The 57,671-nt window shown below is 47.4% G+C and carries 59 protein-coding genes and 1 riboswitch (1 of these 60 running past the window's edge); of the genes, 34 read left to right on the top strand and 25 right to left on the bottom strand.

Going from position 1 to position 57,671, the window contains the following annotated elements; genetic code table 11:
• The 7 genes from KNQ13_RS04105 to KNQ13_RS04075 form a co-directional block, all read left to right on the top strand.
• Positions 1-1,167: the 3' portion of a S8 family serine peptidase gene (locus KNQ13_RS04105; RefSeq protein WP_026830341.1), read on the top strand. 2,574 nt of this gene lie to the left of the window's left edge; only the last 1,167 of its 3,741 coding nucleotides appear in the window; its start codon lies off the left edge, out of view; its stop codon occupies positions 1,165-1,167.
• A gap of 170 nt (positions 1,168-1,337) precedes the next feature.
• Entirely contained in the window at positions 1,338-1,496 is a 159-nt protein-coding gene (locus KNQ13_RS04100) for a hypothetical protein (RefSeq protein WP_034774077.1), read from the top strand.
• Positions 1,497-1,590: 94 nt separating this feature from the next.
• The gene (locus KNQ13_RS04095; RefSeq protein WP_026830340.1) at positions 1,591-2,040 is read left to right on the top strand and encodes a hypothetical protein; all 450 of its coding nucleotides are present in this window, start codon (positions 1,591-1,593) and stop codon (positions 2,038-2,040) included.
• Positions 2,041-2,054: 14 nt separating this feature from the next.
• Complete coding sequence (locus KNQ13_RS04090; protein WP_026830339.1) at positions 2,055-2,531, top strand: hypothetical protein; 477 nt, start codon at positions 2,055-2,057, stop codon at positions 2,529-2,531.
• Positions 2,532-2,791: 260 nt separating this feature from the next.
• Complete coding sequence (locus KNQ13_RS15935) at positions 2,792-3,007, top strand: hypothetical protein (RefSeq protein WP_236624345.1); 216 nt, start codon at positions 2,792-2,794, stop codon at positions 3,005-3,007.
• Positions 3,008-3,028: 21 nt separating this feature from the next.
• Entirely contained in the window at positions 3,029-3,499 is a 471-nt protein-coding gene (locus tag KNQ13_RS04080; RefSeq protein ID WP_026830338.1) for a hypothetical protein, read from the top strand.
• A 33-nt stretch (positions 3,500-3,532) separates the two neighbouring features.
• A complete protein-coding gene (locus KNQ13_RS04075; RefSeq protein WP_026830337.1) occupies positions 3,533-4,018 on the top strand; it encodes a hypothetical protein in 486 nt (161 codons plus the stop codon).
• A gap of 271 nt (positions 4,019-4,289) precedes the next feature.
• Here the strand turns inward: KNQ13_RS04075 and KNQ13_RS04070 are convergent, their stop codons facing one another.
• The 4 genes from KNQ13_RS04070 to KNQ13_RS04055 are packed head-to-tail and all read right to left on the bottom strand — an operon-like array spanning position 4,290 to position 8,071.
• Positions 4,290-5,297: a FecCD family ABC transporter permease gene (locus tag KNQ13_RS04070; protein WP_026830336.1), complete on the bottom strand. Its 1,008-nt coding sequence runs from the start codon at positions 5,295-5,297 to the stop codon at positions 4,290-4,292.
• Positions 5,294-6,340: a FecCD family ABC transporter permease gene (locus KNQ13_RS04065; RefSeq protein WP_201770335.1), complete on the bottom strand. Its 1,047-nt coding sequence runs from the start codon at positions 6,338-6,340 to the stop codon at positions 5,294-5,296. Before KNQ13_RS04065 ends, KNQ13_RS04070 begins: the two co-directional genes overlap by 4 nt.
• A 24-nt stretch (positions 6,341-6,364) precedes the next feature.
• A complete protein-coding gene (locus KNQ13_RS04060) occupies positions 6,365-7,276 on the bottom strand; it encodes an iron-hydroxamate ABC transporter substrate-binding protein (RefSeq protein ID WP_026830334.1) in 912 nt (303 codons plus the stop codon).
• A 3-nt stretch (positions 7,277-7,279) separates the two neighbouring features.
• Positions 7,280-8,071, bottom strand: a complete 792-nt coding sequence (locus KNQ13_RS04055; protein ID WP_014971488.1) for an ABC transporter ATP-binding protein — start codon at positions 8,069-8,071, stop codon at positions 7,280-7,282.
• Between the two features lie 184 nt (positions 8,072-8,255).
• Between KNQ13_RS04055 and KNQ13_RS04050 the strand changes: the two genes are divergently transcribed.
• Entirely contained in the window at positions 8,256-9,311 is a 1,056-nt protein-coding gene (locus tag KNQ13_RS04050; RefSeq protein ID WP_209548125.1) for an NAD(P)/FAD-dependent oxidoreductase, read from the top strand.
• An 87-nt stretch (positions 9,312-9,398) separates the two neighbouring features.
• Here the strand turns inward: KNQ13_RS04050 and KNQ13_RS04045 are convergent, their stop codons facing one another.
• Entirely contained in the window at positions 9,399-10,211 is an 813-nt protein-coding gene (locus KNQ13_RS04045; RefSeq protein ID WP_209548126.1) for a hypothetical protein, read from the bottom strand.
• 24 nt (positions 10,212-10,235) lie between these two features.
• A riboswitch (cyclic di-GMP riboswitch) is annotated at positions 10,236-10,319 on the bottom strand.
• Positions 10,320-10,609: 290 nt separating this feature from the next.
• Here KNQ13_RS04045 and KNQ13_RS04040 point away from each other — a divergent pair.
• Entirely contained in the window at positions 10,610-11,905 is a 1,296-nt protein-coding gene (locus KNQ13_RS04040; protein ID WP_209548127.1) for a cation:dicarboxylate symporter family transporter, read from the top strand.
• Positions 11,906-12,188: 283 nt separating this feature from the next.
• On the opposite strand, the gene KNQ13_RS04035 is transcribed toward KNQ13_RS04040, so the two are convergent.
• Both KNQ13_RS04035 and KNQ13_RS04030 read right to left on the bottom strand, forming a co-directional pair.
• Positions 12,189-12,422: a DUF4305 domain-containing protein gene (locus KNQ13_RS04035; RefSeq protein ID WP_014971484.1), complete on the bottom strand. Its 234-nt coding sequence runs from the start codon at positions 12,420-12,422 to the stop codon at positions 12,189-12,191.
• A gap of 21 nt (positions 12,423-12,443) precedes the next feature.
• A complete protein-coding gene (locus KNQ13_RS04030) occupies positions 12,444-13,136 on the bottom strand; it encodes a CPBP family intramembrane glutamic endopeptidase (protein WP_014971483.1) in 693 nt (230 codons plus the stop codon).
• A 220-nt stretch (positions 13,137-13,356) separates the two neighbouring features.
• On the opposite strand from KNQ13_RS04030, the gene groES reads away from it, so the two are divergent.
• From groES to KNQ13_RS04010, 4 genes are all read left to right on the top strand, one after another.
• On the top strand, positions 13,357-13,641 hold the full coding sequence (gene groES, locus KNQ13_RS04025; protein ID WP_012371631.1) for a co-chaperone GroES: 285 nt from the start codon (positions 13,357-13,359) through the stop codon (positions 13,639-13,641).
• A gap of 19 nt (positions 13,642-13,660) precedes the next feature.
• Positions 13,661-15,307, top strand: a complete 1,647-nt coding sequence (gene groL / locus KNQ13_RS04020) for a chaperonin GroEL (RefSeq protein ID WP_026830330.1) — start codon at positions 13,661-13,663, stop codon at positions 15,305-15,307.
• 274 nt (positions 15,308-15,581) lie between these two features.
• Positions 15,582-16,394 (top strand): hypothetical protein, encoded by an 813-nt coding sequence (locus KNQ13_RS04015; RefSeq protein WP_026830329.1) that lies wholly within the window; start codon positions 15,582-15,584, stop codon positions 16,392-16,394.
• Positions 16,395-16,416: 22 nt separating this feature from the next.
• Positions 16,417-16,818 (top strand): hypothetical protein, encoded by a 402-nt coding sequence (locus tag KNQ13_RS04010; RefSeq protein WP_026830328.1) that lies wholly within the window; start codon positions 16,417-16,419, stop codon positions 16,816-16,818.
• A gap of 195 nt (positions 16,819-17,013) precedes the next feature.
• On the opposite strand, the gene KNQ13_RS04005 is transcribed toward KNQ13_RS04010, so the two are convergent.
• A complete protein-coding gene (locus KNQ13_RS04005) occupies positions 17,014-18,813 on the bottom strand; it encodes an LTA synthase family protein (protein WP_026830327.1) in 1,800 nt (599 codons plus the stop codon).
• Positions 18,814-18,998: 185 nt separating this feature from the next.
• Between KNQ13_RS04005 and KNQ13_RS04000 the strand changes: the two genes are divergently transcribed.
• The 3 genes from KNQ13_RS04000 to KNQ13_RS03990 all read left to right on the top strand — a co-directional run bounded on the left by KNQ13_RS04000 (position 18,999) and on the right by KNQ13_RS03990 (position 23,798).
• Positions 18,999-21,155, top strand: a complete 2,157-nt coding sequence (locus KNQ13_RS04000; RefSeq protein WP_026830326.1) for a hypothetical protein — start codon at positions 18,999-19,001, stop codon at positions 21,153-21,155.
• Positions 21,156-21,360: 205 nt separating this feature from the next.
• A complete protein-coding gene (locus KNQ13_RS03995; RefSeq protein WP_026830325.1) occupies positions 21,361-23,394 on the top strand; it encodes an acyltransferase family protein in 2,034 nt (677 codons plus the stop codon).
• Between the two features lie 188 nt (positions 23,395-23,582).
• Entirely contained in the window at positions 23,583-23,798 is a 216-nt protein-coding gene (locus KNQ13_RS03990) for an integrase core domain-containing protein (protein WP_160166516.1), read from the top strand.
• Positions 23,799-23,871: 73 nt separating this feature from the next.
• On the opposite strand, the gene KNQ13_RS03985 is transcribed toward KNQ13_RS03990, so the two are convergent.
• Positions 23,872-25,230 carry an Ig-like domain-containing protein gene (locus tag KNQ13_RS03985; protein ID WP_209548128.1) on the bottom strand — a complete coding sequence of 453 codons (1,359 nt, stop codon included), beginning with the start codon at positions 25,228-25,230 and terminating at the stop codon, positions 23,872-23,874.
• A 225-nt stretch (positions 25,231-25,455) separates the two neighbouring features.
• Entirely contained in the window at positions 25,456-27,894 is a 2,439-nt protein-coding gene (locus tag KNQ13_RS03980; protein WP_251027324.1) for an ATP-binding protein, read from the bottom strand.
• A 247-nt stretch (positions 27,895-28,141) separates the two neighbouring features.
• On the opposite strand from KNQ13_RS03980, the gene KNQ13_RS03975 reads away from it, so the two are divergent.
• Positions 28,142-28,315, top strand: coding sequence for a hypothetical protein (locus KNQ13_RS03975; RefSeq protein ID WP_014971472.1), 174 nt, complete (start codon positions 28,142-28,144; stop codon positions 28,313-28,315).
• A 55-nt stretch (positions 28,316-28,370) separates the two neighbouring features.
• On the opposite strand, the gene KNQ13_RS03970 is transcribed toward KNQ13_RS03975, so the two are convergent.
• Complete coding sequence (locus KNQ13_RS03970; RefSeq protein WP_026830322.1) at positions 28,371-29,384, bottom strand: zinc-binding alcohol dehydrogenase family protein; 1,014 nt, start codon at positions 29,382-29,384, stop codon at positions 28,371-28,373.
• Between the two features lie 182 nt (positions 29,385-29,566).
• Here KNQ13_RS03970 and KNQ13_RS03965 point away from each other — a divergent pair, with 182 nt between their 5' ends.
• Complete coding sequence (locus tag KNQ13_RS03965) at positions 29,567-30,004, top strand: hypothetical protein (protein WP_026830321.1); 438 nt, start codon at positions 29,567-29,569, stop codon at positions 30,002-30,004.
• Positions 30,005-30,286: 282 nt separating this feature from the next.
• Here KNQ13_RS03965 and KNQ13_RS03960 read toward each other — a convergent pair whose 3' ends face one another.
• From KNQ13_RS03960 to KNQ13_RS03945, 4 genes are all read right to left on the bottom strand, one after another.
• On the bottom strand, positions 30,287-30,790 hold the full coding sequence (locus KNQ13_RS03960) for a PCYCGC motif-containing (lipo)protein (protein WP_236624344.1): 504 nt from the start codon (positions 30,788-30,790) through the stop codon (positions 30,287-30,289).
• A 91-nt stretch (positions 30,791-30,881) separates the two neighbouring features.
• Positions 30,882-31,799 (bottom strand): metal ABC transporter substrate-binding protein, encoded by a 918-nt coding sequence (locus tag KNQ13_RS03955; RefSeq protein WP_026830319.1) that lies wholly within the window; start codon positions 31,797-31,799, stop codon positions 30,882-30,884.
• Complete coding sequence (locus KNQ13_RS03950; protein WP_201770334.1) at positions 31,796-32,656, bottom strand: metal ABC transporter permease; 861 nt, start codon at positions 32,654-32,656, stop codon at positions 31,796-31,798. Before KNQ13_RS03950 ends, KNQ13_RS03955 begins: the two co-directional genes overlap by 4 nt.
• Positions 32,653-33,393, bottom strand: coding sequence for a metal ABC transporter ATP-binding protein (locus KNQ13_RS03945; RefSeq protein ID WP_026830317.1), 741 nt, complete (start codon positions 33,391-33,393; stop codon positions 32,653-32,655). The genes KNQ13_RS03950 and KNQ13_RS03945 overlap by 4 nt, the downstream gene beginning before the upstream one ends.
• A gap of 231 nt (positions 33,394-33,624) precedes the next feature.
• On the opposite strand from KNQ13_RS03945, the gene mgtE reads away from it, so the two are divergent.
• Positions 33,625-34,977, top strand: a complete 1,353-nt coding sequence (gene mgtE, locus KNQ13_RS03940; protein ID WP_026830316.1) for a magnesium transporter — start codon at positions 33,625-33,627, stop codon at positions 34,975-34,977.
• Positions 34,978-35,060: 83 nt separating this feature from the next.
• On the opposite strand, the gene KNQ13_RS03935 is transcribed toward mgtE, so the two are convergent.
• The 5 genes from KNQ13_RS03935 to KNQ13_RS03915 form a co-directional block, all read right to left on the bottom strand.
• On the bottom strand, positions 35,061-36,632 hold the full coding sequence (locus KNQ13_RS03935; RefSeq protein WP_150111976.1) for a glycosyltransferase: 1,572 nt from the start codon (positions 36,630-36,632) through the stop codon (positions 35,061-35,063).
• A 151-nt stretch (positions 36,633-36,783) separates the two neighbouring features.
• Entirely contained in the window at positions 36,784-37,422 is a 639-nt protein-coding gene (locus tag KNQ13_RS03930; protein WP_026830314.1) for a hypothetical protein, read from the bottom strand.
• A gap of 14 nt (positions 37,423-37,436) precedes the next feature.
• A complete protein-coding gene (locus KNQ13_RS03925) occupies positions 37,437-37,763 on the bottom strand; it encodes a potassium channel family protein (RefSeq protein ID WP_014971462.1) in 327 nt (108 codons plus the stop codon).
• Positions 37,760-39,343, bottom strand: coding sequence for a GGDEF domain-containing protein (locus KNQ13_RS03920; RefSeq protein ID WP_014971461.1), 1,584 nt, complete (start codon positions 39,341-39,343; stop codon positions 37,760-37,762). The genes KNQ13_RS03925 and KNQ13_RS03920 overlap by 4 nt, the downstream gene beginning before the upstream one ends.
• 90 nt (positions 39,344-39,433) lie before the next feature.
• Positions 39,434-40,273: an SDR family NAD(P)-dependent oxidoreductase gene (locus tag KNQ13_RS03915; RefSeq protein ID WP_026830313.1), complete on the bottom strand. Its 840-nt coding sequence runs from the start codon at positions 40,271-40,273 to the stop codon at positions 39,434-39,436.
• Positions 40,274-40,406: 133 nt separating this feature from the next.
• Between KNQ13_RS03915 and KNQ13_RS03910 the strand changes: the two genes are divergently transcribed.
• Genes KNQ13_RS03910 through KNQ13_RS03900 form a run of 3 tightly spaced genes read left to right on the top strand, consistent with a single transcriptional unit; the run spans position 40,407 to position 42,663 of the window.
• Positions 40,407-41,162, top strand: a complete 756-nt coding sequence (locus KNQ13_RS03910; RefSeq protein WP_026830312.1) for a DeoR/GlpR family DNA-binding transcription regulator — start codon at positions 40,407-40,409, stop codon at positions 41,160-41,162.
• Positions 41,163-41,164: 2 nt separating this feature from the next.
• Complete coding sequence (locus KNQ13_RS03905; protein ID WP_026830311.1) at positions 41,165-42,211, top strand: Gfo/Idh/MocA family oxidoreductase; 1,047 nt, start codon at positions 41,165-41,167, stop codon at positions 42,209-42,211.
• Positions 42,202-42,663, top strand: coding sequence for a heme-degrading domain-containing protein (locus KNQ13_RS03900; RefSeq protein ID WP_026830310.1), 462 nt, complete (start codon positions 42,202-42,204; stop codon positions 42,661-42,663). The genes KNQ13_RS03905 and KNQ13_RS03900 overlap by 10 nt, the downstream gene beginning before the upstream one ends.
• Positions 42,664-42,837: 174 nt before the next feature.
• Here the strand turns inward: KNQ13_RS03900 and KNQ13_RS16295 are convergent, their stop codons facing one another.
• The 3 genes from KNQ13_RS16295 to KNQ13_RS03885 all read right to left on the bottom strand — a co-directional run bounded on the left by KNQ13_RS16295 (position 42,838) and on the right by KNQ13_RS03885 (position 44,521).
• Positions 42,838-43,647 carry a DMT family transporter gene (locus tag KNQ13_RS16295; protein WP_371818610.1) on the bottom strand — a complete coding sequence of 270 codons (810 nt, stop codon included), beginning with the start codon at positions 43,645-43,647 and terminating at the stop codon, positions 42,838-42,840.
• A 70-nt stretch (positions 43,648-43,717) separates the two neighbouring features.
• The gene (locus tag KNQ13_RS03890) at positions 43,718-44,035 is read right to left on the bottom strand and encodes an ArsR/SmtB family transcription factor (protein ID WP_026830308.1); all 318 of its coding nucleotides are present in this window, start codon (positions 44,033-44,035) and stop codon (positions 43,718-43,720) included.
• 36 nt (positions 44,036-44,071) lie between these two features.
• Positions 44,072-44,521, bottom strand: a complete 450-nt coding sequence (locus KNQ13_RS03885; protein WP_026830307.1) for a GNAT family N-acetyltransferase — start codon at positions 44,519-44,521, stop codon at positions 44,072-44,074.
• 169 nt (positions 44,522-44,690) lie between these two features.
• On the opposite strand from KNQ13_RS03885, the gene rpoE reads away from it, so the two are divergent.
• The 7 genes from rpoE to KNQ13_RS03850 all read left to right on the top strand — a co-directional run bounded on the left by rpoE (position 44,691) and on the right by KNQ13_RS03850 (position 51,547).
• Positions 44,691-45,215 carry a DNA-directed RNA polymerase subunit delta gene (gene rpoE, locus KNQ13_RS03880; protein ID WP_014971452.1) on the top strand — a complete coding sequence of 175 codons (525 nt, stop codon included), beginning with the start codon at positions 44,691-44,693 and terminating at the stop codon, positions 45,213-45,215.
• A 253-nt stretch (positions 45,216-45,468) separates the two neighbouring features.
• Complete coding sequence (locus KNQ13_RS03875) at positions 45,469-47,064, top strand: CTP synthase (protein WP_026830306.1); 1,596 nt, start codon at positions 45,469-45,471, stop codon at positions 47,062-47,064.
• A 210-nt stretch (positions 47,065-47,274) separates the two neighbouring features.
• Complete coding sequence (locus KNQ13_RS03870) at positions 47,275-47,985, top strand: GntR family transcriptional regulator (protein WP_026830305.1); 711 nt, start codon at positions 47,275-47,277, stop codon at positions 47,983-47,985.
• A gap of 152 nt (positions 47,986-48,137) precedes the next feature.
• Positions 48,138-48,485 (top strand): PTS lactose/cellobiose transporter subunit IIA, encoded by a 348-nt coding sequence (locus KNQ13_RS03865; RefSeq protein ID WP_026830304.1) that lies wholly within the window; start codon positions 48,138-48,140, stop codon positions 48,483-48,485.
• On the top strand, positions 48,482-48,790 hold the full coding sequence (locus KNQ13_RS03860) for a PTS sugar transporter subunit IIB (RefSeq protein WP_026830303.1): 309 nt from the start codon (positions 48,482-48,484) through the stop codon (positions 48,788-48,790). The genes KNQ13_RS03865 and KNQ13_RS03860 overlap by 4 nt, the downstream gene beginning before the upstream one ends.
• Positions 48,791-48,805: 15 nt before the next feature.
• Positions 48,806-50,212 (top strand): glycoside hydrolase family 1 protein, encoded by a 1,407-nt coding sequence (locus KNQ13_RS03855; protein ID WP_026830302.1) that lies wholly within the window; start codon positions 48,806-48,808, stop codon positions 50,210-50,212.
• A gap of 12 nt (positions 50,213-50,224) precedes the next feature.
• Complete coding sequence (locus KNQ13_RS03850) at positions 50,225-51,547, top strand: PTS sugar transporter subunit IIC (protein ID WP_209548130.1); 1,323 nt, start codon at positions 50,225-50,227, stop codon at positions 51,545-51,547.
• A gap of 130 nt (positions 51,548-51,677) precedes the next feature.
• Here the strand turns inward: KNQ13_RS03850 and KNQ13_RS03845 are convergent, their stop codons facing one another.
• The gene (locus KNQ13_RS03845; protein ID WP_014971450.1) at positions 51,678-52,187 is read right to left on the bottom strand and encodes a DUF2529 family protein; all 510 of its coding nucleotides are present in this window, start codon (positions 52,185-52,187) and stop codon (positions 51,678-51,680) included.
• 95 nt (positions 52,188-52,282) lie between these two features.
• Between KNQ13_RS03845 and KNQ13_RS03840 the strand changes: the two genes are divergently transcribed.
• The 5 genes from KNQ13_RS03840 to glpX all read left to right on the top strand — a co-directional run bounded on the left by KNQ13_RS03840 (position 52,283) and on the right by glpX (position 56,728).
• Entirely contained in the window at positions 52,283-52,657 is a 375-nt protein-coding gene (locus KNQ13_RS03840; RefSeq protein WP_014971449.1) for a response regulator, read from the top strand.
• 132 nt (positions 52,658-52,789) lie between these two features.
• Positions 52,790-53,644, top strand: coding sequence for a class II fructose-1,6-bisphosphate aldolase (gene fba / locus KNQ13_RS03835; RefSeq protein ID WP_014971448.1), 855 nt, complete (start codon positions 52,790-52,792; stop codon positions 53,642-53,644).
• A gap of 164 nt (positions 53,645-53,808) precedes the next feature.
• Positions 53,809-54,456 carry a fructose-6-phosphate aldolase gene (gene fsa, locus KNQ13_RS03830; protein ID WP_012371594.1) on the top strand — a complete coding sequence of 216 codons (648 nt, stop codon included), beginning with the start codon at positions 53,809-53,811 and terminating at the stop codon, positions 54,454-54,456.
• A gap of 27 nt (positions 54,457-54,483) precedes the next feature.
• Positions 54,484-55,731 (top strand): UDP-N-acetylglucosamine 1-carboxyvinyltransferase, encoded by a 1,248-nt coding sequence (gene murA / locus KNQ13_RS03825; protein WP_014971447.1) that lies wholly within the window; start codon positions 54,484-54,486, stop codon positions 55,729-55,731.
• Between the two features lie 31 nt (positions 55,732-55,762).
• Entirely contained in the window at positions 55,763-56,728 is a 966-nt protein-coding gene (gene glpX, locus KNQ13_RS03820; RefSeq protein WP_014971446.1) for a class II fructose-bisphosphatase, read from the top strand.
• Between the two features lie 448 nt (positions 56,729-57,176).
• Here the strand turns inward: glpX and KNQ13_RS03815 are convergent.
• On the bottom strand, positions 57,177-57,671 hold a 495-nt coding region (locus KNQ13_RS03815; RefSeq protein WP_214773189.1), incomplete at its 5' end, for an IS3 family transposase.

Below are 57,671 nucleotides of genomic sequence, written 5' to 3'. Positions count from 1 at the left end.
CTCGGTAAAGTCGTCAAAGAAAAAGTTTCGTTCTCTCCGAACGGCGACGGCAGTGCGGATGAGGCATTCCCGGTTCTCTCGTTCTTACGGAATGCGAAGAAAGTCGAGTATTCGATTCTCGACCGCAACCAGTCACCACTCCGTAAACTCGAAACCCAGTCGGATGTCGTCAAGAACTACTACGATGGTGGAGCGGAACCAGGCTTTACGCCGGTGACGAACGCCGCGTGGGATGGAACGATCAACGGTTCAAAAGTCAAAGACGGTCTGTACTACTACCAAGTGAAATCAGTCGTCGATTACCCGAATGCGAAATGGCAGACCGCGACATTCCCGATCTATGTCGATACGAAAGTACCGGCTGCGACCGTCAAATGGGATGCTGACAAGAAGGCCGTCTCATGGACAGCCGGTGATCAAGGAACAGGTATCGCTTCATTTGATCTTCTCGTTGACGGCAAAAGTGTCTTGAAACAACCGCTTGCTCCGTCTGCTAAAAATTACACGCTGACGGATCTTCCGAGCCGCGCGAAAGTCACGTTCGTCGTCTCTGATTACGCGGGCAACATCGTCAAGAAAAACGTCAACACGACAGGCGTCGACAAAGCGGTGCCGAGTGTCCAAATCGACACACCGGAAGCACTTGCCTTAACGACGTCGCAACAAGTGACCGTAACAGGTAACGTTGCCGACGAGTCAGGCGTGAAGTCATTTAAAATCAACGGCAAATCCGTGAAATTACGCTGGGATGCCGCGCAACAACACTATGCGTTCAGCCAGAACATCACGTATACGACAGACGGCGTGAAATCGTTTAAAGTCGAAGCGTACGATGGAAAAGGCAACCGTGTCGCCTTCAGCCGTCAAGTCATCATCGATTCGGAACGTCCGACGATCCGTGTGACGGCACCAACAACGGTTTCAAGCAAAACCAAAACAGCGAAGATGACGATCGTCCTGCGCGACAACTACGATGAGTTACGCTTTGATCTGAACGGCAATGCCGAGTACCGCCGTTCGTTCAAAGAACCATACGAGATGCGTGCATTCAAGAAGACAATCAACAAAACCGTTACCTTGAAAAAAGGTCAAAACGTCTACAACCTGAAACTGACTGACTTAGGCGGCCATGTCGTCGAGAAAAAAGTTGTCATTACGAAGAAGTAATTCTTTTATGAAAAGTGCTTGGCAGGGTGGAATTCCGTCCTGTCCGGCACTTTTTTTTGTGGTCGGACACAAAACGTTTCCGTCTGAACGGCTGAGACAACGCTTTAGGTGTTTATCAAGTTCCGGGAATGGGAAATTTCTTAATAGGTTATTTTTGAGGGGGAATTAGTATGAATCCATTCACAACGTTGATCGCCTTCATCGTCGGCTGTCTTGTTCTGTATCTCGGAATACGTGATAAGAACGGCTGGTTGATCGGTGTCGCAATGATTCCGTTAGCAATCGTTGCCTATAGCGTCATTTATTTAATCATTCAAGTCTCGTCGTAGAAACTTCTTTTGTAGAAGTTTCTTTTTTTTTGAAACGTAACTGGTAAACTGTAAGTATATGACAGTAAAGAGCAAACGAAAGGAACGTGCCCGGATGGAAATTGGAACAGTTCAACAAACCGAATTAAAAGCGCTTTATCAAGAGATGCATCAACGAACGACTGCTAAAGTATGGGGTGTCCTGGCACTCTTTTTATTCGTCAGCAGCATGATTGAGCAACCGTTGCTGGCCTTGATCATTCCAATTTTGTACTTCGTCTATGATGCCACGGTGCAACACCGGCGTTTTCAAGTGGTTGCCCGTTATACGACGGAAAAATCGGCAAGTCGTCTGTTCCGTCTGCATGTCGGAGTCGGCCTGTTTCAATATGGAGCGTTGGCTGTTTTGATTGTTCTCACGGCCAATCGTTCGAGCACGGTCTTTTTGCTCGGACTGTGTCTTGGCGTCATCCCGTTTTACTGGCTCTGTCGACGCTTTTTGATCTATCGTTCAAAACAGATTGATCCGACTTATATCAGTGAAACAGACATCCAGCAAGGATAAAGGGGGATAGCCGGATGCAAACGGCAAAGGACGAACGACTACATGAACTGACGCTTGCCTATATCGACAAAAGTCAATTTCAAAAAAAGGGCTGGGTGATGGCGGCAGTGGCTGCGATGCTTGGAATCTTTTCGGAAACGATGGATTCAGCACTTTACTTCGGTCTGTTGCCGCTCGTCTATCTGATTTTTGATTTCCCGTTCCAATGGGAAAAACGCAAAATTTTAGAACGGTATCTCTCAAAAGATCAAGTGATGACACAGTGGATGCTGTGGCTTGGAATTCAGTTTGTGTTATATTCGTCGCTGTTCATCGTAGTGCTCGAAACAAAAAAACTGTCTTGGTGGAAGATGACCTTTTGGATGGTTCTGGTTCTGGTGCCACTCTACTTCGCAACCGACTGGTTATTTAAGACGATGGCGCGGTCAGGCGATCCCGACTTCGTCAGTGATCAGGAAGTGCACAAGCACGTCAAGTATCTGGAAGAATGACAGGGTTAAGTTAAAGGAGAGAACATCATGCGCACGGCACGGGACGAACGGTTACATGAGTTGACGCTTGCTTACATGGAGAAAGACCTTTTAGGAACGAAGTGGTTATGGACAGCTCTACTTTTGATGGGTATCGGAATTTTAATGACACTGTTTGATTCGGTTCTATTGACGCTGTTGTTTCCGGCTGCTTTCCTTGGATCCAATCTTCGTTATCAAGTCAAAAACGTAGGATTCTTGAATCATATATCGGAGAAGAATTGGCAACCAAACAGTGGCGTTTTTGGATCATCTATCAAGTCATCCTGTATGCGATCTTCGTTGTCCTGATGGTAGCGACGATGGATCGTCCGTTTTGGCAGATGTGGCTGAGCCTGATGCTCATTCTGATTCCGCTATATGGGTTGTTCAAGAAACTGCAACTGAGTGATGATCCGGATTTTGTCAGTGACCAGGAAGTCTATAAAAATGTATAAAAAAGTAGGAGAGAAAATTAAATGAATACATTGCTTGAAAAAAATGCACGGTTAAACTTGCTCGGACCGCCTATCAAAAAAGTCCAGTATCTAATGCTGATTCCCGTATTAGTGCTGGCAGTCATCGGGTGGTTCATCCCGAGCTTTTGGGAAACGGGTTTATTCACCTTATTTGCGTTAACTGCACTTTGTCTCGCAGGGGTCGTCCGTGAAATCATGCGTTTGCGGATTCTAAAAAAACGCTTACCGGCCGAACTGTATCAACAGACGGTTTTGAAAGTCAGCCGTGCTTCCATCATCGGTTATCTCGTACCAGTGATTTTAATTTATGCGGGAAACGTCTTCCCGCAATATTATGGTGTCACGTTTGCGATGCTTCTGATCTGGGTGCTGGTGATTACGCTATTTGTTTCCAAACTAAATACGACGGCGAAACAACTGGATCCCGCTTTTGTGACGATGCGGGAGATTGAACAGTACCGGAAAAAGTAACTGGTGACTCTTGCAGAAAAGGGAGGGATAAGTATGGAAAAGATTGAGCGGCAACGAAAAATCGATTATATCCGATTTACGAAACGCGCTCGTTATGTGCAAACGGGTTTGTTTGCAGCCGTCTTGGTACTGTTTCTTTTACTAGCCGACGATTGGCATCTCAGTGAGTCTTCATTTCATTATTTTTTATTGATTCCGGTGCTTGCTTATCAATGGATCGTTCGTGTCTTGAAATATCGTTACCTGACGAAACGATTTGATCGGACAGATGTCTGGGACCATCTTGGACTACCATACGTCTTGATTACGCTCAGTGAGCTGTTGATCGTCGTTGCCGCTCAGGTTCTGATTCCGTACGTACCACGTCCTGAATACATCGGACCGTTCGTCGTTTTCTTACTTTCGGTCTTATCGCTCGACCGTCTCGTCGATTCGCGGATCAAACGTCTTGATCCGACACATCTGTCAGAGCGCGAGCTGATTGAGGCGGAACGGGAAGCGCAACGCGTTAAATATTGAACAACAAAATCACTAGTCTTTAAAAAAATAGACTGGCTCAAAGTACGTTTTCTAAAAAAACAAGGAGGGGACTCAGGTCCACCTCCTTGTTTTCGTTTAAAACATGATTCGATTCACGAGACTCCTGCAGGAAGAAGCGCAAGGCAACTTGCGCTGCCAGAGACAAACAAGACCCGCTTTCCTGTCCAACTGGGCAGGAAAACTGGCTTGTGTCTCGCCTGAGGAAAGCGAGTGAAACAAGAAATCATTTCTTGTTGGTTGATCAGTTTTCTTACTTCTTCAGCAGCAGATAAATAAAGTACGGGGCACCAATCAGCGCAACGACGATACCGGCGGGAATACCGTCCGGATCGGCGATGTTCCGTCCAATCGTATCCGCCAAGACGAGTAACCAGCCACCGATCAAAAGGGCAATCGGCAAGAACCATTGATGACGTGGACCGACGAGGGCACGGGCGATATGCGGTGCCATCAAGCCGATAAAGGAAATTCCACCGGTGACGGAGACGGCGGACGCCGCGAGTGCGACTGCTGTCAGCAACAGTTGAATCCGTTCCTTCTCAATCGCGACCCCGACACCAATCGCAATCGGTTCGTTTAAAGCGAGCAGATTGAGTTTATTGGCTTTATACAGCGTAAACGGAATCAAGACGATCAGCCAAGGCAGCAAGGCGTAAACGAACGTCCAGTCCGTGCCCCAGATGTTACCGGCGAGCCATTTGGCGATGAAGTCGACTTTCTCGCGTTTTGTCGACGAGATCAAGATGACCATGATACCGGATAACGCCATCGAGAAGCCGACGCCGGTCAAAATCAGACGAATCGGTTGCAAGCCGCGATTCCGGTCGTAAGAAAGCGCGTAAATGGCTACGGCCGTCACTAAAGCACCTAAGAATGCAGCAACCGGTAATCCGTAGATAAATGAGCCGACATCAACCGGGAAATAGAGGAAGAAAATCGCCACCGCAACACCGGCTCCTGTGTTAATCCCGATAATGCCGGGATCGGCCAGTTCATTCCGAGTGATACCTTGCAAAATCGAACCGGACAAGGCGAGCGCCATTCCCGCAAGTAAGGTAATGATAATTCGTGGCAACCGCAGGGAGAACAAGACGAAGTCTTCTTTGAACGTCCCTTGACCGAATAACGTCGGCAACAGACGATCGTATGAGACGGATGCCGGACCAAGACCGATACTGATAACGATCGTGCCGAGCAATAGCACACTTAAAATGAAAAAGATCAAGCGTTGACGGTTGCGTAAACGAGTTTCCATCATGAGAAAACGTGACCTCCTTTACGGACAATCAATAAGAAGAACGGTAAACCGAGCATCGAGACGATCGCGACGACCGGTGTCTCGTACGGTGCAAACAGCGTCCGACCGATCGTATCAGCAAGCAACATGAACGTCGCTCCGAATACGGCCGTCATCGGCAGAATGTAACGGTAATCGGTCCCGACGATTGCCCGGACGATATGCGGAATCATCAATCCGATGAACGCCATGTTGCCGACTAAGGCGACGGCAGCACCGGCAAGCAGGATGACGACGACGTACAACACAGCTTTGATCCGGGTGATGTTTTGACCAAGACCAAGTGCGACTTCTTCCGACAGACTGAGAATCGTCAACTGGCGTGAGAAGATCATCGCAATCAATGTCCCGATGAGGATGACCGGTGTGATCGCTTGCAGTTGTCCCCACGTCGTCCCGACAAGCCCGCCTGACGTCCACTGGGAGACGTCCTGAGCAATCTTAAAGTAAAGCCCGATTCCTTCCGCAATTGCGTAGAGGAAGGCAGAAATCGCCGAACCGGCGAGGACAATCCGCAGTGGGGAGAAGCCGCCTTGACGGGAAGCGCCGATGCCGAAGACGAGTGCTGCACCAAATGCTGCACCGATGAAGCAGGCGAGCATGATGCCGTAATAGTTGATACCGGGAATGAAGACGATCGCTAAGGCAAGCGCCGCATTGGCACCGGCGGTCAAGCCGAGCAGACCGGGATCTGCCAGGGGATTGCGGGTCATCGCCTGCATGATGGCACCCGAGACGCCGAGCGCCGCGCCGACGAGAATCGCGGCGAGTTCCCGCGGGAGGCGAATTTCTTGAATGATTTTTGCTTTATCGTTGAGCGGACCAAACGTCAAGGCGTTCCAGACTTCACGGATTGACGTATCAGCAGCACCGAACGTCATCGAAATCCAGAACATGACGACGAAGAGGACCAGTCCGAATGAAATTTTTAATCCAAATGGTAGTCGAGCGGATGACACAGGTATCGCCTCCAGTTTGTATGAATCCAAAAAAGGAGGGAGCATTGAGGCTCCCTCCTTTAGTATACGTTACGCGCCAAGGAAACTTTTCTTGAAGAACTCCAGTTGACGTTCCAATGTGAGTGGATCGTTGAAGTAAAATTCTTTTGAATCGACTTCGTAGACTTGCTTGTTCTTAACGGCAGGGATATTTTTGTATGTGTCCGTTTCCGTGAACGAGTTATCCGCTTCTGCTGTCTTGCTGAAGATCAGGTAATCGCCTGCATATTCAGGTAAGACTTCAGGTGATAACGCGTAGTAGCCGTCTTTTAACGCCATCTCTGTGACTTTTTTCGGCATTTTCAATTTCATCTCTTGGTAGAGGATTTCTGTGCCGCGGCCCCAGTTGTCGCCGAAGACGTAGAGTTGTTTGTCGAAGCTTTCGATGACAGAAACTGTCGCATCGTCACCGATTTTCGCTTTGATTTCTGTTCCAGCGTCTGCTGCACGTGTTTTGAAGTCTTTGACCCAGTCGCGTGCTTCTTGTTCTTTGTTGAGCAATTTCCCGATTTCGATGTGTTGCGTCAAGTAGTCGACTTTGCCGTATGTGTACGTGACAGTTGGTGCGATTTCTTTAAATTTATCGATGTTTTTTGTCGTATCGTATCCGATGATGAGATCCGGCTCGAGTTCGATGACTTTTTCGACGTTTTCTTCTGAGATTTCTTGGACGTCTTTCAGGTCAAATTTCGGATTTGATTTTGACCACGAGTCGACACCGACGAGCGGGACGTCGAGCGCCATGACGTTACCGGCGAAACCAGCCAGGACGACGACACGTTTTGGATCAGCCGGGACTTCGACGTCACCTTTTTCGGATTTATAGGTAATCGTTTCTTTTTTTGTATCGGCAGACGATGTCTCTTCTTTTTTCTCCGTATTGCCACATGCGGCAATCACAAGCGTTAACAATAAAAGAACCGGTAATAAAAGCTTTTTCATGATTCAATCTCCCTTAATTAAGTTGTAGGTGACACACATCGGTTTATGCGTGCGCGGATCACGACCGATTTCGGCATCGATATGGAATACATCTTTGAGGACGTCTTTTGAGATGACTTCCTCACACGTTCCGGCTTTGACGACTTCACCATGTTTCATAGCGATGATGTAATCGGCGAAACGTGCCGCCTGGTTCAAATCGTGTAACACCATCACGATTGTCCGACCTTCCGTCCGGTTGAGTTGTTCGAGCAACTCGAGGACTTCGAGCTGGTGCGCGAGATCAAGATAGGTTGTCGGCTCATCGAGAAAGATGATGTCCGTCTCTTGCGCAAGCGCCATCGCGATCCAGACGCGTTGCCGCTGACCACCGGACAAAGCGTCGACCGGACGATGTTTAAACGCCATCGTATCCGTTGCTTCGAGCGCCCAATCAATGATCTCGTAATCGTGTTTCGTTAAACGACCAAACCCTTTCTGATAAGGAAAGCGACCGTATGAGACAAGCTCTGCGACCGTCAGACCACTTGCGCTTTCCGGTGTCTGGGGCAGAATAGCCATTTTCCGGGCAAGCAGTTTTGTACTTTCCTTGGCAATATCGAGACCATCGAGTAATGCGCGTCCCGATTGATGGGGAATGATCCGGGTCATCGCCTTGAGTAAAGTTGATTTTCCGCAGCCGTTCGCCCCGATGATCGTCGTGATTTGTCGATCGGGAATCTGAACCGTCAAGTCTTTGACGATGGTACGGTCTCCGTAACCGATGCTGATTTCTTCTGTTGCTAGACGTACCATACGCACAGACTCCTTCTCGGTTAAAACCGTTTTCATTGATAATGATTATCACTATCGTCCACCTAACCATACCAGTTTCATAAAAACGCTGTCAACATTTTTTCTTGTCTTCAAGACATGTTCACGTTATTATTGGGAATGAGAATGATAATCAGTCGTATTGAATCGTGAGGGAGTGATTGAGATGGAGCAACAGGAATTGTTTGATGTAACGGTAATTGGTGGAGGCCCGGCCGGGTTATACTCTACTTTCTATAGTGGACTACGCGGAATGAAGACAAAATTGATCGAATATCAGGCAGAACTGGGTGGCAAGATTCACGTCTATCCGGAAAAGATGATTTGGGACGTTGGCGGTCAGCCGCCGATTACCGGTGCGAAGTTGATGGCACAGCTCGTCGAACAAGGACTGACGTTTAATCCGATGGTCCATCTCAATGAAAAAATCATCTCCATCACAAAGGACGCTTTTGGGAACTTTGTCTTAGAAGCAGAATCAGGAATGATTCATTATTCGAAAACGGTGATTGTCGCGGTTGGCGGCGGAATCCTCAATCCGCAGAAATTGAAGATCGAGGGCGCGGAACGGTATGAAGTGTCGAACTTGAACTACACCGTCAAATCGATTGAACGCTTTAAAGACAAGACCGTCATCATTTCCGGCGGCGGCAACTCGGCGATTGACTGGGCGAATGAACTCGAACCGGTCGCGAAAAAAGTCTATGTCACCTACCGGAAAGACTGCTTCGAGGGGCATGAAGCGCAAGTCGAGCAACTCGTGAACAGTTCCGCCGTTTGTCTCCTGAATACGACGATCCATAAATTAATCGCCAGTGACGACCATCACCGGATCGCTTCCGTCGAACTGATCGATTGTGCGACGAATGAAACGTTGGCCCTTGAGATTGATGAGGTCATCATCAACCACGGCTACGAACAGGACGCCGAGTTACTGGCGAACTGTGAACTGGAGTTGAAGCAGGTCGATGACTTCTATATTGAAGGAACGGCATCGAGTGAATCGAGTGTTCCCGGCTTGTATGCGGCAGGTGATATCTTGTCGCACGACGGAAAAGTCCACCTGATTTCCGGGGCGTTCCAGGATGCGGCGAATGCCGTCAACCGGGCGAAAAAGTTCATCGAACCGGACGCAGCAAAAGTCGCGATGGTTTCTTCCCATAATGAAGTCTTTAAGAAACGGAACCGGGAACTGATTCAGGAAATGGTCAATCAGAAGTGAAAAAATAAAACACCTGTCTTTCAGTTCGACCTTGTCACATGGACATCGGTTTTCTGAAAAGCAGGTGTTTTTTGGTTCGTTCAGTCGTTAATCGTCATCTTCCTCATTTTCGTCTTCATCGTCTTCATCGTCGTCCTGGTCATCGTCATCTTCGTCTTCGTCCTGACCCTGATCATCCTGATCCGTATCTTGATCATCTTCGTCGACATGACGATGCTCGGATTTCGTTTCTGCACGATTGAAATACTCGAGTTCGATTTTCAATTGATAAGAACCTGAAAGTGCGAACAGGCTGATGAGCTGTGCGCGTAATTCTTCTTCCGTCATTTTCGGATTCGATTCAATGAACTGAATCAATTGACGCACACGGGCTTCATCGACCGTGGCATCATTCGTTTTGACACGCAGATGACTCTTTTTCTTTTTGAAGTGGTACTCGATCTGACTTTCTGTTGTCTCTGTTGCGAGTTTGATCTTCATTTTTTTCAACATGTCTTCGTACCGATGACCGGCCTGATTGCGCTCTTTGCCATCGAGGATACCATCGCGATCGGAGTCACGTGTATAGGGTTTCGTTCCAAGTTCGAGTTCAATGGTGTTACTTAAGCCATCTCGGTCCGTATCTTCGTTCGCGTCACTAATACGGTCCCGGTCGCTGTCTTGATTTCGTGGACTAAGTTCGAGTTTATATTCTGTATAGTTACTTAACCCATCATGGTCTGTATCTTGCTGGGCCAGTTTCTTTCCTTTGAGCTTGTACTTCTTTTCCCAGCTGTCATGGATCCCATTCTTGTTGCGGTCATACTTCGATGTCTTACTCTTGGCGTCGATTGAGCCGAGCGGAGTGAGCATTAAAGTACAAGCAAGACCGGCAGTTACTACATAATTCATTTTTTTCATGTTGTGTAGTCTCCTTTTTTGAATTTCGGTAACTGGCAAGCATAGCTTGAAGCGGTAGCCCCTATAGTTTTGCGCCACCACATTTCTGTGGGTTTGCCCGTTCGATTCCAGTGAAGAACCGTACGTTTAGTATAAGTGATTCGTTTTTATAGAGAGGGGAGGGTTTTAAATAACGAGTCAGTAAAATATATAATCAGCTCGTGGGTTAATTAAGATTCAGGAAAGGGTCAATCAAAACCATTAAAATGAAATGAATACTGTTTAGATGGTTTCTGTTTTTCAAATGAAAGCTATGTCTTTTTTGTATTGTGCTATAACAGATAGGTTTGACAACGCTCTGTCTTTAGGACAAAATGCTCTTATTGTGTTTTTTTTGCAAGAGAGTAGGAGGAATTTATATGGTAACAACAAAACGCAAGCCCATTGGTCTTGCTTGGCAGATTTTAATCGGATTGATTCTCGGGATCACTGTCGGCGGTGTCTTTTACGGGAATCCATACGTTGCGGAGTGGCTGAAGCCAATCGGTGACATCTTTATCCGGATGATGAAAATGATCGTTGTTCCAATCGTCTTTACGACAATCGTTCTCGGTGTTTCGTCGGTCGGTAGTCCGAAAAGTCTTGGACGTCTTGGCGTCAAGACACTCGGTTACTTTACGATCGTCACGATGATCGCGATCTTTACCGGCTTGTTTGCAGCAAATCTCGTCGAGCCGGGTGCCGGCATCAACATGGCGACACTCGACAAGACGGACATCTCGACCTATGTCGAGACGGAAGAGACGACTCAAGATCAGGGACTCGTTGAAAAAATCGTCAACATCGTTCCGACGAACATCTTGGACGCGATGGTGCGTGGGGATATGCTTGCGATCATCTTCTTCTCTGTCCTGTTTGGACTCGGTGTCGGATTTGCGGGAGAAAAAGGGTTACCGGTCGTCCGCTTCTTTGAAGGGGTTGCAGCAGCGATGTTCAACTTGGTTAACATCGTCATGAAGTTTGCGCCGCTCGGTGTCTTCGCCTTGATTGGGGTGACCGTTTCGACATTCGGAATCGAATCACTTGGTTCGTTGTTCAAACTGATTGCTACTTTATATGTGACAGCACTGTTGTTCATGGTCATCGTCTTTGGATCCATCATGAAATGGGTCGGGATCCGCGTGTCGGATTTCGTCCGTGTCTTCAAAGATGAGTTACTCCTGACGTATTCGACGGCATCGTCGGAAACGGTCTTACCACGCGTCATGGAGAAACTTGAGAAGATGGGTGTTCCGAAATCGATCGTCAGTTTCGTCGTTCCGACCGGTTATTCGTTTAACCTGGATGGATCAGCACTTTATCAAGCAATGGCTGCCTTGTTCATCGCGCAGATGTACAACATCGATTTATCGATCGGCACACAGTTGACGCTCGTCTTCGTCTTGATGTTGACGTCAAAAGGGATGGCAGCTGTACCTGGGGTTTCGTTCGTCGTCTTACTGGCAACGCTCGGGACAGTCGGGATCCCGCCTGAAGGTCTGGCCTTCATCGCCGGAATCGACCGGATCATGGATATGATGCGTTCTGTCGTCAACGTAACAGGCAATACGCTCGCTTCACTCGTCATCGCGAAATGGGAAGGGGTCCTCGACTCCGATCAACTCGATGAGTTCATGTCGACGGAAGGTAAGAAGGATCAAATCAAGAGTGCATAATATTAGGACAGCAGACCAGATGACTCGTCATCTGGTCTTTTTTTGTGTTCACTGGATACAGTGTCGTGTCTGTCACGCCCGCTTTTCTCGGGCGGAACGCAAGCCGCGGTCGTCTCTGACGACCGGGTCTCGCCTGTTCCTGACGGAAGCGGTGCTTCCTTTTCCCGTAGAAGTCGGGCGATGAACACACGACACCTTACTTTTATCGCATCGTTACATTGCTTAACGTGATCAGTAAAACAAAAATGAGATCCCCGATTTTACTCGGCGATCTCATTTTGCATTATTTCTTGTCGTCCTTTTTTTCCTGTTCTTTCTTGATTATCTTTTTTGCTGCCATCCGGAAGCGGAAGATGAGGTACAGACGGTAAAAGTCGACCGCTGCGAACAGCGTCAAGAGGATCGTCCAGAAGTTGAAGACCGTTCCTGCCTCGATGGAATTACTGTAAGCGAGGTACATGAACAGAATACCGAAGATGGCATAGAAAACAGCCATGAAGTTTGAACCTTGTCGCATGAAAACACTACCTTTCGTTAATTAAGTCGTTGCGTAAAGGGCAAGTACAACGATCCCATTATTAAATACATGAATCGCGATCGGAGCAATGATACGGCGGGTCTTGACGAAGACAAGTGAGAAGACGAAACTCATCGCGACGTAAATCAAGAACTTGTTGTCGCCGTGGATCAGACCGAAGATGACGCCACTGAGAACAAAGCTGAAAATGAAATTCAATTTCGTCGACAAGTTTCCGAACATGATGTGGCGGAACAGAAACTCTTCCATGATCGGACCGAGCAGGACGACCATCACTTGGAGAATCGGAATGACTTGGATCGCTCTCATGATCTCATCCGTATTCTGCGATTTCGCGATATTCTCAATCCCGCCTGACAGCCAGGCGTCCACCAAATTGACGCTGATCAGAGAGACGTACAACAGGACAATCCCGATCCCGATCCACTTTAACGTATCCATCGTATCGGTTTGGTTGCCCTCTGCTTTCCACTTCTGCCAATCGGGACGTAGACAATAGAAGGAAACAATCACGGCTACGGTAAAACCGATCGCAAGCCACCAGCCGAGCACACTCGGGATCTGGCTTTTTGACAGGAAACTCGGGAAGGTTGCTGGGACAAGTTGAACGATTAAATAAATCACAATCGGAATGACGTGACGGATTTGCCACTTCTCTGCCATGTTGAACGGCAGATTGACGGAATTTTTCATCGGTTAGGACACAGCTCCTTTGTAATGAAGGTACTGTCCCGATTGTAACAAACAAACCGACCGGGCGCACGAATGGTGATGGTTCAAAGATGTCGATTTCGGGAAAACGGATAAGGGTTCGGGCTTGAATTCCAACCGAAAACCGTTTAAGATAAAAATATGTTAGCACTCCAATTAAGTGAGTGCTAAAAAACAGTCATGTTCAAGGAGGATGTTTCGCATGTTAAAACCACTTGGTGATCGCATCGTGATCGAAGTCGTTAAAAAAGAAGAAACAACACTCGGAGGAATCGTTCTTCCTGGGTCAGCGAAAGAAAAGCCGCAAGAGGGTAAAGTCGTCGCTGTCGGTACAGGCCGTGTGACGGAGCAGGGTGTCCGTGTACCACTTGAAGTGAATGTCGGGGACCACGTCATCTATGCGCAATACGCAGGGTCAGAAGTGAAAGTCGATGGCAACGAATACTTAATCTTACGCGAAAGCGATATTTTAGCAGTAGCAAACTAATCAAAGGGGGATTTCAGTCATGGCAAAAGATATCTTATTCAGTGAAGAAGCACGCCGGGCGATGCTTCGTGGAGTAGACGCATTAGCGGACGCAGTCAAAGTGACGATCGGACCAAAAGGACGTAACGTCGTTCTCGAACGTAAATTCGGTTCACCACTCATCACGAATGATGGTGTGACGATCGCAAAAGAAATCGAACTGGAAGACCACTTCGAAAACATGGGAGCGAAGCTTGTCGCAGAAGTGGCATCGAAAACGAACGAAATCGCAGGGGATGGTACGACAACAGCAACAGTCCTCGCACAAGCGATGATCCGTGAAGGACTCAAAAACGTCACAGCGGGCGCAAACCCGATGGTCATCCGTAAAGGAATCGAAAAAGCAGTCCGTCGTGCCGTCGAAGAACTTCATGCCATCGCAAAACCAATCGAAAGCAAAGAAGCGATCGCACAAGTTGCGGCGATTTCGGCTGCTGACGAAGAAGTTGGTCAATTGATTGCGGAAGCAATGGAACGTGTTGGTCAGGACGGTGTCATCACGATCGAAGAATCACGCGGCTTCACGACGGAACTTGATGTCGTCGAAGGGATGCAGTTTGACCGTGGATATGCATCACCATACATGATCACGGATTCCGATAAGATGGAAGCGGTTCTTGAGAACCCGTACATCCTGATCACGGACAAAAAGATTTCGAACATCCAGGAAATCCTGCCGGTCCTTGAGCAAGTCGTCCAACAAAACAAACCACTCTTGATCATCGCGGAAGACGTCGAAGGCGAAGCACTCGCGACACTCGTCGTCAACAAACTCCGTGGTACATTCAACGCCGTTGCGGTCAAAGCACCAGGCTTCGGAGATCGTCGTAAAGCGATGCTCGAAGACATCTCGATCATCACAGGCGCAGAGTTGATCACAGAAGAGTTGGGTCTTGATCTCAAAGAAACACAAATCACGCAACTCGGTCGCGCGTCGAAAGTCGTCGTCTCAAAAGACAACACGACGATCGTCGAAGGAAACGGACACAGTGATTCGATCACAGCCCGTGTCGGTACGATTCGTTCACAAATCGAAGAAACGACAAGCGACTTCGATCGTGAAAAACTGCAAGAGCGTCTCGCGAAACTCGCAGGCGGCGTAGCTGTCGTCAAGGTCGGCGCAGCAACAGAAACGGAACTGAAAGAACGCAAGCTCCGGATTGAAGATGCGCTCAACGCGACACGTGCAGCCGTCGAAGAAGGAATCGTTGCCGGTGGCGGAACAGCCTTCATCCACGTGACGAAAGCCGTCGAATCGATTCTTTCGGTAACGACTGGCGACGAAGCGACAGGTGTCAACATCGTTCTTCGTGCGCTGGAAGCACCACTTCGTCAAATCGCGGAAAACGCGGGTCAAGAAGGTTCAGTCATCGTCGAACGTCTCAAGCATGAAGCACAAGGAATGGGCTACAACGCCGCGACAAACGAGTACGTCGACATGATCGAAGCTGGAATCGTCGACCCGGCGAAAGTGACGCGTTCAGCCCTTCAAAACGCAGCGTCTGTTTCAGCGATGTTCTTGACGACAGAAGCGGTCATCGCTGATAAACCGGAACCAGCCGGTGCACCTGCAATGCCTGATATGGGCGGCATGGGTGGAATGGGCGGAATGGGCGGAATGATGTAAAAAAGCATCATAAGTCATTTAAATAGAGAAGGTCTTTCATCAGTTTAGTTAGCTGATGAAAGACCTTTTTCATGTATATGTTACAAAAAAGGATGATTAGCGTATTCATTTTAACAAGTTAAATAGTTTTGACCCAAAAAGAAACGTGGATTTTCTTGAACTAATTAAATCCATAAAAAGTATAAAAATAGGTGGTGGATTTATTGACAATTATGAATTCAAAAGGATACGTTTTACGTGCAAACTACAATAGTTCATAAAAGGGGGAATCACCATGTTTGTTGGGTTTAACTTGCAGGGGTTGGACGATAAAATTCTTTCGGTCTATAAGGGCGCAGGAGAAGCGAATTTTAATATTCAAAAGAAGCAAGTCCAAAAGAAATTGGATTGTTTTGTACTAGATGACGGGAGTCTGGACGGATCGGCGTTACAAGATGATTGGTTTCCAGAGATAAAAGCAGATATATTTCTTTCTCACTCCCATGGGGATCGAAAGCTCATCATGGCATTTGCGGCCATGTTAGAGGATAAATTCGGACTGACTTCTTTTATCGACTCGTGTGTTTGGGGATATGCCGATGAACTTCTGAAAAAAATTGATGATAAGTACTGTAAAAATGAAACAGGTGATACGTACAATTACAATCAGAGGAATTTTTCGACCAGCCATGTGCATATGATGCTATCATCTGCATTGACAAAAATGATGGATAAAGCTGAGTGCCTTATCTTCGTTAATACACCAAACTCTATCACAACTCGTGATGCTGTCGAGGACAAAACGAAATCGCCATGGATCTATAATGAGATTGTGATATCGCAAATGTTACGGAAGAAGAAACTAGTGCGATCTGAGGAGATAAAGAAGTCTCGGGAGTTTGAAGCCTCTCGTAATAAATTGAACATCGTTTATGATGCAGACCTCGACCACCTGACACCGCTATCCACGGATGACCTTCTGGATTGGGAAAAAAAGTACAGTGAAAACCGGATACTGTTTGCGTTCCGTAATCAACCAAATCATTATCCACTCGATAGCTTATACGAGATTAAGGATTTGCTAAAATTTAAGACTTATCATAAATAACTATCACAGGAGATGAATGCAAATGGAAGAGAAAATGAAGCATCTTGAAATGATTCAAAACGTCATAACACGCATGGCATCGAATTCGTTCTTACTGAAAGGATGGACAGTGACGCTTGTAGTTGGATTATTGGCTTTTGCTAACGTCAAGGATATGAACATCGATTTTATGCTCCTGCCTCTGGTATCAGCTCTATTCTTTTGGGTTCTGGACGCATTTTATCTTCATGAGGAACGAAAATATGTCAAAATGTACGAACGAGTGGCCAGACTCAACAATGAAGAAATTAATTTTTCGTTAAATGCCCGCCAATATGAAACGGAAACTGAGGGCATAAAGTCGGTATTTTTATCGAAGACTTTGGCTTTGTTCTACTCGCCGATTTTAATCCTTGTCATAGTGGCAATTATCGCTTATCAATAAGAGAAATGGTAGACAGAGCAATTTTTTCACTGGACTATTCAATTGTGTCATTTAGTCGAGGTGCAGTGTCCTGTTTAACAAAAAAACGCAGTGGTTAGATGAGCATCTCGAATTTGGCGTTTGATCTGTACAATTCAAATGCATCAACAGTCAAAAGAAAGACGGAGCCGGACTTTAATCCGGTTCCGTCTTTTTTTACTCCAATCCGTTCTTTTCAATGATCGCATCCGACAGACGCAAATCTTTTCGTACTTGTTTCGTTTGCGACTGGCACATCTTACGGTCGACCTGTTTTTTCGTCGAGACGTCATAACAGATACCGTTGCCGGCTTTTTCCGTCAGGTTCGCTTCGTAATAGTAGTCCTTGTAACGGAACGAACCGTCGCGGAAAGCGGTCAGATTCGGTTCGTCATCAAGCAGGGAGTTGCCCATCATATACGGGGACTCGAGATTGAGTAAATCGACGATCGTCGGGGCGATATCGATTTGTCCGCCGTTCTCCTGAATGACTTGTCCCGTATCTTGATTTGGTTTTTTGATGAACAACGGGACTTGGCGGTCGAGTGCAAAGGATTCCACGGCACTATCGACACCGAGTTCCCGTTGCATCTCACTGCCTTCGTTCGTCAAGCCGCTATCATGATCCCCGTAAAAGATGACGAGTGTCTCGTCCCACATATCTTTTGCCTTCAACTCCTTGACCATCTGTCCGACGGCTTCGTCGACATAATGGACGGTCTGGTAATAACGTTTCAACATGGGATCCTCGTAACCGGACAGATCAAGCTCCCGTTTGTCTTTTGGAATCTCATACGGGGTGTGACTTGTCAGGGCGACGAGGAACGAGAAGTACGGTTCCTTGAGTGTTTCCATATGCTCGATCGATGTCGTCAAAAACTGTTTATCGTTTAACGCCATCCCGATTTCTTGTTGATCGGGATAATCCTTTTGGCTGAAGAAGTGATCAAAGCCCAGATTCTGATACACTTGATCCCGATTCCAGAATCCTTTTTCATAGGCGTGCATGGCAGCGGTATCGTATCCGTTGTCGCGCAACAATTCAGGCAACGCTCCGAATTCATTATCGGGGAACCGGGTGTAGACCGAACCCGATTTCAACGGATAGAGAGACGTGTTCGTGATGAATTCCGCGTCCGAAGTCCGCCCTTCATGGGTCTGATGATAAAACGACGGGAAGTACAGCGATTCTTGTTTCAACTTATTCAGGTTCGGTGTCAACGTTTGACCGTTCACGGTTTGGTCGATGACCGATTCTTGGAACGATTCCAGTTGGACGAGAATGATGTTCGGTTTTTTCGTGACGCCGTTTGCGGCTGAAGTCGAGTTGTCCTCGATTCGTTGACGCTCAGACGCGGTCAAGGCTTCGTCCGGAGCGATTGCCTTTTGGATTCCGCGGAGCAGATCGAGTCCATGGTACCCCCAGAAACCGAGCTGATAATAGTCCCGCATGTCAGAGACTGACTGGCTGAGCCGTTGGTCTTCTTTGACGACGCTGTAGGTGACTGGCGCAGCAAACAGGATCACACCCGTGAGGAAGACAAGACCTGCTGTCTTTTGGCGTTTGCTTTTCGTGACGGCAAACGTCTTGTTACGCGTAAAGAAAAGAATCGCTAAGAAGATCAGACTGTCCGCAAACAACAGGAAGTCGGTCGGCACGATCAAAGCGGCGAAACCGCTGCTGACATCACCCATCTGCAACATCTGCGACATCAACGAGACTGACAGGAAATCTTCGAAGTAGCGGTAGTACCACAGATCGGAAATCAAGAGAAAACTGTGGGCGATTAAAAGACCGAGCCAAATCCAACGGCGTTTTTTCCACTGGATCAACAGTGTCCAACTCGACAGCACGAACATCCCGCCGAGGTTCATCAAAAAGAGGTCAACCGGAAAAGCGGTGTTGGTATAAAAGCTGAACAGCACGAATTTTAACGTGCCTAACAATAAGTAGAGGGCGTAACCAAATACGATCATAATATTCTCCTAACGTTCGTCATTGTTGTGAAGTAGTCTATACCCTCAACTAAATGAGAACGAACGTTTGAATCGGTTAGGATGTGTTTGTCATTGACCTGATGTATCAAAAAACATCTGAACAGTTAAAATAAATGGAATAAAATAGAATTAATCACTGCATTTTGAAAGGATGTTCTACATAGATGAACTGGAAACATTGGATGGGGAGTGCCGCACTGGTCTGCGGAACCTGGTTGACGCTGACGACACTGACTGAAGCTGCCCCGTATGACATCAAAAAGAATGATCAGGCGATCATCGGATTTTATGATTTGGAAACGAAACAAACGACGCCGTATCCAAGTGGTGTATCGCCGTATATGTTCCTTCGGGCGAACTCTGCTGACAAGACGTTGTTCTTATTCCAAGACTATTACAATGAAAACATTAAGCCATATTACTTCATGAACGCCAAAACCGGGACATCAGAACAGATGGATATCCCGAAAGATCTGGAGTATTTACGGGTTCTCGATCAAGATCATCTCGTGGCACGGTCAGGCTGGGATACGTTTCATGTACTGGAGCGACAGGGAGACCAATTCGTCATCCGTGATACGTTGAAGGATGAACGCAATCCGTCCGTTCAGTGGGTTGGTCCAAACCGCTTTTCCTTGATACGGGAAGGTGTCGCGGACTGGTATGATGTGCAGGCAGATGGAACGTTTACGAAAGTTCGGTCCATCGATGTAATTGAATTTTATCCGCTGACAGGGGACTGGATGCTTGATGTCAGCAAGACAGCCGTGATCCGGAATGTGGAAACCAGTCAGACGTATGCCTTACCGAATAAACGGACGGATCAATTTGTCCATGGAGCCTATGAGACGGCAGACGGTTTGTATATGCAACTAACGGAAGAAGATGAGACGAAAGACGATAACCGTTCGTCTTCCCTGTATTATCTGGACAAGCAAACAGGACAAGTCAAGACACTGGTCGACTATTCCGATGAGTTAGCACAAGAAGTCCTGACCGACGGACGTGCCATTTACCGGGCGAACGGACAAACGACGCTACTCGACTTTAAAGAGTACTTACGCCAACCGATCGCGATTGATGATCGGACGAAAGCGGATACCGTGTTTCTGGAGAAGACGCCGTTGACGCCGGATATTCAGCTGACAAGAATCGACGGGACGACGGAGCCGCTTGCGCTTCAGAATGTTACGTTTACGGGAGACGTTGACCAGGAGAACGGTGTCCGGATTCCGACAAGTCAAAAGCGGATTTATAATACGGAGTATACCGTCGCTTATACGACAGAAACAGGTGTCGTACTGAAAGATACGACGCGTTATCAACACAAACGATACCTGACGGCAACACTCAATCAACTGAAAGAAGTCAAAGAAGGTCTCTATACGTACCGGATTGATCTTGGGCAGGCCGATGTGCCAGTCAGTGTCTTCCGCAAGGACGGAACACGCATCAACGGTGTGGTATCGGATGAGAAAGGGATGCTGACCCTTCCACTTGGCACGACGGGACTGCTCGGGCAACCAATCTCGTTTACAATCGGTGGCGGCAATGTATTTGATAAGGAAATGACGGTACAACGGACGGTCGTCGGATACGAAGTACCGCGTGTGACCCAATCGACAAATACGAATTTCAAAACCTTCACGTACCGTTTGGAGAGTAAAACTGACGGCGGAACGTATACCGTCTACTACGGAAAGAAAAAAATCACAGCCGTGCCGGCAATCAAGAAAACAGAAATAACGATTCCCTATACAGATCAACTGGCGGAGTACCGGATTGTCCGCTCCGGCAGTTACGTCTCGAAATCACTTTCTTTAAAAGACAGCGTGATGTTATTTAGTACATTAAATAACCCGTTAAATGACGAACAGAAGACGATTGACGGTGCACTCGATTGGGGCGCTTCCTACGGAAAACTCTACATCGACGGCAAATACACAGCGTATATCGACCGGAAGAAAACACGGATGTTCGCCATCCCGACGAAACCGTTAAAAGTCGGTCAAGTCGTCAAGCTGGTGACGCGGAAAGGAACGCAACTGCAAGTTTCCGAGCAACGGGTCGTCGCTGCTAGTAATCCGACACTAAAGTCGTACACGACGGCGTTAAGTCCGGCAAGCACGGCATGGAAAGTCAAAGCGACCAAGGGCAAGACGATTGTCGTGACGATCAACAAGAAGCGGTATACGAAAATCGCAACCGGAAAAACACAGACGATGACGTTCCCGAAACAAAAACGGGGAACACGTGTGACGGTCCATGCGGAATCCATCAAACTACGTAAGAGCAAGACGTTTACGTTAACCGTGAAATGAGCTATATGCAAACACGACCCTTCGTTGTCAGAAGAGTCGTGTTTGTCGTGGCCGATGATAAAAGAAACGCAAAAGTAATTACTATTATGATGGATTTTATTAGTATTTTACTTTAGGATGAATTGGTGTGTGTTTAATGTTGGAGGAATTTTTTTCAATTCCATTCGTCTCGTCGTGAGAAAAATAGTATAGGAGCTAACGTAAAATGAATCAACTGAATCAAAAAGAAGCACCGCCTCAAAAACTCATCAACACCAAAAGTCAGTTTCGACCGGAAATCGAAGGGTTACGTGTCGTCGCCGCGTTACTCGTCGCGGTTTATCATATCTGGTTCAATCGTGTCTCAGGCGGCGTCGATGTCTTCTTCGTCATCTCCGGTTTCCTGATTACGACATCGATCATCTCGACAATCAACCGGACCGGTGAGTTTCGTTTCTTACCGTACGTCACGAAGTTGATCAAACGGTTACTGCCGTCGGTCTTGTTCATTTTGTCCGTCGTGCTTGTTTTAAGCTCATTTTTATTACCGCAGTCGATTTTAGAGAAGACGATTCGTGAAGTCGTTGCCTCGATGTTCTTCTACCAAAACTGGCAACTGGCGATTTCGAGTACGGATTACTTGGATGCGAGTCAAATGAAGTCGCCGGTCGAACATTTCTGGGCACTGTCGATTCAAGGTCAGTTCTATATGATTTGGTTTGTTCTGTTCTCATTCATCTTATGGATGGTCAAGAAGTATACGATCAAAAACGTCAAACCGATGATCAACACGATTTTAGGAGTGTTGTTCGTTACGTCGTTAAGCTATTCGATCTATTTAACAGAAGTGAATCAGCCGTGGGCCTATTTCATCACGATGACGCGTGTTTGGGAATTTGCCTTAGGTAGCCTGCTCTGCATCAACTTGTCGTCGATTTATATTCCGAAATGGATGGCGACTTTGATGGGCTGGCTCGGATTAATCGGTCTTGTCCTGACCGGTATTCTCTTTAACGTCTCTCAAATGTTCCCGGGCTACATCGCCCTGTGGCCGATGACGTGTGCGTTGTTTATCGTCTTGTCAGGAACACGCGAGACGACGTTCGGCATCAAACGTTTCTTAGGTTCGAAACCGATGGTCAAGCTCGGTGGAATCGCGTTCGGGATTTATCTCTGGCACTGGGTCCTGCTCGAGTTTTACCGCTACAACGTCCAGCAAACACCAGGTTTCTGGATGGGTACGTTGATCATCCTGTCGTCGATTCTGTTGTCTTACCTGATGACGGAATACATCGAAAAACCGATCCGCAGTGCGAAAGTCGACCGGTCGGCCTTCAAGAAGCTCGGTCTCATGATGAGCATCAATGTCTTGTTGATCGGGTCACTCTTCGGACTGAAATATTTCGAAGAACAGGAATTAAAGAACGGGGTCAGCGCAAGCGATTATCCGGGAGCAATGGCTGTCAAGAATCCGGACAAAATGCCGGAGCACGATCCGTTCCCGTCCTATGCGAACGTTTTTGACGACTTGCCGCTCGTCCATGTCGACGGCAGCAACCAAGGATTGAGTAAAAGTGATGTTAAAGTCGGTGAGTACGGTGAAACGAAAGACTATATCGCAACGATTGCTCTCGTTGGCAGCTCGCATTCGGAGCAATGGTTCGGAGCGATTCACGAAGCCGCAAAAGGTGAGAAATATCGTATCCTAAACATCACCCGTTCCGGGACACGCTTCTCGACCGGCTATGATGATAATGTCTTAAAAGGCATCTGGAATCAAAACGTCCTCGACTATTTGAAGGATGCCGATATTGATCTCATCATCTCGCACGTCACGGCGGCGGATGCGACGAAAGATAAGATTCACCAACAGATGGTCGATCAAATGCAGTACGTCAAAGATGAGTACGGCATCGACGGCTTGGCTCTACGGGATAATCCCCGTTACAGCTTTAACGTCCTCGAGTCGCTCGAAACGACGAGCATCGAAGAAACGACGAAGAAGATGAATGCCGAAGTCAACCAGCGTGATGAAGCGTACTGGAAAAACTTCGAAAAAACGAACAAGTCGCTCTACAAACTCGACTTGACGGATTACTTCCGCGTCGACGGTGAATTCCGTCCGGTCATCGGAAATGTCGTCATCTACCGTGACGTCAGTCATATGACGAATACGTATGCCGAAAGCTTTGGACCGGTCTTCAAACAGAAACTGAATGAAGTCGTGACGGATATTCTTAAGAAAAAACAAGCCGATTAATTGTCAGACGAACTCTTCCCCTGTTTCAGGCGGAAGAGTTTTTTGATGGGGAAAACAGGAGTTTGGAATAATTTAGGGGATATGGAATAAGGAACGTTAAAGGGGTCATCATTCATTCGGACCAAGGAAGTGTCTATACGTCATATGCCTTTCAAGATTTCGTCCAGAAGAACCATCTAACAAGCAGCATGTCTCGTAGAGGAAACTGTTGGGACAACGCAGTCATCGAATCGTTCCACTCAAATTTGAAGTCCGAGGAGTTCCAGTACGTCAAATTCAATTCGCTAAGAGACCACGAGGTCTATGAACGAGTTATGAATTACTTAAATTACTATAACGAAGAACGAATCCAAGAAAAATTAGGCTACCTGACACCTAAAAAATACGGTGTACTGGCAGCCTAATCAAGGTGTTTTATATGTGTCTCATATTGCTAGGTCAGTCTAAACAGCGCGGTTTTTTGGTCATCAAAAGATTTTATTTTGTGACTTTTGTTGTTTTGTATGTTGTACCATATTGGTTTGTAGAATAAATTTTAATCTGAGTGCCGGCTTTTTGTTTACTGATTTTAATATTAAATTGTCCCTTTGCATTCGCCTTTGTTTTATACGTCTTTTTACCGATCTTAGTTGTCACAGAAGCATTTTTTTCAGTTGCTCCACTGACAGTCGTTGAACTTGTTTTAACAGGCTTAACGGATAGCGTCGGCAGTAAATGGCTGGATTTGACTTGTAACTGATAGATTCCATTATAATAATTGTTATGAACACGTAGATAATAAGTTCCTTTATTCAGAGACCATGTCTGAATCAACCGTCCGGGTGTGTTGATTTTTCCCCAGACATCTTTGTAGAATATATTTTCATTCTTGGCGTTTATTAATTCAACGGTAGCATTTACATCAATATAGGACGAAAAATCCAATGTGACATTACTCTTTTTAGGAATCGTAATTTTGTAATAATCGTCCGTGTCATTCCATGAGAGCAATCCTGTTATTTTTTTATAAAATGCGAGATTTTTTGCTTCGATACTCCCGTTGTTTGGTTCTACCTCGTTATTATTTGCGGCTTTAAAGGTTGCATTCACCTCGTATATTCCGGTATAGCCAGGATAACCGCGATCAACGAAGAAATAGTAGTCTCCTTTTTCCAAGTAAATGGATTGATTCTCTTTTCCGGGAGTCAACTCGGTACTTCTTAAGTATTTATTCCAAATCTCTTCATTGTAAGCATCCACTAAGCTAAGATTTGCACCTTCTTTGACGTATGAAGAAGTATCTAGAGTCAGTCTTCCTCCGCGCGGTACACTGATCTTATAAACATCACGATCATCCTGTTCGGAAATAAAGCCGCGTGTTTTCTTTCCGAATGTCAGCAACTGGGCTTCACTTGTTCCATTGTTCGGCTCGATGTCGCTTGCGTTAGATTCTTTAAAAGTGGTTGTAATCACAAAACTTCCTGTACGGCCTGAATAGGAATCATCTTTAATGAATAAACGGTAATTGCGTGGTTCCAAATGATAATTCTTCACTTCCCGTGTCGCTGTTTTCCCATCGCTTTGCAGAGTCAAATCCATGATCTCGTTTTCCTGATCATCAATCAATTGAAAGTCTGCTTCTTCACTGAATGATTTCAGATCGAGTGTCAATTTCCCGGATTTCGACAAGGTAAATGCGTAAACCAGTTCTTGATGTGCTGTGAGTTTTCCGTTCGTGGTTCCATTCAACGGTAATTTACTTTCTGCGTTAACGGAATTCGACGGCAGGATTAACCCTATTACCAATAGACAAATTATTGTCATTATTTTCATCATGTATTGAATAGCTGGCTTCATGTTCATATCCTCCTTCGTTTTTCTATCGTGTTTAAGTATAACGAAAATGAGAATAAATATTTTTGACGTTTACATATAAAGGGAATCGTTTTTTGAGATAATTTGACTTTGAAGATAATTTTAATTTTTTCAACGTATAGTAATGATGTTTTTAGTAGTGATAATTCATGGTAGATTGCAATCAAAAAAACGCGTCAGTCCCATCAGGAACTGGCGCGGTTTTGCTTATAGCGGTGGTGGAGGATTCAGAGGCAACTCAACCGTAAACGTCGATCCTTGTCCTTCGATGGATTCAACATGAATCTCGCCGTCGTGGGCCCGGGCGATTTCACGACAGATCGAGAGACCAAGTCCTGTCCCGCCAATCTTACGGGTATCGGAATTATCAACCCGATAAAACTTCTGGAACAGTTCGCTCATCGCGGAAGCGGGAATCCCGATTCCATGATCGGTGATGGCGACTGTCATACGATCATGATGTTCTTCCAATCGAATCTCAATCGGACCTCCTGCCGGCGAATATTTAATGGCATTGTTGATCAGGTTTCCGAACATCTGCCGGATTTTCTTCGAGTCCCCCTGGAGGATCTGGACCGGGATATCTGAGGAAATCTGGATGTCATGATCGGACGAAGACAGGCTATGGAGTTGTCTCAAGTCCTGCATCATCGGAATCAAGTCAAAGGATTCGAACGTATATTTTTGGTGATTCGCCTCCATGCGTTGGAGGTCAAGGAAATCGTTGATCAAAAGTGATAATCGTTCCGTTTCCGAATGGACGGCTGCTAAATATTTCTTTTGCCGATTTGCTGGTAAATCACGCTGGATCATCAGTTCCGTGAATCCGTAAATCGAGGAAAGAGGTGTCCGCAATTCATGCGAAATCGTCGAGACGAGTTCATTTTTGATGCGATCGATTTCGACTTCCTTTGTCACATCACGCAAGACAAGGAGAATGCCTCGGAATTTTCCGCCGTAGTGGATTTCTTCCGAATAGGTCTTGATGAACCGTGTTTCATGATCAATCGAAAACGTAATGCCTTCCCCTGTTTCCCGATGGACAAAGGTTTGACGTAAATAGCGTTCGAACTCAGGCAGTTGATCGACTTGATATTTTAAACTCGTAATGGAGTCGTCGACTTCAATCAACCAATCTGCTTTGGAGTCCGTTGCAGAAGGATGATTAAATAAATCGAGCAGAGGACGATTGATCAGTTGCATCGGTCCGTCCGGTTCGATATAGAGGATGGACTCCCGGATGGAGTTTAACAGACGAGCCGATTTTTCACGTTCCCGGCCAATCTCGTCAAACGTCCGCATCCGCAGTAATGATAACGCAAGCTGCCGCGCGAAGGCGGCCAATTCTTCCTGTTCTTGACGGTCAAACGGACGATGGAGACGCATCAGATAAATATACGCAATGATTTCATCCGTACTGGCGTCAAGCACGGGTGTGACGGCAAACGATCGTTCCGCAAATTGTGCGGTGTGCGGCACTCTGTCTTTTCGTGCTTTACGGATCACGGGTTCAATCGTAGAAATCAGTTCATCCTGTTCCTGTTCCGTCATTGCATGTGAAATGATATTCGTGACCGTCGTACCTTCTTTAAAGATCAACGACCCATTCGTCGAGTCGGTGATTTCGACCATTTTTTCGATGACGGCCGGGTAAGCCGTCACGGTATCACGGGATGCAAGTGTCTCGGTCAGTTGATTCCGGATTTTTAAATGTGCCTCGTTGCGTAACGTCAACTGCAGGGCTTGTTCCAGATTATCATTCGACGACATCAACCGGTGTTTGTTGTCGGTCAGGGCTGTTGCCATCTGATGGAATGATTTACTCAGTTCTCCGATTTCGTCTGTTCGACTAATCGGAATCAATGGAGCCGTATGTTGTCCTTGCGCTAATAATTTACTTTCCTTGCTAAGGAGTTGGATTTGACGTGTCGTTCGCTCGATGAACGGACGGATGATCAACAGGATGACGAAGAAAAGGACCAGGAGGTTGATGAGCCAAATCCATTCCGCATATTTCGTTTGTTTGACCAGCTTGTCCTTAGCCATCATTTCTTTTGCTTGCAGATCAGTCCGATAATTCGTAAACACACTCTCCATCGTATTGACGTTTTGGCGCATCGTCTCACTATCGGACGCATTCATCTTAAACTTTCGATTCGGATCGCGTTTCACTTGTGGCATCATCGAGGTCAGACTAGGCATTTGCAGGAATGCTTCGTCGACGGTCCCGTCTTGCTTGGCTTTGACATATTTGATCAAGCTTGGCATCACGAACGTCGTGTAGGACGTATAAAGTGCACGGACATCGGACGCATAGAGTTGATCGGCCCGGTAAGTACCATTTTGTTCGAACCACTTCGTTTCTTTTTCAAGAGCCGCCGTTTTTTCCTCAACGAGATCAAGCACGGCATCGTCACCAAAGACGATGTACCCACGCATCTCATATTGTAAGGACTGCCAGTTATCCCATAAGGTCGTAGCGCGTTCTTGTCGTTCGCTGATGGCATCTAAACTTTTTTTGGCATCCATTACTTGATGATTCGTATAAAAGTATGCTGCGATCGAAGAAACAGAAAGCGTAATCAGTATTAGGTAGAAAGCAGACATGATTTGTCGACTTATTTTTTGATTAAACCATTTTCTCATATAAATTATGGATACCCCTTTGCTTCAGCGTGCTCAATAATAGATGTAAGTACTATACCTATTTCTTACCGTAATCGTACATTTTTTAGACTTAAAAATACAGCGTTATTAGAAAATTATCTTAAATACAAGAAATTCATACCAAAAATTGCTCCATGTGTTTCATGAATAAATGTCGTCAGAGTGTGAGTGGTAAGAAATCAGGGGAAATAAGAAAGAAGAAAAATATTCAAAGGGGGAAATTTGAATGAACTTTCGGTTTTTAGCCGTATTGTTTGCAGCGGATGCTGCGATCCTGATTGTCGGTGGGATGTTGTTGCGGGATACGTTTTCATATGCGCCACTGATCGGTTGGGCGGGAGGGTTATTGTCCTTGTTTGCAGCAATCGTTTTTTCAATGAAACGCCGAAACACCCGTTAACTTAAAAAACAGTTCTTCCTTCTGATGTATTCATCGAAGGAAGAACTGTTTTTAGTTACTGTTGCTCGACGACGATTTTCCCGATTGTCTTGCCACTCTCGACAAGTCGGTGGGCTTCTTTTAAGTTGGCTGCATTCAGACCGATTAATGTCTGGGTGACGGTCGTCTCAAGGGTTTCTTCATCAAGCCAGGTCGCGACTTGTGTCAGAATTTCATGTTGCCGGATCATGTCCGGTGTCTCGAACAAGGAGCGGGTGAACATGAACTCCCAAACAAATGTCGCACTTTTTTGTTGCAACGCACTCAAGTCGAGTTTCTGGTCCGTTTCGACGATACTGCAAATCATGCCTTGCGGTGCGATGACATCGACCATCGCCTCAAAATGCTGATCGGTCGCGTTCAGACAAAAGATATAGTCGACATGATGATACCCGAGCTGCTCGAGTTGCTGGCGGAAGTCTTCGTGGTGATTGATCGTGTGATGAGCTCCATGGGCTTTTGCCCAGTCGATGGTTTCCGGTCGGGAAGCCGTCCCGATGATGGTCAGACCGGCCTTGTTCGCGAGTTGTGTCGCAATCGATCCGACACCGCCTGCTGCCCCGATGATCAGCATCGTCTTCTCGAGATTTGATTTGGCATCAAACGTCAGGTGGAGACGATCCGTCAATGCTTCATACGCCGTCAAGGCCGTCAGTGGAAGGGCTGCTGCCTCACTAAATGTCAGACGGCCTGGTTTTTTCGCGACGATGCGTTCATCAACGAGTTGAAAATCACTGTTCGAACCAGGGCGGTTGATCGCACCGGCATAATAGACTTCGTCACCAACGGAAAAAAGCGAAGCCTGATCGCCGACTTCGACGACGATACCGGCTGCGTCGTAGCCGATGATTTTAGGTTCGCTCTCATCCGAACCATGAGCACGGACTTTCGTATCGACCGGATTGATTGAGACGGCTTTGACTTCGACCAGTACATCTTGTCCTTGTGCAACGGGACGCTCGATTTCGAGATCGATTAAACTGTTGGCTTCTTTGATGGGTAAATGTTGCTGGAAACCGATTGCTTTCATTTGCGACACGGATCATCATCCTTTCAAAAATAAGTATCTTTGAAACTGTTCCACGCGCCAACAAAAACGAAACCCGGTCTAAAACTTGAAAACTGATTTCCTTCCTGAGGCATACGAAAATCCAGTTGGGAAATTGTAGTAAACTAGATTGCGTATATTCTATGAAAAAGGAGTCGAAACGTATGCATGATATCATTTCTTTTCCGGCCGCCCCGACCCAATCAATCATTGAACGGTACCTGGTCCACGCGCATCCCTATCCCCGCTCCTACCAACCCGCCAAGTTGATTGCCTTACGACGGGAACACGGGGTCATGAATCGACTTTATCGAACAGAACGGGAACTGATCCTTCATCCGGGTGAATTGATCGCCCCGCAAGTGCAACGCTTGTCGCTCGAACAACAACGACGTTTGCTGGGCTACATAGAAGCACGGCGGATCAGCTTTGGTTTTGAAGAAGCCGAGACCTATAAGTTTTATCTTTTGGAAGTGGCATATGAATTGCGCCATCTTCCTCGAACGAGTCAACCGATCCGTTCGCATACGTATTATCAACTCGAGGAATTGCTTTCTGGGAAACCACTTGTCCTTCATGCGACAGCTCGTTCCCGCAAATAAGTCTGACCAAATCAATCTTTGTGACGGACGGTTCGACATCCTCGCTTTCCATGGGCGGAAGGTAAGCCGCGGCAGCCTGCATTCCATGCGGTCATGCCGGGTCTTACCTATTCCTGACGGAAGCGCTAATCGCGCTTCCTTTTCCCCTAGGAGTCGAGGATGAACGTTTCCGTCCTCCATCAATCAAATGGCCGATGATCCCATCTTTTTACGGGGGCACCTCCCTTCATTCCTTTTAATCGAGAGACGGTCCTCACTTTTGAGTCAGCCCCGCTTTTTGAATCAGAGAGCGGGAGTGGGAGTTGGTGTCGCACCCGTCTTGGCATACGCCGTATCGATGTCATCCCGAATCTGTTTGATTGGTGTGCCTTGTTGATAGGCGACGATGGATTGCGCGGCAATATCGAGGCATGTTCCGCACGTGATGCCGTGAGTCGTCCACGTCGTCTGGCCACTTTCCGTCTGGTCCGCGATGAAACAGTCATAGTTACTCGTATGTCCAGCTGACTCGCCACAGCCACAGTAACAGGGCATCTTCTCGAGAAGATCCTGATGTTTTGCGACAGACAGATAAATCGTCTGGGTCGAAGAATCTGTTTCTTTTAAGAACGACGGGGCAAGCGTTGGGGAGCTTGTCTGTTCCAACTGATCGGTACCCGCATGTGTCGTATGTTTTGCATGATCGGTGTGTGATGCCGTTTTTTGCTCCGCCTGTCCGCAGGCAGCAAGCGCAAGACTGGCTGAAAGCGTGACGATCATCCATCCTGTTTTTCTTGGCATAGCCATTCCTCACCCTCGTCGTTTGATGTCGTTCTTTTAGTATACGTCGGAGTAGGGGGGAATCGAAAAGAAACGAATGGCGATTCGATGACAGTTCTCAGCGTGTCAATTGTTGTTCGATCGTATCGAAATTGGCTTCCATCATCGTCAAGTACGTCGAGCCGTCCTTTCCTTTTGCACCAAGGGAATCCGTGTAGAGTGTGCCGCCAATCGGGACACCGGTTTCACGGGAGACGGTCTCCATGCTCCGTCGGTCAACGCTTGTCTCGACGAACAGAACCGGGATGTCCTGTTGGTTGATCAGATCGACGATGCGCCGGACTTGGTCCGGTGTTCCTTGATTATCAGAATTGATTTCCCAGATATAATCGGCTTTAAAGTCATAGGCGGCACTGAAATACTTAAAGGCGCCTTCACTCGTGATCAGATGCCGTTGTTCTTTCGGGATGTCAGCAAAACGTTTTTTCGCTTTTGTATCCAGTGTTTTGAGTTCTTCGATATAAGTGGATGCATTTTTTTCATAGTCCGCTTTATTTGCTGGGTCCTCTTTGATCAATCCGTCTTTGACGTTTTCGACGTACTGGATGCCGTTGCTCAGATCAAGCCAAGCGTGCGGATCGGTTTCTTGTTCTTTCCCTGCCGCCGTCAGATATTTCGGATCGACCCCTTTACTCAGTTGATAGACCGGAGCGTCTTTCCCGTCTTTATTAGTACTCGAACGTAGTTTGTTGAACCACGATCCACCGGCTTCGAGGTTCAAGCCATTATAAAAGACGACATCGGCGTCCGCCATCTTCCGGACGTCCGTCGGAAGCGGATCGTATTCATGTGGATTGGCACCGATCTTGACCATGCTGTGGACGTCGACGTGCTCACCGCCGACGACACGTGCCATATCTTCTAAAATCGAATAAGTCGTGACGACCTGCAGTTTTCCATCGTCCGCAGAATCCGGAGAACAGCCGGCCAGTAAGACGGCGAGACCAGCCAAGGGGATGAATCGTGTAAACGTCATGTCGTAAGCTCCTTTTTAGGTGATTTCCACTTCCGAAGCAACCCGTGGCGTGGGGAAAAGATGAACACAACTGCAAACAGGGCAGTTGCGACCAGGACGATCGAGGCGCCGGAAGAGAGGTTATAGGTAAAACTGAAATATAGACCAATGATTGAAGAAAGCGTCCCGAAACCAGCCGACAGGAAAATCATTCGGGATAGACGATTCGTTAACAGATACGCGGTCGCAGCCGGTGTAATCAGCATGGCGACGACGAGGATGATACCAACCGTCTGGAGCGATGCGACCGTCACGAGCGTCAGCATCGTCATCAGCAGGTAATGGACCAATCGTGTCGATAAGCCGTAGGCCGCTGCCATCGTCGGATCAAACGAGGTGACCAATAATTCTTTATAAAACAGATAGATTGCACCAAGGACGATGATGCCGATGACGAGTGTCATCCACATGTCACTCGGGCGGACCGCAAGGACGTTTCCGAATAGGATATGGTACAGATCGCTGCTGCTCCGCAGAAACGAAATCAGAATGATGCCGAGGGCGAAGGCCGACGTAAACAAAATCCCGATGGCGGTATCGTTTTTGATCCGGCTGTTTTGACTGACGAATCCGATTCCGAGCGCCGTCAACAATCCTGTCGCGACGGCACCGATAAAGAAGTTGATGCCGAGTAAATAAGAAATCGCGACACCGGGTAAGACCGCATGCGAGATCGCGTCCCCCATCAAGGACATACCACGCAGGATGATGAAGCAGCCGATGACGCCGCAGATGATGCCGACCATGACCGAGGTCACGAGGGCTTTTTGTAAAAAGTCATATTCGGTGATGGCTTGGATGAAATCGATGAAATTCATGAGGAGACCTCGACTTTCTGAAGGAAGGCGAGCGGGTTTCCATACGCGCCTTCAATCGTTTTGGCCTGTAAGACATCAGTGGGTGATCCGACGGCAATCATTCGTCGATTGAGGAGCAACAGGGTATCAAAGTAATCGGCAGCCTTACTTAAATCGTGGTGGACGACGACAATCGTTTTGCCTTCGTCACGCAACGTGCGTAACAAGTCGATGATGACCCGTTCGCTACCGGCATCGACACCGACAAATGGTTCGTCGAGCAGTAAGAGTTCTGCTTCTTGTGCTAAGGCGCGGGCTAAAAAGACGCGTTGTTGTTGGCCACCCGACAATTCTCCGATTTGACGGTTCGCATAATCTTGCATTCCGACCCGTTCGAGGCAAGACATGGCGAGTTGCCGGTGTTGCTTACGTGGTCGTTTGAACAGCCCCAGTTTCGGATAACAGCCAATCAGGACGGCATCGAGGACACGAATCGGGAAATCCCAGTCGATGGCACTTCGTTGTGGTACATAAGCGACACGCGTTCGAGCCTCTTTGGTCGATAAACCAAGCAAGGTGATGGTGGTAGCCTCTGACGGAATCAATCCCATGATGGCTTTGATGAAGGTTGATTTTCCGGCACCGTTCGGACCGATGATCCCTACGAGTTGTCCCATCGTGAAGCGGGCGGAGAGCTGTTCGAGTGCGGTCGTCTCGAAATACGAAACGGATAATCCTTCTACTTCTACTGCATACATACAAAAAGCTCCTTTCCTTCGTGAATTTTAGTGGGAAAACAAATGTTTCCCTAAGGCAAGAAAAAGACTAAAAAAATAGTTTGTCTATTGTCACGGATTATTCTTCCGACTAATAATGTTTCCTTAAGGCAAATTTTAAGGTGCAACGAAAGAAATGTCAACTGCTTTCGTAGAAGTGCTTTTGAAAGCATCGTGCTAAGATGGAAGAGGAGAAAACGTGGGGGTGGTAGGATGAGTCAGTCAGAGGAACAACAATGGAAGTTGCTGTTACTTGAGGCATTAATGAAAGAGCGGCGTGAAGAGGCGCAGCAAGTGATTGAAGAAGTCTATCCATATGACTTAGCAAACTGGTACGGTGAACTGGGACCGACCGAACAAGAACGTCTGCTGCGTTATCTCGATCATGAACGTCTCGCGGACGTCATCGAGGAGTTAGAACTGGAGCAGCAACTTGAAGTGTTGCGACGTCTTGACGTCGAACATGCAGGTCACGTCATGGACTTGATGGAAAATGATGATTTGGCGGACATACTGGAAGAATTACCAAAAGAAGAAGTCGATCGGTTACTGTCCGGTATGCGTCAGGACGAGGCATTGATTGTTCGAAACTTACTGACGTACCCGGCAGAGACGGCAGGCCGCTTGATGACAAACCGTTTCATTTGGGTAACGGATGAGTCGACGATCGGCGAAACGGTTGAGAAGATGCGGGACTATATCGAATACTCGGAGACGATCAATTACGTCTATGTCGTCAATCAGCTGAGTCAACTCGTCGGAGTCATCTCGTACCGTGATTTGATTCTCGCGAGTAACGAGGAACGGATTGCGGACGTGATGGACCGGAAAGTCATCAGTGTCTCGTCTGAGACCGATCAGGAAGATGTCGCGAAGATGTTCGAGCGTTACGACTTGGTGTCGTTACCGGTCGTCGAAGGTCAAGTCCTGGTTGGGCTGATTACCGTGGATGATGCTCTTGACGTCTTGCGGGAAGAAGCAAACGAAGACATCGAAAAATTATCGGCGTCCGGTAAATCGATTGATTTTGATACAAAACCCTGGACGGCGGCGACACGTCGTTTGCCCTGGCTGATTTTGCTGTTATTCATCGGACTGGTCTCGGGATCGATCATCAGTCAATTTGAAGAGACGTTATCAAAAGTTGTGGCGTTAGCCTTTTTCATGCCGATGATCGCCGGTATGACAGGGAATACGGGGACACAGTCGCTTGCAGTCGTCGTTCGCGGATTGATCACGCGCGAAGTCGATAAGAAGGTCGTCACCCGACTGATCATGCGGGAACTGCGTGTCGGTCTGATCATCGGTGTGACATGTGGGATTTTGATTGCCATCATCGCCTATGTCTGGCAAGGCGATCCGATTCTCGGTCTCGTCGTCGGCAGTTCACTGATCATCACACTGATTTTTGGAACGCTTGCCGGAACGATCATCCCGCTGATTCTGCACCGTCTGAACATCGACCCGGCGATTGCGTCGGGTCCACTCATTACGACATTAAATGATATCTTATCGTTACTCGTCTATTTTGGAATCGCGACGGCGTTTATCAGTCGCTTGATGTAAAAAAAAGTATCGTTCTGCCGAATCTGTTGAGATACGGCGAGACGATACTTTTTTTGAACAATTATATAGGGGAACGTAAAGCATCAGACCATGGATGAGTCGAGTTTGTCTAACAGGTTCACCCAGTTGGTTTCGTACTGTTGATCGGAGAACGGTTCAAGTGCTCCAACTGCGCGTAATCCCATCGTTCGTCGTGTTTCAGGATGCTCCATCAAGTCGATGGCGGCTTCAGCCAACTGTTGTGTCTCCCGTTTTGGAATCAGGCGTCCGGTCACGCCATCTTCGATGATTTCTGCCGGACCATAACAAATATCGTAAGCAATGACGGGAATCCCGTAGCTCATGCTTTCGAGAATCGCCATACCGAACCCTTCCGATTGGGAAGTGAAGAGTGTTGCGACTGCACCTGCATACGCTTCCTGCATGTCGGTCACAAAGCCTTTAAAATGGATATGTTCCGTTAATTTCAGTTCTTTGATCAACGCATGCAGTTCTTTTTCGAGCGGATCATTGTATCCAAAGCCATAAAAGTCCAGGAACGCATGCGGATTACGGTCAACGATCTGCCGCATGACCCGGATACTTTCCGCGACATCTTTTTTGACTTGAATCCGTGAGACGACAACAAACCGATTTGGGTTCACCGCATCCGACACGATGTTGCCTGCTACCCGATTCGTAAAAGCGTGCGGAATCGAGTGAAACAGGGAATCGTGTCCAAACTTTTGAGTCATGTGAGTCGCTTGTCGTGTCGTCGCCGTGATGATGGCGCTCCATTCACCGAGTCGTTCAAACAAGGTATTCCAAACACCACTGATGGAAGTCGTCTCATCAAAAGGCGCAACAAAATGATTGCTGTGTCCGAATGCGATTTTCCGAATGTCAGAGTGTGAGACATCTAATACGACTGCATCCAGATTTCGTTTAGGAAGGTTTGGTAGACGATCCCTGAATTCGGAGGACAACAAGACGGCCGGATACTGTGCCAACAATTGATTGAGCGCAAACGTATAAAAAGCAGCAGGGTCATTGAATTGGAGCTGTTCGTTTTTTCCGAAATAAAACAGATGACTCCAGTCCACGGAATTCATCTTGTGCCAAAGCGTTAAATAACAGGTGCCGTTGCCGTGAAGAAACTGGCGTGAAACGGGTTTGTTCGTCGTCGTGGAATAATGAATGATCTGGAACAGTTGTCCGTTTTCAAGATATTCTTCCCGTTTTAGTCGATGACGTGTATCTGAAAAATAGTCGATGAAAACAAGACGATCCATTGCATCAAAACGGACATATTGGACGTAGACGCCATTGTCAAAGACACGGTAGGAATCATTTTCCGACCGGCTTACGTCATCAAAGACGATGAAGTGCCGATTTAACCGTTTCAAGAATCGGGATTTTGTCTGCTTCTCGTTTGCCTTCTGTTGTCCTAACGTATGGATCAAGTTCGTGACCTGAACACGCGGATTCAGAAGATCAAGCTGTATCATCTCTTCTCGGACACTATCGATCTGAGTCTGGAGACCAAGTGTCAGAAGATGGACAGCCCGGTCTGGTTCAGCGGCGGCAACCGCATTTGCTCGTTTGATGACGGCTTTGACCAGACCACCGCGTTTCGCCCCTAACGTATTTAAAGTGAAAAAAGTTGTTCTTTTCATGAATTTTGGTTGTCGGATAAACAATATTTTTTAGTGGGATAAAAGACAACCCTCACCTCCTGTTTGTCTTTTTGAGTGATGCCAACCTTAGCACATCTATCGAAGACAAGGAAATAAGGGTTCCTACATATACTCTCAAAATGGAATCGATTTAGATTGATCTTATCCACACCGCAAGCGGACCGATATCATCAAACCCGGCTTCAAGGGCAGTAATCAGCTGATCACCGTATTCATACCCGACGAGCGGCTGTCCCGGAAAGTGGGCGGAACTGAGACGAATGACGTCATCCCAAAGTCGTTCATCGAGATAGTTTGATGTCAGGTGGGACAGACCGGTCGTCTGTCCGTTCGAGTAGGCGATAAAACCCGCCTGTTGAGGCTCGGAAAAAAACAGCCGGACATCGGAGCGTTCAAACAACGTCTTCGGGACATCATCCGTATCGATGATGTTGAAAAAACGTGTCGATTCCTTCAAGTCGGTCACGACGGTCCAATCGACGGGGAGTGCCCGGCGATCAAGGATCGGGCGGCGCGTAATCCATTCCGCCGTGAACAGGTGTGTCAGTCCAGCGCGTGAAAAATCGTAACTGGCGGTACAATCCTTGACGCTCGTAATCCCGGACAGGTCCAGTTGTTGCTGGTGAGAGCGGACCATCATTTCCGGATAAAGAGGCGGAACGTTACCTGTCGCTTTCCAGCTGTCGTGTGTTTCCGTGACGGTACATCCGTTTAGTTCGCAAATCAGACGACACCAATCGAAATTATTTTGAATGGCTGCTTGCCGCATCCCGCCATCTCCTTTCAATCTTCTTGTTCCTTAATCAAAACATAGGCTAGTGTGGCAATCAACGTCAGGAATAAACCACATCCGATTGTGATGTAGGCCATCGTAAAGACTTTTCCGAGTGTCGTGACGGGAGCGAACGTCGGATGACCGACCGTGCTCAGCGTCGTGATACAGAAATAAAGCGCGTCTACGACAGTTAAATTTTCTTGAGTGCTGTAAAAAATCGTTCCGGACAGTAACGTCAACAGACAAAGAATCAATAAGCCGCGGAAATAAGATAACTGAAACGCGTGCCGTAATCCTTTGAATAAACGTGAAAAAATCGCAAGCATGGAAATCATCGGGTTCCTCCTTCATACGGTCGTTGGACCGGGTCCAGCGTATCATGAATACGATAGCCGTTTTTACCGTTGTACTTAATGTGATACATCGCCTGATCAGCATGATGAATCAATGTATCGAGGCTGATTCCATGATCGGGTGAATAACTCAATCCGATACTCGTCCGAATCTCAATCAACTCTTCGGCTAAAACAAACGGATTGTTTTGGAAGGTCGTTAAGAGGGACGTCGTGAACCGATGGAGCTGATCAGGTGTCTGGTCATACAACAGTAAAAAGAATTCGTCGCCACCGACCCGTGCCGCAAACCCGAGCGATTCGACCTCCTGCTCGAGCAGACGTGCCAAATGAATCAAAAAGGCATCACCAATCTGGTGTCCGTACGTATCATTGATCCCTTTGAAACCATCGAGATCAACGACAACAATTGTGATGCTGTCCCGTTCTAAGATTTCCTGTCCGGCTTTTTCGTAAAAACTTCGACGATTGGCAATTTTGGTTAACGGATCATGGTAGGCGAAAAAGCGGATCGTCTGCTCGGCTTCTTTGAAGGACTGAATGTCCCGGATCAGTAACATGCCATGAAGTTCCTGTTCGATGAAAACGAAGTCAGCGTCCATCACGACATACCGTTCCTGCTGTTCCCGTGTGACGACTTTCGTTTCGTACTCATTGAATTTGCGCTGAGACTGGAAATGGACCTCGTAATGAGCCGTCCAGTCCTGCTGTTTTTTCTCCGGCAGATAATCGGCGAACGGGTGACCCAACAAGTTTTGTTCCTTCAGTAACGTAAAAGCGGCAGGATTCGCACTTTCAATCCGTCCGTGACGATCGAGTAACAAAATTGCGGACGGATTCAAGTCATAGAGGGTCGCAAACCGTTTTTGATAGGACGCCAAATAATCAAACCGACGCATTGCGATCGTCAAGGCTGCTGCCCAAAACAGACCCCCGTATATATAAGCATACGGTGGCATGACACCATAAAACGAGTTGTAGCCGAATATAATGTCCCAAGCGAGGACAATCAGCGCAACACCAAGCAAGACGTTGATGATGCCACGTCGTGCGTCACGCAGTTGCGTTCGGGCATACACCAAGAGAACAATCACGAGCACATGGAAGACGTTCCCGAATGTCATCGTGATCAAATAGGACGTATTGAACTCCGGATAGATGAACAGCCCGATCTGGTTGAACTGTTGACTGTTGATGACGTTCGTCTGAAAGACATAGGTGAACAAGACGATGACCATCGGCAGGTAAAAGATGCCCGGATAAAGCAGGCGGGGCATCTTTTTCCAAAGATTCGAGATGCGGAAGATGAAATGCAGGGATGTACTAAAGACAAGTAAGCCGGCATTTCCGAACCAATACGTCACAAAAGCGGGACTCATCGAAACCGGAGCTGTATTTCGGAAAAACTCACCGAGGAACAACATTCCGTAGGCAAAGGTAAACAAGCTCAACAACCGGTGTTGCGAACGTCTCGGATTCCGTAAAAAGATATCGACGGCCATGTAAAACATTATGAATGTCGGGATCAGATAGACAGCAGCGTACAAAAATAAAGACCTCATGAAAACCCGTCCTTCTTAATAGATTGAGTGATAGTCCCATTATAAGAAGAAGAAAAGGATGAATCTATTTTATTTTGAACAAGAGGGGAGTCAATCTAAATTTAATGTCAGTTGCCGGGTTTTGAGTGTCCCGACGAGACCGGATGGATCGTTCGCTGTTTTATGGGCGACAAACGCCTCGTCTTCCGGAGCCGTCCGGACGCGTAACGGTTTCTCATCAGACTGGACCAAGTCAAAAATCAGTTCGGCAATCTCACTGGCGGCTTGCCGGTTTTTATGACGGATCCGGTACGTCTTCAAATACCGTTCGACGATTGGTTTGAAGTCATCGTCGTGTAATCCGCCTGTCTGTTCCAGGCGATCAAGGACGTTTGCCGTAAAATTCGTTTCGACGGCAGCCGGTTCAATCAGTGTGACATCAATCGAGAAAAACGGTTTGTAATAGGTCGCGAGACTCTCGAACAGTCCTTCGAGTGCGAATTTACTGGCACAATAAATTTCGTTCATCGGCTGACCGACCAGTCCGCTGATACTTGATGTTGCGAGCAGATGACTCCCCTGCGGAGCGGCTTTTAGAAGCGGTAAACAACATTCAATCGTTCGCATGACACCAAAGACATTGGTGTCAAACAGTTGCTTGATCTCATAACTTGTCGCTTGTCCAAGCGCCCGCAACAGACCTTGACCGGCATTACAAAATAAAGCGTTTAAGTGTCCGGCTTCCTGTTCAATCACAGAGACGGCTTGCTTCAGACTCGTCAGGTCCGTCACATCAACTTCAAGAAAATGTAAATGAGGTAAAGTATGCTGCTCGAGTTCAGGTGTCACTTGTCGAATCCCGGCATAAACGGTCCATCCTTCATCGGCAAAACGAGTCGCCGTCGCAAGACCAATTCCGGATGAAGCACCAGTAATGAAAATCGTCCGCATGATAGATTCCTCCTTAATGAAAGTCGGGTCTTTCTCATTCTTTACCCGAATCTCCTAAAGTTATTTTGCATTAAAATTGCATATATTAATTAAAAAACTTAAAGTGGAAGGGAGAGACAAGGGGGAATCCGACATGGCACAACACGAACGATTGCAACAGATGCGGGAGTGGATCAAGACGACGCCCGAAATTTCACTTGATCAGTTGATGGAAGAGTACCGGATTTCGAGGGATACGGCCCGGCGTGATTTGATTCAATTGGAGCAGGAAGGGAAAATCATCCGTGTCAAAAACGGATTGATCCGTGTCGGTACGAACACGACCGTCCAGTATGACCGGCGGACGGAGCAGCCGGAAAAAGATCGGATTGCACAACGTGCGATCACCTATATCACTCCACATCAAAAAATCATTTTGGATGCTGCGACGACGGTTGCACGGATGACCGTCCATTTACCGGTTCAACCGGTTCAAGTCATTACGAACTCACTTGCGGTCGTAGAGCAGTTGGAAGCACGACCGGAGATCGAACTATATGTGACCGGCGGGAAGCTCGATCGTCATGCCCGGAGTTTAGTCGGGATTAAGACGGCGGACGATATCCTGAATTATCAAGTCGACCGTGTGTTTCTTGGTGCGTGCGGACTGACCGAGCAAGGGGTCTTTGCAGAAAATCTCGAGGAAGCCATCGTCAAAAAAGCGATGATCCGCAGTAGCGCGGAAATCATTGTCCTTGCGGATCATACGAAGTTCGAAAAACGTTTTCTGCACAAAGTCTGTGATCTCGATCAAATCGACGTCTTAATCACAGATCAAACACCCGATGGCACGTGGCACGATTGGTTGACTCAAGCAGACGTCCTGCTTGAAACAGCAGAGGAGGAATAACAATGACAACGATTCAAACGATGCTTGTCGGATTCGGATTTTCAGCAGTGACGTTTCATGCGCCCCTTTTACAAGCCTTACCACAATTTACGGTCCGTCAAGTCGTGTCGAGCCAACAGGATAAAGTCGCGACCGTTTTTCCGGAAGCAAAGGTGATCGGGACACTCGAAGAGGCATTACAAGACGAACAGACGGAACTCGTCATCATCACGACACCGACGGCCTTACATTTCGAGATGGCGAAACTAGCCATCGAAGCAAAAAAACATGTATTACTTGAGAAGCCGGCTGTCGTGACGATTGACGAAGCAGAAGAACTGATTCGTCTTGCAGACCGGCATGGTGTTCAAGTCGCAGTTTATCAAAACCGCCGTTTTGATGGCGATTTCCTGACGATCGAACAGCTGATTGAGATGAACGAGATTGGGGATTGGCAATTGCTCGAATCACGGTTTGACCGGTATCGACCGGTCGTTCGAAACCGGTGGCGTGAACAGAAAGGACCGGGCTCGGGCATTTTATTTGATCTCGGCTCGCATTTGATTGACCAGGCGCTTGCTCTATTCGGTGAACCGGATGCCGTCGTTGGAGATGTCTTGTTCCAGCGTGACGGAGCGGAGACGGATGACGGATTCCACGTCACGTTATGTTACGGCAAGCGCCGGGTCATCTTACGGTCCAATTCCTTCATTCAAGGATTATCCCCGCGATTTGAGTTGCATGCTACACGCGGAAGTTATATCAAATACGGGATGGATCCGCAGGAAGCGCGCCTGGCCTCCGGGCATCCCGTCGATGCATCGATCGGTCAAGAGGAAACCGCTGATTATGGATATCTGCAAATTGCCGATCATCCGGCTGAACGGTTGGCGACACTTCCAGGGAGCTATCTCGGTTTTTATGAGGCACTGGCAGCAGGGTTAGTGACGGGAGCGTTACCGGTTGATTTGACGGACGCATTGAGAACGATGCAGGTGCTCAACGCGGTCCGTCTCAGTAGTGAGACGGGGCGGAAAGTCATGCGCAAGGAGTGGGATGGATGGAACTGACGGAATTGTTGGCACAAGAGCAGACGTTGACGTTAAAAAGTTTTACGAATCAGGAAGCACTGCAAGCCGGACAATATGTCATTAATCGGGCTATGCAAGAGCAACTCAGCGTCGCCGTCGAACTGAAACGGAACGGACAACGGCTGTTTTATGCGGCACTGGACGGGACGGCACCGGATCAGGAAGAATGGATCCGACGAAAATCGAACGTCGTCCTCCGGCATGGCCACAGCTCACTTTATATGCGGCTGTACAACGAAGGTAAAAACCGGTCGTACCACACGATGTATGCTGTCGATCCGACCGACTATGCCGATGCCGGTGGTTCATTCCCAATCCGCGTCACAGGAGTCGGAGTGGTGGGAACCATCACCATATCCGGCTTGTCGCAGGAAGCGGATCATCAGCTGGCGGTTGATGCCTTGACGTATTTGAACGTGCAATACAAGTAAACAGGATAGGCTCAAAAATCGATTTCTATACAAACAAGGGAGGCAGATTATATTCTGCCTCCCTTGTTTGTCTCATTTAAAGGAAGCACTCGCTTCACGCGACGCTCGCCTGAGGAAAGTGCGTGAAAGAAAGCGTGCTTCCTTATCGACTTGGTTAACCAACCATTTTCATAATCAGGAAGCGATCGAGTCGGAGGCAGGTGTCTCGACACGTCGTTTGTTGCCCCGGTAAATAAAGAACAAGGCAGCAAGCATAAACAAGAGACCGGCAAATCGTTTGACATCAAAAGCCACTTCGACGCCACCAAATGTCCCGAAGTGATCAAGTACCATTCCGGCTGACAACTGTCCGATGACGGTTGCGATACTGGCAGCAGTGACGCCAATTTTTGGAACGGCAAGAATGGTCAGAAACAGATAGCTGACACCGAACCAGACGGCACTGAGCTGCCAACGTGGTGCGTCGAGAATCAACAGCACATCGCCTTGTCCGAAAAAGAGGACGGCGAGTGCGAGTAAGAGCATGCCGGTGAAAAAGGTTAAAAATGTACTTTCGAGGGCGCCTGCTTTTTGACCAAAAGCGCCGTTGATCGAAGACTGGGCACTGAGGAGAACGCCTCCAAGCAGTGTCATTCCGAGCCATCCTTTGTGTTCGATGATCATACTGGCGACCATCTGACCGATGATGACGCTGATCATGGCAAGTCCGACACCAACAAGCGGAATGCTGATGATCAGGATCGTTAAGTAGATACTCCCAAGCAGTCCACCAAGTAACGTCCACTTCGGTGCCTTGAACGTATAACCAAGCGAACCTTTTCCGAAAAACAGTGTAATGATGCCGATGATGATCGTTCCGGCAAAGAAGTTATAAAAACTACTTTCGAGTTTACCGATACTGTTGCCAAGCTCCCCATAAATCGCACCTTCGATACTCAGGGAAATCCCGGCAAGTAAAGCCAACAGGTAATAAATGAATTTCAAAATCCGTCACTTCTTTCTTTGATAAATCTATATATCGAGAAATGTCGATACATGAACAAAGGAAAACCCGTTAGAGTTCTCCTTGTAGGTATTCTGTCAACTCTTTGATCTTCTGTTCATTTCGACGGTAATACGTCCATTTGCCATGACGTTCGGATTCAAGTAATCCGACTTTTTGTAGCATCGCTAAATACTGGGATACCGTAGATTGGGACAAATTTGCCTTCTCTTGGATATCACCGACGCAGACGCCTCCTTTTTCAGCAGAATTCGTTGACAAGTGGGCAGCCGGTTTGTTGAAATGAGTTTGCGGATCTTTGAGCCAACGTAAGATGTCGAGCCGTACTTCGTTCGACAGAGCTTTAAAAAGATCAACTTGATGTGTCATGCCATCAATCTAATCGATAATTCTCGATATGTCAATTCATTGCGTTGCATGTGAAAAGGGTGTTTTGTCCAGCATATGGGTTACTTTTTCACCAGAAGCAGGCACGAAACCGAGACCTTGATAAAACGGATCCGCCTGTTCGCTGTAGAGCACCAACTTTTCATACGACAAGAAGGCTTCTGAGATGATTTTTTCGAGCAAGGCCGTCCCGATGCCCTGCGACCGGACTTCCGGTAAGACATAGACATGGCGAATCCGGCCGGTTGCCGGTTGCCCCACTTGTTTCATATATCCCCCGCAAGCGAGGACTTGATTGGTCGTCGACAAGACGACGAACATCGCTTCACCGGTTGCTTGAAATGTTTCTTGCCGGCGATTTCGTAACATGTGTTCAACGAACATAAACCCTTCCTGCGAACTTTTGGCGAGTAGAGGAAGCCAGTTGTAGCCGTCAAAATCGTTCACCCGTTCGATTGTCATTTCCATCCGTGATTCCTCCTTCTTCTCTTTTGCAGTATTCCTTTTTCAGCGTCACGAAAAACCCGATTTCCTTTGTAAATAATTTTTTTTAGCAAGGGACTGGATTTTTAAAAGCCATTTTGCGTATAATGAGAAGTAATGGATTGAACGCAAATGAAAGGAAGTGGCCGTCACAATGAGCCTCAGCCGTTTAAGTAAAGAAGAAATTACTGATCTTTCACTGATTAACTTCGTCAATGAAATGTTACAAGAAGCGGGCGAACAGCCTATCACTTTCGATGACATCATAAAAGAAATCGAAAAATTTCATACGTTTACAAATGAAGAGGACAAGTTCGAGAAACTTGCCCAACTTTATACAGACATGAACATCGATGGCAACTTCGTTAACGTCGGAGCTAACCGTTGGTCCCTTCGTGCATGGTATCCGTTTGACAAATCAGATGAAGATTTGGTCATCGAAGCACGTCAGCGCGGAGAACTCGACGAATTCGAAGAAGAGTTCAACTACGATGCGGAAGAAGATGAATTCGAGACGATCGAAGATGATCTTGATACATTCGCGAAAACAGCCGATTACGATGCAGCTGATGATACCGAAGATGATACATTCAAAAAAGTGGCGGTCATTGATGACCTCGAAGACGATTTGGATGAAGAAGACCTCGAAGATTTCGAGGAAGATGAAGAAGAAGTTTAACAACCGCAACCTGCCATTTTTGAACATGAAAATGGTAGTTTTTTCGTTGACGGCTGACGATAGCACACTTGATTTTTGTCTCTAAAAAATCTGCTTGACGAAGTTTTCGGAATGACGTAAGTTAGTCATGGGCTTCTTTAAGCAACGTGCTTAATTTCAGCAAAAGTGTCTCCTGTGAATGGGGGCACTTTTGCTTTTTTATTTTTAACCGACCTCTGACAGAATTTTGGACTCGAGAAGGGAGCAATTAATCATGACAAAGTATATTTTCGTAACCGGTGGGGTAGTATCTTCACTTGGTAAAGGGATCACGGCCGCATCACTTGCCCGTCTTCTAAAAAATCGTGGCCTCAACGTCACAATCCAAAAATTCGACCCGTACATCAACATCGATCCGGGGACGATGAGCCCGTATCAACACGGTGAAGTATTCGTGACGGATGATGGTGCTGAAACCGACCTTGACCTTGGTCACTACGAACGGTTCATCGATATCAACCTCAGTCAGAATGCAAACGTCACGTCTGGACGGATTTACTCGACAGTCCTCAAAAAAGAGCGTCGTGGCGATTACAACGGGGGAACGGTTCAAGTCATTCCGCACATCACGAATGAGATCAAGGATCGTGTTTTCCGTGCCGGGAAAGAGACAGGCGCTGACGTCGTCATCACAGAGATTGGTGGAACAGTAGGGGATATCGAATCGCTTCCGTTCATCGAAGCCATTCGTCAGGTGAAGAACGATATCGGGAAAGAGAACGTCATGTACGTTCACTGTACGCTCGTTCCGTATCTGGCAGCTGCAGGCGAGCTGAAGACGAAACCGACGCAACACAGTGTCAAAGAACTCCGCAGCTACGGGATTCAGCCGGATATCATCGTTTTGCGTGCCGAGCATGATGTACCGCAAGAGATGAAAGATAAAATTGCCCTCTTCTGTGACACACGTCCGGAAGCGGTCATCGAAGCGAAGGATGCGTCGACACTGTATGAGGTGCCGCTCAACTTGCAACGTCAAGGCATGGATCAACTTGTTTGTGATTACTTCAAGTTCGATACGCCGGCAGCCGATATGACGGCGTGGAAACAACTGGTCCATACCGTGACACACCTCGAGAAGAAAACGAAAATCGCACTCGTCGGGAAGTACGTCGAACTCCGTGATGCGTACATCTCGGTTGCAGAAGCTTTGAAACATGCCGGATTCGCCTTCAACAGCGACATCGAAATCGACTGGATCAATGCAGAAGATGTCACACGTGACAACGTTCAGGAATTACTTGGTTCAGCAAACGGAATTCTCGTTCCAGGCGGATTCGGAGAACGTGGCATCGAAGGGAAAATCGAAGCAACACGTTTCGCCCGTGAAAACAATGTACCGTTCTTCGGAATCTGTCTTGGTATGCAACTGGCGACGGTTGAATTCGCGCGTAACGTCTTGAACTTAGAAGGGGCACACTCAGCAGAAATTGATCCGGCGACACCGTACCCGATCATCGATTTACTGCCGGAACAAAAAGACATCGAAGATCTCGGCGGAACACTTCGTCTTGGACTTTACCCATGTAAGCTCGAAGAAGGTTCAAAAGCGCGTGCGGCGTACTCAAGTGAACTCGTGTATGAACGTCACCGTCACCGTTATGAGTTCGGCAATGAGTTCCGTGAACAGTTTGAAGCGAACGGGATGATTTTCTCCGGTACGAGCCCGGACGGCCGTCTCGTTGAGATCATCGAGATTCCAGAACATAAATGGTTCGTCGCGTGTCAGTTCCACCCGGAATTGATTTCACGTCCGGAACGTCCGCAAGCCTTGTTCCATGACTTCATCCAAGCATCACTTGGCGAGTAAACGTCAGTGATTGGAATCGAAAACCCGTCTCCCGTGTGGAGATGGGTTTTTTTGTCTGTTTGATTGATAGAAGTGACGAATGCAGAATAAAGCAGGTACAAAATGCTGTCTCTTCAAGGATTGTAGAATTCAAAGACGTTTTAAAAACTTATCTGCTATAATGATAGCGAATTCATTCCTACAAATTTTTCGTGGAAGGTGTAGATCTTGATGGCTCCTAAGTATAAACAAGTGGCAGAACAAATCGAGGCGGATATCATAAATCACGTCTATCAACATACAAACAAGTTGCTAACAGAAGATGAGTACGCAACGAAATATGAGATCAGTCGGAACACCGTACGAAAGGCAATCGAAATTCTTGTCAACAAAGGGTATGTGTATCAAGTGCAGGGCAGTGGTGTCTTTGTCCGTGACCACTATAACAGTGATTACGTCAATCTGGAGAAGCTACAAGGATTGACGAGTGACTTCAGTGGTCGTAAGGTCGAGACCCGTGCGCTTGCATTTGAGCAGACGACGGCAAATGAAGAAGTGGCGGAACGCATGAAGTGTCCGGTCGGAACGCCTGTCTATTACGTCAAGCGTCTACGGTTGGTCGACGATCATCCGTTTTCGGTCGAGGATTCGTACTTCCGTAAAAATCTTGTCGTCTATCTGGATGAGAACATCATTCAAAAGTCAATTTACAACTATTTACGTAATGACCAGAAGCTTGCGATCGGCTTTGCCGATCGTGTCATCTATGCGGACTTTTTGAATGCGGAAGATGCGGTTTTACTCGAGTTAAAAGAAAACGATCCGGCGTTGCTCGTCGATAATACGGTTTATCTGACGAACGGTCAAATCTTTGACGTCTCGCGGGCGACCCATCATTTCCGGCACGTCAAGATGTTGAAAGTCTCGAATATTAAATCTTGAACGCAGGCGGGAGGATTCTCTCACCTGCGTTTTTTTTGTTCACATTTTCGTTAAGAAGAAAGGGTTTACATCCGTTTTCGTGCATGCTATTATCAACTCATGGAATTTGTACCTATGAATTTTAGTTATCCATACAAAAAAGGAGAGAGATTATGGTTTCTGAAACGATTGAAATTACACCAGAAGATATCTTTGGTTTGATTGCCCTCTCGGGTGACGCCAAAGCAAGTTATCACCAGGCCATCCTGTTAATGCAAGAAGGTAAGGTCGAGGAAGCGGATGCGGCCGTCAAGGCAGGCGATGCGACGTTAAAAGAAGCGCACAGCATCCAAACCAAATTCGTCACACTCGAAGCACAGGGGAAAACGGCGACAGTCGGTGTCCTGATGGTACATGCGCAAGACCATTTGATGAATACGATTCTTGTTAAGGAATTGCTTGGATACATGATGAACATGCAAAACGAAATCAACCAATTGAAGGGAATGGATCAAAAATGATGAAAATCGGACTTTTCTGTGCGGCAGGTATGTCAACGAGTATGTTAGTGGAAAAAATGAAAGCGGTTGCCGCTGAACGCGGTCTTGAAACGGAAATTGCAGCCTACCCGGAATCGGAAATGGAAACGTACGTCGACAACTTGGATGTCGCGCTGCTCGGACCACAAGTCAAATACTTACTTGCAAAAGGCAAACAGATCTGTGAACCAAAGGGTGTTCCGATCGATGTCATCAACACGATGGATTACGGCATGATGAACGGAACGAAAGTACTCGACCACGCACTGAAGCTCGCAAATAAATAAAACGGGGTGACGACTTTGAAAATGCCTAAAAATTTCTTGTTCGGTGCGGCTTCCGCTTCTTATCAAGTCGAGGGTGCATGGAATGAGGACGGGAAGGGCGTCTCGAACTGGGACGTCTTCTCGAAAATTCCGGGAAAAACGTTTGAAGATACAAACGGTGATGTCGCGATCGACCATTATCACCGGTATAAAGAAGATATCGGGCTGATGGCGGAGATGGGGCTTGAATCATATCGCTTCTCCATCTCATGGCCACGTATCTTTCCGAACGGGACAGGTGAAGTGAATCAGAAAGGTCTTGAATTTTACAACAACGTCATCGACGAGTGTTTAAAACACAACATCATTCCGTTCGTCACACTCTACCACTGGGATCTTCCACAAGTACTCGAAGAACAAGGAGGCTGGCGAAGTCAGGCGACAGTCGACGCCTTCGTCCGTTTTGCAGAAACGTGTTTCGAAGCGTTTGGCGACCGGGTCCGCAACTGGATCACGTTTAATGAGACCGTCATCTTCTGTTCGCTCGGCTACTTGTCAGGTGCTCATCCACCAGGAATCGAAGGGGATGCAAAAGCCTACTTCCAGACGACCCACAACGTGTTCGTCGCCCATGCCCGTTCGGTTGAACTGTTCAAAAAAGCGAAGTATGAAGGTGAAATCGGCATCACACACGTCTTTAACCCGGCATTCAGCATCGATGATGAGGCGGACAACAAATTTGCCGAGATGCATGCGAACGAATTTGCGACACACTGGTTTTATGACCCGATCTTAAAAGGGACGTATCCGGAATATGTCGTTACGCAGCTCGAACGACAAGGTCTCCTGCCGGACTGGACGGAAGACGAACTTGATTTGCTCAAACGAACGGCTCCGATGAACGACTTCATTGGTCTCAATTACTATTGTCCCCAACGTGTCATGAAAAACGATACAGCACTCGTCATGGCGGGTGGTCGTGAGAATTCGACGGGACGTCCGGGGAATCCATCGTTTGATGGTGTCTACAAGACGGTCTTGATGGACGATAAAGTCTATACGAAGTGGGGCTGGGAGATTGCACCGGATGCGTTCCTCGAAGGCATGCGGATGCTCAAAGCCCGTTATGGTGATGTCAAAATCTACATTACAGAAAACGGTCTTGGTGATGTCGATCCGATCGTCGGCGAAGAAATCCAGGATACACCACGAATCGAGTACATTGAAAGCCACCTACGTGCCGTTAAACATGCGGTCCAGGAAGGCATCAACGTCTCCGGTTATTATGCGTGGTCCGTCATCGATCTCCTCAGCTGGCTCAATGGTTACAAAAAACAGTACGGTTTCATCTATGTCGACCATGCGAACGGTCTTGCCCGTAAAAAGAAACAGTCGTTCTATTGGTATCAAGAGATCATCGCCACGCGCGCTGAAGACCTGTAAGGAGGTTTCCGAATGAGTCGCCTAGAAACCGTATTCGAAAAAGTTACACCGGCATTTGCCCGTTTTGCGAATGCCAAGCCTGTTCTCGCCATTAAAGATGGATTCATCTTGACGATGCCGATGACGATCATCGGTTCGTTATTTCTACTGATCTTAGCCTTACCGATTCCAGGGTGGGAGAAGTTCATGTCAGGTCTCTTTGGAGCCGACTGGACGTTACCACTGACGCAAGTCGTCGGAGCGACGTTTGATATTCTCGCCTTGATTGGGGTCTTCGGCATTGCCTATTCCTACGTCAAAAATGAAAAAATCGAAGGGGTACCGGCTGGCATCCTTGGGATCATCTCGTTTTTGATCATTACACAAGCTTCCGTCCTATCGGAATCCGGAGAGGTCGTCAAAGGCGTCATCCCGAAAGTCTGGACGGGTGGACAAGGGGTCATGGCGTCGATCGTCGTCGGCTTAGTCGTCGGCTTCATCTATTCGCAGTTCATCAAACGCGGTATCAGCATCAAGATGCCGGCTGGTGTTCCACCAGGTGTTGCGAACTCATTTTCGGCACTCGTACCGGGATTAGCCGTCATCACGCTGTCTGTCGTGACGTTCGCCGTGTTCCAAGCCTTTGCGGACCGGACATTCACGGAAGTCATCTATGACGTTCTCCAAGCGCCGATTCAAAACTTGACCGATACGCTGGCTGGCACTGTCCTCATCATGGTCCTCATGTCCGTCATGTGGTGGTGCGGGATTCATGGTGCTGCGATCATCATGGGCATCATGGGACCACTGTTGACAGCCAACGCACTGCAAAACCAAGCAATCATCGACTCAGGGAAGGAACTTGTCGTCGGTGGGAATGCGAACATCGTCACGATTCAATTCCTTGATGTCTTTACAAAACTCGGCGGAACCGGAATCACGATCGGTTTCATCATCGCAACGTTGATGGTTGCCCGGTCGGCGCACTTGAAGCAGCTGGGTAAACTGTCGCTTGCACCTAGTCTGTTTAACATCAACGAACCGGTCATCTTCGGAATGCCGATCGTCTTCAATCCGATCATGTTCATCCCGTTCGTCATCGTTCCTGCAATTGCTTCGTTCATGGTCTACTTCACGATTCTGTGGGGCTGGGTCGAACCGTTTAATGCCTTGCAGGTCCCGTGGACGACACCACCGATCATCTCCGGTTTCTTGATCGGCGGATGGCGCGCGGCACTCTTACAGATTGCGACGATTGCCATGTCGGTTGCGATTTACCTGCCGTTCGTCCGGATGCAAGATCAGCTTTCGTATGGGGAAGAAGTAAAAGCACAAGAAGATCAAGCGTCAGCTTAATCGTCAAAAGAGCTATCGATTCAAAACAAAACCGAGTGATTTCTCTCATGTGGAGGGAAGTCACTCGGTTTTTGGTTGAAGGCGGTGGAGTCGAGGTTGTTGTATTACTAATTATTATAGAAGAAAAGAGTCATTCCCACTCTTCCGTCATCTCCTGTAACTGCGTCAAGATGTGCGTCAACAGGAACGCACCTAAGGCGAGACTCGGTAAACCGTGACGGGAGCCGTCTTCAGCCGGAAGCAGTCCTTTGTTGAATTTAAGGGCAAGCGGCGCGATGGAACGTTCGAGTGTCTCCGTCACGTCACCAAGCGTAATGATGGAGTAGGGGGTATGCCACGCATCATAACGGGCGAGAGACGCAAGCAGGTCGGAGCGTTCTGTGTCCGGTGTGAAGATCAAGACACGGTCGACGGCATGTAACGTTTTATGATCCTTGATCTTCGTGACCCGTTTCATTTGATCCGGACCATCGGACAGCATCGGATAGAGCCCTTCGAATTCACCGTAGGCATCAAGATAGACTTTCCCTTGCCCGACAAGTGCTTGGGCGAGCAGACGGACGACGTCAAATAATTCGTCTTCCTGTTTTGTAAGCGTTTGTAATTTTCCGTTGAATTGCGTCGCTAATATTTTCATCATAAAAAGAACATCCTTTCTAAATTTCTCTCAAGGATAGTATAAAGCAAGTTTTGCTTTCATGTAGAATGGAAATAACTAGAGGAGGAGTGTGGGAGATGAAAGGGAGATTACTGATCGCGGAAGATGAACCGGGGATTCGCAATTTATTGGCGCAATTGTTTCGCGCGCAAGGCTATACGACTGACGTTGCCGTTGATGGCTTGGAAACGATTGAACGACTGAAAAAGGCAGATTACGATTTATTATTGATGGATGTCAATATGCCGGGACGGACCGGTCTGGAAGTCTTGCGTCATCAAGATGAGGTCGGACGACGGGTTCGGACGATTTTGATGACAGCCCTCGGGGAAAAAGAGGCGATGGAAGAAGCGAAACGACTGGGTGTCGTCGCCTTCTTCGGAAAGCCGTTTGACATCTTTGAATTAAAAAAAGAAGTGACTGTGCAAATTTCGAGCGATGTAAGCGGTTAATCCTTCACGTCGTCGTCACAATCCTAAATTCGGAGTGAAATGCTGTACGTTCAAGCGAATCAGTGTGTTATAATCAGTCTGAAAATGCACGTCTACGTGTAAGCAGCGATCAAAACAGAGGAGGATGTCATTATGCCATTAGTATCTATGACAGACATGTTAAACAAAGCTCTCGAAGGTAAGTACGCAGTAGGTCAATTCAACATCAACAACCTCGAGTGGACTCAAGCAGTACTCGGTGCGGCTCAAGAAGAGCAGTCACCAGTCATTCTTGGAGTATCTGAAGGTGCAGCACGTCATATGGGCGGATTCTACACAGTTGTTAAAATGGTAGAAGGTCTCGTTCATGACATGAAAGTAACAGTTCCTGTTGCAATCCACCTCGACCACGGTTCTAGCATTGAAAAATGTAAAGAAGCAATCGATGCTGGATTTACATCTGTAATGATCGACGATTCACATAGCCCGATCGACACGAACATCGAAACAACAAAAGCTGTTGTTGAGTATGCTCATTCTAAAGGTGTTTCAGTTGAAGCAGAAGTTGGTACAGTTGGCGGACAAGAAGATGACGTCGTTGGTGATGTCATGTACGCGAAACTTGACGAATGTGTTCGTATCGTCAAAGAAACTGGAATCGACACGCTTGCTCCTGCACTCGGTTCTGTCCACGGACCATACAAAGGTGAACCAAACCTTGGTTTCGCTGAAATGGAAGAAATCCGTAACGCAACAGACCTTCCACTCGTTCTTCACGGTGGAACAGGAATCCCGACACATGATATCGAAAAAGCGATTTCGCTTGGTACTTCGAAAATCAACGTCAACACAGAGAACCAAATCACATTCGCGAAAGTAGTTCGTGAAGTCTTGGCTGAAAAACCAGAAGCATATGACCCACGTGTATTCATCGCACCAGGTCGCGAAGCAATCAAACAAACAGTCATCGGTAAGATGCGTGAGTTTGGTTCAAGCAACAAAGCTTAATTTTGTATGTCCAAAGCACGGTAGACACTCGTCTATCGTGCTTTTTTTCATCCAAATCACCAGAATGTTTCGGAAAACGTTAGGACTTCTCGTTGAAAAAATTTATAATGGAAGAGTAAGCGTTTTCAAGGGATATCTTTAGGGATGAAAGGGGAAAGAGAAAAATGAGATTTTTTATCGACACAGCCAACGTAGAGGACATTAAAAAAGCACATAAAATGGGGATTTTAGACGGGGTCACGACGAATCCGTCACTCGTCGCGAAAGAAGGCGTCGATTTCCATACCCGACTACGCGAGATTTGTGAGATCGTCGGAGATGTTTCCGTCAGTGCTGAAGTCATCGCACTGGATGCAGAAGGAATGATTCGGGAAGGGAAGGAACTCGCCCAGATTGCACCGAACATTACTGTAAAGGTTCCGATGACACCAGCTGGTCTAGAAGCTGTCGCAGCACTTTCAAAAGAAAACATCACGACGAACGTCACATTGATCTTCAATCCGAACCAGGCCTTGCTCGCAGCACGTGCTGGGGCGACATACGTATCACCGTTCCTCGGACGTTTGGATGATATCGGTCAAGATGGTATGGGACTCGTCGAGACGATTGCCCAAATCTTCGTCATCCATGACATTCCGACACAAATCATTGCGGCGTCTGTCCGTAATCCAGTTCACGTCACGAATGCAGCCCTCGCTGGTGCTGACATCGCGACGATTCCGCTGAATGTCATCGAATCACTGACGCAACATCCGCTGACGACCCAAGGCATCGAGCGATTCCTTGCTGACTGGGAAAAAGCGCAGCAATAACAGATTGTACAGAAAGGTTGATGGAATGTGGACATTTTGCATATCGTAGGACAACAACGTCTTGAAGGGACCGTCATGATCAGTGGATCGAAACAGAGTGCGATTCCGTGTCTCGCGGCAGCATTACTGACCGACCAACAGGTTATTCTTGAGGGGGTGCCGGACATTGGCGACGTCGCGACGATGATCCAGATCATTGAGATGCTTGGAGCTGTCGTGACACGTCAAGGCGATATGGTGACGATTGACCCGAGTCATGTCGAGCCGATGCCACTTACAGGGACGGATACACGAAAATTACGTGGATCGATTTACCTGATGAGCGTTCTTGCGGCACGGTTCAAACAGGGGGTCGTTGGTCTGCCCGGTGGTTATGCCATCGGTCCTCGACCGATTGATTTACACATCAAGGCACTGGAACGGTTAGGGGTCTCGATGCGAAACGAACAAGGGGTTTACTACATGCATGTCGAAGAGTTGAAGGGGAACCGGGTTTATTTGGATCTTCCTTCCTTCGGTGCAACCATCAGTGCGTTACTTGTCGCTGTCATGGCGGAAGGGACGACCGTCATCGAAAACGCGGCATGTGATCCAGAAGTCGTCGATGTCAGTACGATGTTGACGAACATGGGTGCGAGTGTCAAAGGTGCAGGGACCGATGAGATTCGAATCAAAGGAATCAAGACGCTTCAAGGATGTCGGCATACGTTGATTCCGGACCGGATGGAAGCCGGGACGTTCCTGGCGATGGGCGCTGTCCTTGGTCGAGTGACGGTCGACAACGTCATTCCGTTACACCTTGAAAGTATCATTCAAAAGCTGGAACGGTTTGGTGCGAAAATCGACATTGCTGACGATTCAGTCACGGCTTCCGTCGATATGGCGAAGCCGATCGACATTCGTGTGTTTCATTACGGTGGTTTCCCGAGTGATCTTCAACCGATCATCTCGGCTGCCTTGCTCAAACCGAAAGGAGCGAGTGTCGTCGTCGATAAACTGTATCCACAACGGTTCCGGCATGTTCAGGAAATGCGGCGACTCAACGCACGCATCACCCATGAAGACGCGTCCATCATCATTCGTGGTGGTGAAGCCTTGCGCGGAACCGAGATCGAAGCACATGATCCGCGTGGTGGAGCAGCACTCGTTTTAAGTGGAATGCTTGCTTCAGGCGAAACCCTGTTGCATCATGCGGAAATACTCGATCAAAGTTATGAACGATTCGTCGAGAAGTTAAAAGAACTAGGGGCTCTTGTATGGCGTGAAACGGTTTAAGATCTTCAGCTAGGGAGAGGGGATTATACACATGGAAAGAAGTTTATCAATGGAACTCGTACGGGTGACGGAAGCAGCAGCACTTGCTTCTGCGCGCTGGATGGGGAAGGGCATGAAAAACGAGGCGGATGACGCAGCAACAAGCGCCATGCGTGATGTGTTTGATACGATCCCGATGAAAGGGACGGTCGTCATCGGCGAAGGGGAAATGGATGAGGCACCGATGCTTTATATCGGGGAAAAACTCGGAAATGGATACGGACCACGTCTTGACGTCGCCGTCGATCCACTCGAAGGGACGAACATCGTCGCCAAAGGGACATGGGGCGCACTTGCGGTTCTTGCCGTAGCCGATGCCGGAGATTTGTTACATGCCCCGGACATGTACATGGATAAAATTGCCGTCGGACCGGAAGCAGCAGGGCACGTCAGCTTGGACGCGACGATTGAAGAAAACATCGCTGCTGTCGCCAAAGCAAAAAACAAAGAAATCGAAGACGTCGTCGTTTCGATTTTGGACCGGGAACGTCATGAAGAAATGATTCAACGAATCCGTGCAACAGGGGCACGAATTCGTCTGATTGGTGACGGTGACGTCGCAGCAGCCATCAATACGGCTTTTCCGCATACGGGAATCGATATCTTGCTTGGTTCAGGTGGGGCACCAGAAGGTGTACTTGCAGCGGTTGCGTTGAAATGTTTAGGTGGAGAACTCCAAGGACGACTCTTGCCGGCAGATGAAGCAGAAGTCGCACGATGCAAAAAGATGGGGATCGAAGACCCGTCGAAAATCCTGATGATGGATGATCTTGTCACGGGCGATGATTGTATCTTTGCCGCAACAGGCGTTACGGACAGCGAGTTGATGAAGGGTGTTCAGTTTACAGCCCAAGGCGGTCAAACACATTCTGTCGTCATGCGTGCGAAGTCGGGAACGGTTCGTTTTGTAGAAGGAATTCACTCGTTCAAGAAAAAACCAAAACTCGTTATTAAGTAATTGGCATAACAGTCTTACAGAAAGAAGTTACGTTTTCTTCACTCGCTTTCCTCGGACGAGACACAAGCCGTGCCTACTTTGTCCGCTTGGACAAGTAGTCGGGTCTTGTTTGTCTCTGACAGCGCGGAACACCGCGCTTTTTCCCGTAGGAGTCGAGTGAAAAACGTAATTCTTTTAAATCGATCATGCATTGCTCAAAGGAGGCAGATTTTTGGTGATTCGAAAATCTGCCTCCCTTTTTTGCATACAGAGAGTAAGGGAATTGATTGCGCATTAAACTTTCATGAACGGGAAACATGAACAGACAAATGGAGTTGACTCAAATGTCAGTCTCTACAAAGATGAGGGTGGCAGAATTATAATCTGCCACCCTCATGACGTTTATAAAAGGATCACTCGCTTTGAACTGCTCCCCGTCAAGTAGACAGTGTAAATAATTAAAACTCACTCAAGCGGCTTTTGTCCTGAATTCAATAGGACTCAAGCCGTTTAATCGTTTTTGGAAACGCTCGTTGTTATAGAAATATATATAAGCTTCGATGTACGATTTCAGCTCTTCGTAGGCTTGAAAATCACGCAAATAATACATCTCTGACTTCAACGTACCCCAAAAACTCTCGATTGGGGCATTGTCGAGACAACGTCCCACTCGGGACATGCTATGTGTCAGATTTGCGTCTTCAATCATTGTCTTAAATCCTCGTGATGTATATTGATTGCCACGATCGCTATGAATCATTGGAATTGCCCCTGGCGGGAGTTGGGTGATCGCTGGAATCAACGTCTGAAAGACGAGTATACTGTTGTTGGACTTTCCAATCCGATAGGAGACAATGGAACCGTCATACAAATCGATAATGGCACTCAAATAGGCCTTTTTTCCAACTCCATATTTGAACTCGGTGATATCCGTACACCATTTTTCATCTCGCCTAGAAGCACT

This window comes from Exiguobacterium sp. s128 (assembly GCF_018618815.1).
Classification (GTDB): Bacteria; Bacillota; Bacilli; order Exiguobacteriales; family Exiguobacteriaceae; genus Exiguobacterium_A; species Exiguobacterium_A antarcticum.
Note: the sequence above shows the minus strand (reverse complement) of the source record. Positions and strands in the feature narration are given on the sequence as shown.

Coding starts and splice junctions, on each gene's coding strand:
- KNQ13_RS04100 (WP_034774077.1), top strand. CDS start 1,338: ATGAATCCATTCACAACGTTGATCGCCTTCATCGTCGGCTGTCTTGTT.
- KNQ13_RS04095 (WP_026830340.1), top strand. CDS start 1,591: ATGGAAATTGGAACAGTTCAACAAACCGAATTAAAAGCGCTTTATCAA.
- KNQ13_RS04090 (WP_026830339.1), top strand. CDS start 2,055: ATGCAAACGGCAAAGGACGAACGACTACATGAACTGACGCTTGCCTAT.
- KNQ13_RS04080 (WP_026830338.1), top strand. CDS start 3,029: ATGAATACATTGCTTGAAAAAAATGCACGGTTAAACTTGCTCGGACCG.
- KNQ13_RS04075 (WP_026830337.1), top strand. CDS start 3,533: ATGGAAAAGATTGAGCGGCAACGAAAAATCGATTATATCCGATTTACG.
- KNQ13_RS04070 (WP_026830336.1), bottom strand. CDS start 5,297: ATGATGGAAACTCGTTTACGCAACCGTCAACGCTTGATCTTTTTCATT.
- KNQ13_RS04065 (WP_201770335.1), bottom strand. CDS start 6,340: ATGCTCCCTCCTTTTTTGGATTCATACAAACTGGAGGCGATACCTGTG.
- KNQ13_RS04060 (WP_026830334.1), bottom strand. CDS start 7,276: ATGAAAAAGCTTTTATTACCGGTTCTTTTATTGTTAACGCTTGTGATT.
- KNQ13_RS04055 (WP_014971488.1), bottom strand. CDS start 8,071: ATGGTACGTCTAGCAACAGAAGAAATCAGCATCGGTTACGGAGACCGT.
- KNQ13_RS04050 (WP_209548125.1), top strand. CDS start 8,256: ATGGAGCAACAGGAATTGTTTGATGTAACGGTAATTGGTGGAGGCCCG.
- KNQ13_RS04045 (WP_209548126.1), bottom strand. CDS start 10,211: ATGAAAAAAATGAATTATGTAGTAACTGCCGGTCTTGCTTGTACTTTA.
- KNQ13_RS04040 (WP_209548127.1), top strand. CDS start 10,610: ATGGTAACAACAAAACGCAAGCCCATTGGTCTTGCTTGGCAGATTTTA.
- KNQ13_RS04035 (WP_014971484.1), bottom strand. CDS start 12,422: ATGCGACAAGGTTCAAACTTCATGGCTGTTTTCTATGCCATCTTCGGT.
- KNQ13_RS04030 (WP_014971483.1), bottom strand. CDS start 13,136: ATGAAAAATTCCGTCAATCTGCCGTTCAACATGGCAGAGAAGTGGCAA.
- groES (WP_012371631.1), top strand. CDS start 13,357: ATGTTAAAACCACTTGGTGATCGCATCGTGATCGAAGTCGTTAAAAAA.
- groL (WP_026830330.1), top strand. CDS start 13,661: ATGGCAAAAGATATCTTATTCAGTGAAGAAGCACGCCGGGCGATGCTT.
- KNQ13_RS04015 (WP_026830329.1), top strand. CDS start 15,582: ATGTTTGTTGGGTTTAACTTGCAGGGGTTGGACGATAAAATTCTTTCG.
- KNQ13_RS04010 (WP_026830328.1), top strand. CDS start 16,417: ATGGAAGAGAAAATGAAGCATCTTGAAATGATTCAAAACGTCATAACA.
- KNQ13_RS04005 (WP_026830327.1), bottom strand. CDS start 18,813: ATGATCGTATTTGGTTACGCCCTCTACTTATTGTTAGGCACGTTAAAA.
- KNQ13_RS04000 (WP_026830326.1), top strand. CDS start 18,999: ATGAACTGGAAACATTGGATGGGGAGTGCCGCACTGGTCTGCGGAACC.
- KNQ13_RS03995 (WP_026830325.1), top strand. CDS start 21,361: ATGAATCAACTGAATCAAAAAGAAGCACCGCCTCAAAAACTCATCAAC.
- KNQ13_RS03990 (WP_160166516.1), top strand. CDS start 23,583: ATGTCTCGTAGAGGAAACTGTTGGGACAACGCAGTCATCGAATCGTTC.
- KNQ13_RS03985 (WP_209548128.1), bottom strand. CDS start 25,230: ATGAAGCCAGCTATTCAATACATGATGAAAATAATGACAATAATTTGT.
- KNQ13_RS03980 (WP_251027324.1), bottom strand. CDS start 27,894: ATGAGAAAATGGTTTAATCAAAAAATAAGTCGACAAATCATGTCTGCT.
- KNQ13_RS03975 (WP_014971472.1), top strand. CDS start 28,142: ATGAACTTTCGGTTTTTAGCCGTATTGTTTGCAGCGGATGCTGCGATC.
- KNQ13_RS03970 (WP_026830322.1), bottom strand. CDS start 29,384: ATGAAAGCAATCGGTTTCCAGCAACATTTACCCATCAAAGAAGCCAAC.
- KNQ13_RS03965 (WP_026830321.1), top strand. CDS start 29,567: ATGCATGATATCATTTCTTTTCCGGCCGCCCCGACCCAATCAATCATT.
- KNQ13_RS03960 (WP_236624344.1), bottom strand. CDS start 30,790: ATGGCTATGCCAAGAAAAACAGGATGGATGATCGTCACGCTTTCAGCC.
- KNQ13_RS03955 (WP_026830319.1), bottom strand. CDS start 31,799: ATGACGTTTACACGATTCATCCCCTTGGCTGGTCTCGCCGTCTTACTG.
- KNQ13_RS03950 (WP_201770334.1), bottom strand. CDS start 32,656: ATGAATTTCATCGATTTCATCCAAGCCATCACCGAATATGACTTTTTA.
- KNQ13_RS03945 (WP_026830317.1), bottom strand. CDS start 33,393: ATGTATGCAGTAGAAGTAGAAGGATTATCCGTTTCGTATTTCGAGACG.
- mgtE (WP_026830316.1), top strand. CDS start 33,625: ATGAGTCAGTCAGAGGAACAACAATGGAAGTTGCTGTTACTTGAGGCA.
- KNQ13_RS03935 (WP_150111976.1), bottom strand. CDS start 36,632: ATGAAAAGAACAACTTTTTTCACTTTAAATACGTTAGGGGCGAAACGC.
- KNQ13_RS03930 (WP_026830314.1), bottom strand. CDS start 37,422: ATGCGGCAAGCAGCCATTCAAAATAATTTCGATTGGTGTCGTCTGATT.
- KNQ13_RS03925 (WP_014971462.1), bottom strand. CDS start 37,763: ATGATTTCCATGCTTGCGATTTTTTCACGTTTATTCAAAGGATTACGG.
- KNQ13_RS03920 (WP_014971461.1), bottom strand. CDS start 39,343: ATGAGGTCTTTATTTTTGTACGCTGCTGTCTATCTGATCCCGACATTC.
- KNQ13_RS03915 (WP_026830313.1), bottom strand. CDS start 40,273: ATGCGGACGATTTTCATTACTGGTGCTTCATCCGGAATTGGTCTTGCG.
- KNQ13_RS03910 (WP_026830312.1), top strand. CDS start 40,407: ATGGCACAACACGAACGATTGCAACAGATGCGGGAGTGGATCAAGACG.
- KNQ13_RS03905 (WP_026830311.1), top strand. CDS start 41,165: ATGACAACGATTCAAACGATGCTTGTCGGATTCGGATTTTCAGCAGTG.
- KNQ13_RS03900 (WP_026830310.1), top strand. CDS start 42,202: ATGGAACTGACGGAATTGTTGGCACAAGAGCAGACGTTGACGTTAAAA.
- KNQ13_RS03890 (WP_026830308.1), bottom strand. CDS start 44,035: ATGACACATCAAGTTGATCTTTTTAAAGCTCTGTCGAACGAAGTACGG.
- KNQ13_RS03885 (WP_026830307.1), bottom strand. CDS start 44,521: ATGGAAATGACAATCGAACGGGTGAACGATTTTGACGGCTACAACTGG.
- rpoE (WP_014971452.1), top strand. CDS start 44,691: ATGAGCCTCAGCCGTTTAAGTAAAGAAGAAATTACTGATCTTTCACTG.
- KNQ13_RS03875 (WP_026830306.1), top strand. CDS start 45,469: ATGACAAAGTATATTTTCGTAACCGGTGGGGTAGTATCTTCACTTGGT.
- KNQ13_RS03870 (WP_026830305.1), top strand. CDS start 47,275: ATGGCTCCTAAGTATAAACAAGTGGCAGAACAAATCGAGGCGGATATC.
- KNQ13_RS03865 (WP_026830304.1), top strand. CDS start 48,138: ATGGTTTCTGAAACGATTGAAATTACACCAGAAGATATCTTTGGTTTG.
- KNQ13_RS03860 (WP_026830303.1), top strand. CDS start 48,482: ATGATGAAAATCGGACTTTTCTGTGCGGCAGGTATGTCAACGAGTATG.
- KNQ13_RS03850 (WP_209548130.1), top strand. CDS start 50,225: ATGAGTCGCCTAGAAACCGTATTCGAAAAAGTTACACCGGCATTTGCC.
- KNQ13_RS03845 (WP_014971450.1), bottom strand. CDS start 52,187: ATGATGAAAATATTAGCGACGCAATTCAACGGAAAATTACAAACGCTT.
- KNQ13_RS03840 (WP_014971449.1), top strand. CDS start 52,283: ATGAAAGGGAGATTACTGATCGCGGAAGATGAACCGGGGATTCGCAAT.
- fba (WP_014971448.1), top strand. CDS start 52,790: ATGCCATTAGTATCTATGACAGACATGTTAAACAAAGCTCTCGAAGGT.
- fsa (WP_012371594.1), top strand. CDS start 53,809: ATGAGATTTTTTATCGACACAGCCAACGTAGAGGACATTAAAAAAGCA.
- glpX (WP_014971446.1), top strand. CDS start 55,763: ATGGAAAGAAGTTTATCAATGGAACTCGTACGGGTGACGGAAGCAGCA.